59 protein-coding genes, 1 other RNA gene, 2 pseudogenes and 2 riboswitches are annotated in these 57671 nt (G+C 31.6%); of the genes and pseudogenes, 15 read left to right on the plus strand and 47 right to left on the minus strand.

The features are described 5' to 3' along the window. Window positions 1–36: 36 nt before the first annotated feature. From fni to mvk, 4 genes are read right to left on the minus strand one after another with little or no spacing between them, the layout of a single operon-like run. Window positions 37–1008, minus strand: a complete 972-nt coding sequence (gene fni / locus PG914_RS05220) for a type 2 isopentenyl-diphosphate Delta-isomerase (protein ID WP_488822657.1) — start codon at window positions 1006–1008, stop codon at window positions 37–39. Further along, the gene (locus PG914_RS05225) at window positions 1001–2041 is read right to left on the minus strand and encodes a phosphomevalonate kinase (RefSeq protein WP_488822658.1); all 1041 of its coding nucleotides are present in this window, start codon (window positions 2039–2041) and stop codon (window positions 1001–1003) included. Before PG914_RS05225 ends, fni begins: the two co-directional genes overlap by 8 nt. Further along, the gene (gene mvaD, locus PG914_RS05230) at window positions 2038–2985 is read right to left on the minus strand and encodes a diphosphomevalonate decarboxylase (RefSeq protein WP_488822659.1); all 948 of its coding nucleotides are present in this window, start codon (window positions 2983–2985) and stop codon (window positions 2038–2040) included. The genes PG914_RS05225 and mvaD overlap by 4 nt, the downstream gene beginning before the upstream one ends. Then, on the minus strand, window positions 2969–3922 hold the full coding sequence (gene mvk, locus PG914_RS05235) for a mevalonate kinase (protein ID WP_488822660.1): 954 nt from the start codon (window positions 3920–3922) through the stop codon (window positions 2969–2971). The genes mvaD and mvk overlap by 17 nt, the downstream gene beginning before the upstream one ends. A gap of 78 nt (window positions 3923–4000) precedes the next feature. On the opposite strand from mvk, the gene PG914_RS05240 reads away from it, so the two are divergent. The 8 genes and pseudogenes from PG914_RS05240 to PG914_RS05275 all read left to right on the plus strand — a co-directional run bounded on the left by PG914_RS05240 (window position 4001) and on the right by PG914_RS05275 (window position 11794). Next, entirely contained in the window at window positions 4001–4504 is a 504-nt protein-coding gene (locus PG914_RS05240; RefSeq protein ID WP_488822661.1) for a peptidylprolyl isomerase, read from the plus strand. Continuing rightward, entirely contained in the window at window positions 4501–5379 is an 879-nt protein-coding gene (locus tag PG914_RS05245; RefSeq protein ID WP_488822662.1) for a PfkB family carbohydrate kinase, read from the plus strand. The genes PG914_RS05240 and PG914_RS05245 overlap by 4 nt, the downstream gene beginning before the upstream one ends. Window position 5380: 1 nt before the next feature. Further along, window positions 5381–6300, plus strand: a pseudogene (locus PG914_RS05250) (pseudouridine-5'-phosphate glycosidase). A gap of 89 nt (window positions 6301–6389) precedes the next feature. Continuing rightward, window positions 6390–6470, plus strand: a riboswitch (cyclic di-GMP riboswitch). 57 nt (window positions 6471–6527) lie between these two features. Then, the gene (locus tag PG914_RS05255) at window positions 6528–7043 is read left to right on the plus strand and encodes a hypothetical protein (protein ID WP_488822663.1); all 516 of its coding nucleotides are present in this window, start codon (window positions 6528–6530) and stop codon (window positions 7041–7043) included. 42 nt (window positions 7044–7085) lie between these two features. Then, a complete protein-coding gene (locus tag PG914_RS05260; protein ID WP_488822664.1) occupies window positions 7086–7676 on the plus strand; it encodes a hypothetical protein in 591 nt (196 codons plus the stop codon). A gap of 113 nt (window positions 7677–7789) precedes the next feature. Continuing rightward, window positions 7790–8317 carry a S24/S26 family peptidase gene (locus tag PG914_RS05265; RefSeq protein ID WP_488822665.1) on the plus strand — a complete coding sequence of 176 codons (528 nt, stop codon included), beginning with the start codon at window positions 7790–7792 and terminating at the stop codon, window positions 8315–8317. Window positions 8318–8386: 69 nt separating this feature from the next. Continuing rightward, the gene (locus PG914_RS05270; protein ID WP_488822666.1) at window positions 8387–8863 is read left to right on the plus strand and encodes a hypothetical protein; all 477 of its coding nucleotides are present in this window, start codon (window positions 8387–8389) and stop codon (window positions 8861–8863) included. Window positions 8864–9085: 222 nt separating this feature from the next. Beyond that, window positions 9086–11794, plus strand: a complete 2709-nt coding sequence (locus PG914_RS05275; RefSeq protein ID WP_488822667.1) for a cation-translocating P-type ATPase — start codon at window positions 9086–9088, stop codon at window positions 11792–11794. A gap of 58 nt (window positions 11795–11852) precedes the next feature. Here PG914_RS05275 and rnpB read toward each other — a convergent pair. The 8 genes from rnpB to PG914_RS05315 all read right to left on the minus strand — a co-directional run bounded on the left by rnpB (window position 11853) and on the right by PG914_RS05315 (window position 19850). Further along, an RNA gene (gene rnpB / locus PG914_RS05280) (RNase P RNA component class B) lies at window positions 11853–12193 on the minus strand. Window positions 12194–12238: 45 nt separating this feature from the next. Further along, window positions 12239–14389: a polyribonucleotide nucleotidyltransferase gene (locus tag PG914_RS05285; protein ID WP_488822668.1), complete on the minus strand. Its 2151-nt coding sequence runs from the start codon at window positions 14387–14389 to the stop codon at window positions 12239–12241. A 143-nt stretch (window positions 14390–14532) separates the two neighbouring features. Continuing rightward, window positions 14533–14802, minus strand: coding sequence for a 30S ribosomal protein S15 (gene rpsO / locus PG914_RS05290; RefSeq protein WP_488822669.1), 270 nt, complete (start codon window positions 14800–14802; stop codon window positions 14533–14535). A gap of 153 nt (window positions 14803–14955) precedes the next feature. Then, window positions 14956–15282, minus strand: coding sequence for a cyclic-di-AMP receptor (locus tag PG914_RS05295; RefSeq protein ID WP_488822670.1), 327 nt, complete (start codon window positions 15280–15282; stop codon window positions 14956–14958). A gap of 39 nt (window positions 15283–15321) precedes the next feature. Then, window positions 15322–16251 (minus strand): bifunctional riboflavin kinase/FAD synthetase, encoded by a 930-nt coding sequence (locus PG914_RS05300; protein WP_488822671.1) that lies wholly within the window; start codon window positions 16249–16251, stop codon window positions 15322–15324. Then, window positions 16205–17068 carry a tRNA pseudouridine(55) synthase TruB gene (truB, locus tag PG914_RS05305; RefSeq protein WP_488822672.1) on the minus strand — a complete coding sequence of 288 codons (864 nt, stop codon included), beginning with the start codon at window positions 17066–17068 and terminating at the stop codon, window positions 16205–16207. The genes PG914_RS05300 and truB overlap by 47 nt, the downstream gene beginning before the upstream one ends. 63 nt (window positions 17069–17131) lie before the next feature. Continuing rightward, entirely contained in the window at window positions 17132–17440 is a 309-nt protein-coding gene (gene trxA, locus PG914_RS05310; RefSeq protein ID WP_488822673.1) for a thioredoxin, read from the minus strand. 76 nt (window positions 17441–17516) lie between these two features. After that, window positions 17517–19850, minus strand: coding sequence for an endonuclease MutS2 (locus PG914_RS05315; RefSeq protein WP_488822674.1), 2334 nt, complete (start codon window positions 19848–19850; stop codon window positions 17517–17519). Between the two features lie 39 nt (window positions 19851–19889). Between PG914_RS05315 and rnhC the strand changes: the two genes are divergently transcribed. Then, a complete protein-coding gene (gene rnhC / locus PG914_RS05320; protein WP_488822675.1) occupies window positions 19890–20747 on the plus strand; it encodes a ribonuclease HIII in 858 nt (285 codons plus the stop codon). Here rnhC and PG914_RS05325 read toward each other — a convergent pair. The 13 genes from PG914_RS05325 to PG914_RS05385 all read right to left on the minus strand — a co-directional run bounded on the left by PG914_RS05325 (window position 20739) and on the right by PG914_RS05385 (window position 32415). Next, window positions 20739–21635 carry an RluA family pseudouridine synthase gene (locus PG914_RS05325; protein ID WP_488822676.1) on the minus strand — a complete coding sequence of 299 codons (897 nt, stop codon included), beginning with the start codon at window positions 21633–21635 and terminating at the stop codon, window positions 20739–20741. The genes rnhC and PG914_RS05325 overlap by 9 nt on opposite strands. Then, window positions 21622–22122 (minus strand): signal peptidase II, encoded by a 501-nt coding sequence (gene lspA, locus PG914_RS05330; protein ID WP_488822677.1) that lies wholly within the window; start codon window positions 22120–22122, stop codon window positions 21622–21624. Before lspA ends, PG914_RS05325 begins: the two co-directional genes overlap by 14 nt. A gap of 3 nt (window positions 22123–22125) precedes the next feature. Continuing rightward, entirely contained in the window at window positions 22126–22509 is a 384-nt protein-coding gene (locus tag PG914_RS05335; protein ID WP_488822678.1) for a hypothetical protein, read from the minus strand. Continuing rightward, window positions 22493–23467 (minus strand): S16 family serine protease, encoded by a 975-nt coding sequence (locus PG914_RS05340; protein WP_488822679.1) that lies wholly within the window; start codon window positions 23465–23467, stop codon window positions 22493–22495. The genes PG914_RS05335 and PG914_RS05340 overlap by 17 nt, the downstream gene beginning before the upstream one ends. Then, entirely contained in the window at window positions 23448–23927 is a 480-nt protein-coding gene (locus PG914_RS05345; RefSeq protein ID WP_488822680.1) for a deoxycytidylate deaminase, read from the minus strand. The genes PG914_RS05340 and PG914_RS05345 overlap by 20 nt, the downstream gene beginning before the upstream one ends. Before the next feature lie 5 nt (window positions 23928–23932). Beyond that, complete coding sequence (gene msrA, locus PG914_RS05350; RefSeq protein WP_488822681.1) at window positions 23933–24424, minus strand: peptide-methionine (S)-S-oxide reductase MsrA; 492 nt, start codon at window positions 24422–24424, stop codon at window positions 23933–23935. Continuing rightward, the gene (aspS, locus tag PG914_RS05355) at window positions 24424–26124 is read right to left on the minus strand and encodes an aspartate--tRNA ligase (RefSeq protein ID WP_488822682.1); all 1701 of its coding nucleotides are present in this window, start codon (window positions 26122–26124) and stop codon (window positions 24424–24426) included. Before aspS ends, msrA begins: the two co-directional genes overlap by 1 nt. After that, complete coding sequence (hisS, locus tag PG914_RS05360) at window positions 26117–27388, minus strand: histidine--tRNA ligase (protein ID WP_488822683.1); 1272 nt, start codon at window positions 27386–27388, stop codon at window positions 26117–26119. The genes aspS and hisS overlap by 8 nt, the downstream gene beginning before the upstream one ends. Beyond that, window positions 27385–27930 carry a GNAT family N-acetyltransferase gene (locus PG914_RS05365; protein WP_488822684.1) on the minus strand — a complete coding sequence of 182 codons (546 nt, stop codon included), beginning with the start codon at window positions 27928–27930 and terminating at the stop codon, window positions 27385–27387. The genes hisS and PG914_RS05365 overlap by 4 nt, the downstream gene beginning before the upstream one ends. A 249-nt stretch (window positions 27931–28179) precedes the next feature. Further along, window positions 28180–29253, minus strand: coding sequence for an AI-2E family transporter (locus tag PG914_RS05370; protein ID WP_488822685.1), 1074 nt, complete (start codon window positions 29251–29253; stop codon window positions 28180–28182). Between the two features lies 1 nt (window position 29254). Next, window positions 29255–29698, minus strand: coding sequence for a D-aminoacyl-tRNA deacylase (gene dtd, locus PG914_RS05375; RefSeq protein WP_488822686.1), 444 nt, complete (start codon window positions 29696–29698; stop codon window positions 29255–29257). Beyond that, window positions 29695–31866, minus strand: coding sequence for a RelA/SpoT family protein (locus PG914_RS05380; protein WP_488822687.1), 2172 nt, complete (start codon window positions 31864–31866; stop codon window positions 29695–29697). Before PG914_RS05380 ends, dtd begins: the two co-directional genes overlap by 4 nt. A 36-nt stretch (window positions 31867–31902) precedes the next feature. Then, entirely contained in the window at window positions 31903–32415 is a 513-nt protein-coding gene (locus PG914_RS05385) for an adenine phosphoribosyltransferase (RefSeq protein ID WP_488822688.1), read from the minus strand. Between the two features lie 120 nt (window positions 32416–32535). Here PG914_RS05385 and PG914_RS05390 point away from each other — a divergent pair, with 120 nt between their 5' ends. Both PG914_RS05390 and PG914_RS05395 read left to right on the plus strand, forming a co-directional pair. Beyond that, window positions 32536–33762, plus strand: a complete 1227-nt coding sequence (locus tag PG914_RS05390; RefSeq protein ID WP_488822689.1) for a replication-associated recombination protein A — start codon at window positions 32536–32538, stop codon at window positions 33760–33762. Between the two features lie 9 nt (window positions 33763–33771). After that, a complete protein-coding gene (locus PG914_RS05395) occupies window positions 33772–34296 on the plus strand; it encodes a type 1 glutamine amidotransferase domain-containing protein (protein ID WP_488822690.1) in 525 nt (174 codons plus the stop codon). 124 nt (window positions 34297–34420) lie between these two features. Here the strand turns inward: PG914_RS05395 and PG914_RS05400 are convergent, their stop codons facing one another. Further along, on the minus strand, window positions 34421–36106 hold the full coding sequence (locus tag PG914_RS05400; protein WP_488822691.1) for a ribonuclease J: 1686 nt from the start codon (window positions 36104–36106) through the stop codon (window positions 34421–34423). Window positions 36107–36336: 230 nt separating this feature from the next. Between PG914_RS05400 and recU the strand changes: the two genes are divergently transcribed. Beyond that, a complete protein-coding gene (gene recU / locus PG914_RS05405) occupies window positions 36337–36900 on the plus strand; it encodes a Holliday junction resolvase RecU (RefSeq protein WP_488822692.1) in 564 nt (187 codons plus the stop codon). On the opposite strand, the gene PG914_RS05410 is transcribed toward recU, so the two are convergent. Further along, complete coding sequence (locus PG914_RS05410; RefSeq protein WP_488822693.1) at window positions 36892–37452, minus strand: energy-coupled thiamine transporter ThiT; 561 nt, start codon at window positions 37450–37452, stop codon at window positions 36892–36894. The two genes, recU and PG914_RS05410, sit on opposite strands and share 9 nt — an antisense overlap. 53 nt (window positions 37453–37505) lie before the next feature. Then, window positions 37506–37613: riboswitch (TPP riboswitch) on the minus strand. Window positions 37614–37750: 137 nt separating this feature from the next. Between PG914_RS05410 and PG914_RS05415 the strand changes: the two genes are divergently transcribed. Genes PG914_RS05415 through PG914_RS05425 form a run of 3 tightly spaced genes read left to right on the plus strand, consistent with a single transcriptional unit; the run spans window position 37751 to window position 39512 of the window. Further along, window positions 37751–38125, plus strand: a complete 375-nt coding sequence (locus tag PG914_RS05415; RefSeq protein WP_488822694.1) for a hypothetical protein — start codon at window positions 37751–37753, stop codon at window positions 38123–38125. 4 nt (window positions 38126–38129) lie between these two features. Further along, a complete protein-coding gene (locus PG914_RS05420) occupies window positions 38130–38561 on the plus strand; it encodes an NfeD family protein (RefSeq protein WP_488822695.1) in 432 nt (143 codons plus the stop codon). Window positions 38562–38576: 15 nt separating this feature from the next. Beyond that, a complete protein-coding gene (locus tag PG914_RS05425; protein ID WP_488822696.1) occupies window positions 38577–39512 on the plus strand; it encodes an SPFH domain-containing protein in 936 nt (311 codons plus the stop codon). 68 nt (window positions 39513–39580) lie between these two features. On the opposite strand, the gene PG914_RS05430 is transcribed toward PG914_RS05425, so the two are convergent. The 20 genes and pseudogenes from PG914_RS05430 to PG914_RS05525 all read right to left on the minus strand — a co-directional run bounded on the left by PG914_RS05430 (window position 39581) and on the right by PG914_RS05525 (window position 57596). After that, entirely contained in the window at window positions 39581–40594 is a 1014-nt protein-coding gene (locus tag PG914_RS05430; protein ID WP_488822697.1) for a M42 family metallopeptidase, read from the minus strand. Then, entirely contained in the window at window positions 40587–41198 is a 612-nt protein-coding gene (locus PG914_RS05435) for a hypothetical protein (protein WP_488822698.1), read from the minus strand. Before PG914_RS05435 ends, PG914_RS05430 begins: the two co-directional genes overlap by 8 nt. Before the next feature lie 234 nt (window positions 41199–41432). Then, entirely contained in the window at window positions 41433–42296 is an 864-nt protein-coding gene (locus PG914_RS05440; protein WP_488822699.1) for a UTP--glucose-1-phosphate uridylyltransferase, read from the minus strand. Next, window positions 42289–43767, minus strand: a complete 1479-nt coding sequence (locus PG914_RS05445; protein ID WP_488822700.1) for a hypothetical protein — start codon at window positions 43765–43767, stop codon at window positions 42289–42291. Before PG914_RS05445 ends, PG914_RS05440 begins: the two co-directional genes overlap by 8 nt. 108 nt (window positions 43768–43875) lie before the next feature. Continuing rightward, window positions 43876–44103, minus strand: coding sequence for a Rho termination factor N-terminal domain-containing protein (locus PG914_RS05450; RefSeq protein WP_488822722.1), 228 nt, complete (start codon window positions 44101–44103; stop codon window positions 43876–43878). After that, a pseudogene (rplT, locus tag PG914_RS05455) lies at window positions 44095–44451 on the minus strand (50S ribosomal protein L20); the annotation flags it as partial. The pseudogene rplT and the gene PG914_RS05450, both read right to left, overlap by 9 nt. A gap of 13 nt (window positions 44452–44464) precedes the next feature. Beyond that, a complete protein-coding gene (gene rpmI / locus PG914_RS05460; RefSeq protein ID WP_488822701.1) occupies window positions 44465–44665 on the minus strand; it encodes a 50S ribosomal protein L35 in 201 nt (66 codons plus the stop codon). 16 nt (window positions 44666–44681) lie between these two features. Beyond that, window positions 44682–45227: a translation initiation factor IF-3 gene (gene infC / locus PG914_RS05465; RefSeq protein ID WP_488822723.1), complete on the minus strand. Its 546-nt coding sequence runs from the start codon at window positions 45225–45227 to the stop codon at window positions 44682–44684. A 255-nt stretch (window positions 45228–45482) separates the two neighbouring features. Continuing rightward, on the minus strand, window positions 45483–47282 hold the full coding sequence (locus PG914_RS05470) for an ABC transporter ATP-binding protein (protein WP_488822702.1): 1800 nt from the start codon (window positions 47280–47282) through the stop codon (window positions 45483–45485). Further along, complete coding sequence (locus PG914_RS05475; protein ID WP_488822703.1) at window positions 47279–49000, minus strand: ABC transporter ATP-binding protein; 1722 nt, start codon at window positions 48998–49000, stop codon at window positions 47279–47281. Before PG914_RS05475 ends, PG914_RS05470 begins: the two co-directional genes overlap by 4 nt. Before the next feature lie 32 nt (window positions 49001–49032). Continuing rightward, window positions 49033–49809, minus strand: coding sequence for a hypothetical protein (locus PG914_RS05480; protein ID WP_488822704.1), 777 nt, complete (start codon window positions 49807–49809; stop codon window positions 49033–49035). Further along, window positions 49806–50423, minus strand: a complete 618-nt coding sequence (locus PG914_RS05485; protein WP_488822705.1) for a hypothetical protein — start codon at window positions 50421–50423, stop codon at window positions 49806–49808. Before PG914_RS05485 ends, PG914_RS05480 begins: the two co-directional genes overlap by 4 nt. Window positions 50424–50527: 104 nt before the next feature. Beyond that, the gene (locus tag PG914_RS05490; RefSeq protein ID WP_488822706.1) at window positions 50528–51784 is read right to left on the minus strand and encodes an aminopeptidase P family protein; all 1257 of its coding nucleotides are present in this window, start codon (window positions 51782–51784) and stop codon (window positions 50528–50530) included. Window positions 51785–51795: 11 nt separating this feature from the next. Further along, the gene (locus PG914_RS05495; protein ID WP_488822707.1) at window positions 51796–53430 is read right to left on the minus strand and encodes a phospho-sugar mutase; all 1635 of its coding nucleotides are present in this window, start codon (window positions 53428–53430) and stop codon (window positions 51796–51798) included. A 38-nt stretch (window positions 53431–53468) separates the two neighbouring features. Continuing rightward, window positions 53469–54209 carry a type III pantothenate kinase gene (locus PG914_RS05500; protein WP_488822708.1) on the minus strand — a complete coding sequence of 247 codons (741 nt, stop codon included), beginning with the start codon at window positions 54207–54209 and terminating at the stop codon, window positions 53469–53471. Window positions 54210–54224: 15 nt separating this feature from the next. Then, the gene (locus PG914_RS05505) at window positions 54225–54851 is read right to left on the minus strand and encodes an MBL fold metallo-hydrolase (RefSeq protein ID WP_488822709.1); all 627 of its coding nucleotides are present in this window, start codon (window positions 54849–54851) and stop codon (window positions 54225–54227) included. A 36-nt stretch (window positions 54852–54887) separates the two neighbouring features. Further along, entirely contained in the window at window positions 54888–55037 is a 150-nt protein-coding gene (gene rpmG, locus PG914_RS05510; RefSeq protein WP_488822710.1) for a 50S ribosomal protein L33, read from the minus strand. A 65-nt stretch (window positions 55038–55102) separates the two neighbouring features. Continuing rightward, window positions 55103–56644, minus strand: coding sequence for an ABC-F family ATP-binding cassette domain-containing protein (locus tag PG914_RS05515; RefSeq protein WP_488822711.1), 1542 nt, complete (start codon window positions 56642–56644; stop codon window positions 55103–55105). Then, window positions 56641–57114, minus strand: a complete 474-nt coding sequence (locus PG914_RS05520; RefSeq protein ID WP_488822712.1) for a hypothetical protein — start codon at window positions 57112–57114, stop codon at window positions 56641–56643. The genes PG914_RS05515 and PG914_RS05520 overlap by 4 nt, the downstream gene beginning before the upstream one ends. Further along, window positions 57114–57596: an NUDIX hydrolase gene (locus tag PG914_RS05525; protein ID WP_488822713.1), complete on the minus strand. Its 483-nt coding sequence runs from the start codon at window positions 57594–57596 to the stop codon at window positions 57114–57116. Before PG914_RS05525 ends, PG914_RS05520 begins: the two co-directional genes overlap by 1 nt. Between the last annotated feature and the right edge of the window lie 75 nt (window positions 57597–57671).

Consider the following 57671-nt stretch of genomic DNA (forward strand, 5'->3'; position numbering starts at 1 on the left):
CCACCTAAACATTAAAGTTTGGTGGTTTTTTTATTTTTAATTTAATTGATATTTAACAGTCTTTAAATCTTTAATTGATTTAGCACCGATAATAACCATAATTTTTTTGATATCTAAGATAAATGATTCAACTTTTTTAATAGCCTCATCAAATTCTAAGAATTTTAAGTCTAGAAACCATCTTGAAAGTCCGACTGCTTTAGCACCAAGTACTAAAGCTTTAACAACATCAAGTGGATTTCTAACACCACCTGAGGCATAAATTGATACATCATTAGATACTTTCAAATTAAGCAATATTTCTGCAGTATCTAAACTAAATTCACTTAAATAATCGTAGTTGTTGCCACTTCTTTTGGCTTCAATTTGCAAGAATGAAGTTCCACCACTACCTGAGATATCAATGTGTTTTATGCCCATAGAAATTAGTTTTTCAATCGTTGCATTTGAAAAGCCCATACCTACTTGTTTAACCAATATTGGTTTTTGGATACCACTTTGGATTTTCTTAATATTGTTAGTCCATGAAGAAAAGTCTCTATCACCTTCTGGCATAACAAGTTCTTGAATGACATTTAAATGTATAGATAATGCATCGGCATTTAATAAATTAATTGCTTCTAACGCTTGATTTACTGAAGCATTTGCATTTAGATTAGAAACAATAATCCCTTGATGGTTATTTCTAATAATTTCAAAAGAAGGCTTTGATGTTTCATCTTTAAAAATGATAGACTGGCTGCCTGTTACCATTGGTATATTAAAGTGATTTGCTATTCTAGATAGAAAATCATTAATTCTTTTACCATTTTCAGAACCACCTGTCATTGCATTTATATAAAACGGATATGGTACATCAAATCCTAAAAATGTTGTATTTAATTGGATATCATCAATTGCTAAATCTGGAAGATCTAAAGCTTCTAATTTGATTTTATCAAAGTAGTTTGTTTTGATTTCCTGACTTAATGCCAGTGCGATATGCTCATCTTTTCTATTTTTACTCATAATACTCCCACACTTGTAGTTCAAGTGGTGTTAAACCAGCTTTAATCCAAGCGTCTTGAAGTTGGATTTTATTAATTTTTGATTGTACGATAGCAAATCCACAATCACCATAACCAGCACCAGATGTTTTTGCAGGAAAACCATAACGTGAAGCAACTTCCATCATAAGCTTAAATGGTTCTGATTCAATGATTATACCAGATTTTGCTTGAAGTTCTAACAATTGATTTCGATAGAGTTCGAGCATATATTTAACTGTAAAATAATCATTTCTAATCAAAGCTTCTTTAAATTGAGTAACTATCAGATGTGTTTTATTTAAGAATGTTGCATACCATGGAGACTGATTAACTTCATTCATTTTACCAACCATTTGACTTGTAGATTGAGACATTCCGCTATAACAAATTGCTAATTCTAAATTCGGTTTAGGTAATCTTGTTATTTTTAAGAATGGCCAAGTTAAGGTCATCACTTCATCAATTTTTCCTTTGTGATTCATAACCCAAATCAAATCATATCTTTTATAGTGAACCCAGCCTCCAAAGATACTAGCAGCAAGTTCTCCCCCTGAAGAGATATCATTAATTTCAATTTGAGCTAAGACAGCAAGTTTAAATAAATCGAGTTTTCTAATTTTTACTCCATGTAAGTCAAGAATACCTTTTATGACTGATACAATTACTGCTCCGGATGAACCTAAACCATATTTTTGGTTTTCTTCATTCATCATTTCTGAAGTAAGTTTAATTTCATAAACTTTAGGTTTAACACCTTTATACTTTAAATATGTATGTGCAGTATATATTGCTGCTTTAGCATGTTTTAAAGTATCATAGCTAAAGACTGGCAATTCCTCAGATAGCATCCATTTAAATCTACCCAGTTCTGATTGAAAATCATAAGATTTTGATTCTTCAACGGTAACATGTATAAATTTATTAACAGCGACTAAAATCGCTTCATTACCTGGTTTTAAGACTGAATATTCACCAATGATAAATAGTTTTCCTGGCACTTTAAGTGAAATCATAAGAGATGTGCTCCTTTACCTTCATAGCATACTACGACAGTACAAAGTTTTTCATAATAACTTATTACATCTTTGATTGAATCTTTTCTTAAAATAATTTTTACATTTGGACCAGCATCCATTGTTGCATATACTAAATATCCTTGAGTTCTTAACCATTTTGTCAATTCAATGATTTCTCTGGAAACATCAGTCAAATAGGTATTGCCTGTATTTTCAATTAATTGATGCATCAATTCTGCATGGGTTTCAGCGGTTATACCTACTTTTACAAAATCTTTGATTTGTATGGCATGGATCATATCATTAAAAAGTATATTGGTTTTAGTTATCCAATCCTCTTTATATTGAGGATAGATTTCTAAAACATTCATAGCTGTTCTTGAATCAACTTTTTTCTCATTTTGATTGACCATGCAAACTAACAATGCCATATCATCAAAACCTTCAATTTCTTCTGCATAACTTGATATATGATCATAACCTTCGTGCCATACAGCAAATCCATTACAAATCGATCGACTTGCAGACCCGCTTCCATATCTAGCTAAAGCTGATAAAGCTTTTTTATCAAGTTCTAAACCAAATGCTGAGGTTGCAGCTAAAGCAAGCGTGGCAAAAGCTGAAGAGCTTGATGCTATACCTGCTTTTTTAGGCACAAAATTGTATGAAACAATCTCAGCAAAATATGGAATATTATATAAGTGTCTAACCATATCCATAAATTGTTTAACACGGTCATATTCTACTCCAGTGATAAACTTATCATCTATATAAAGATGATCTTCTGTTAACAATGGTTTATATTCAACCGTCGTTTTAGTATAGAATTTATCAACTGTAAATGATAAAGAGGATGTTAAAGGTAAATTCCATTTTTTATCTTTCTTTCCCCAATATTTAATTAACGCAATATTTACATGTGCTTTAGCTGTTTTCTTCATCAATAATTTCCTTTAAGTCGTAGAACCAAGTGTCGACAGCACCACTTGTTTTTAAAGCTTCAGAAAGTATAATTGCCTGTTCAGTATTTTTTGCAAGTGCGATGATACAACCACCTTTACCGCCGCCTGTTAATTTAGCACCTAAAGCACCATTCTTAAGTGCGACATTAACTAGAACTTCTAATGTATCATCAGATACATGAATACTTCTAAGTAATTCATGTGCTTCAGTCATTGCAAGACCTAATCTTATAACTTCATTATTTTCTAAATATGTTTTAACTTCATTTGTTAATTCTTCTAATCGATCAATAATTGGATTAACTACTGTTGGATTTTCTTTCCAAAGACGTCTGACTTCACTAACTGCTTCTTTGGTTAATCCACGTTTACCTGTATCAGCTACAACAATAACTGCATCCATTTTTAATGGAATAATGGTTCTACCTAAATCCTTTTGATAAAATACGGCTTTACCAGTTGTAATCGTTGATGCATCTAATCCAGATGGACTCACATGATGAACTTGTTCAGCTGAATCAACAAACATATTAAGTAATTCAGGTGTTAGTTCTGTTTCAAAAGCATCAAATAAAGATCTTACAATAGCAATCGAAACAGCTGCACTTGAGCCTAAACCTCTTTGTGCTGGTAAATTCGATTCAATTTTTATTTGAATTCCAAAATTGTCTTGATTTAAATAAGTTAAAACTAATTCTATAACACGTTTAATTCCCAATATCGTATCTGGTGCATGTTCTAATAGACCAATATAATAGATGCAATCGATAGTGGTTGGTTCATTAGTTTTATATATTTTTGAAGTAATTTGTGCTTGTTTAAAAGGAAGTGCAATAGCTGGTTTACCATAAACTACAGAATGATCACCCATAAGGATAATCTTACCGCTTGCTACTCCTTGTCCAAAATCCACCATAAAATTCGCTCGCTTTCTATAATCATTATATCATATATGATACAATGAATATATCCCATAAAAGGAAAGGTAATTAGCATGTCAAAACTCATTTTATCTTTAAAAGTAAAAGATTTTGGTGCGATGAAAATCGAACTTTATCCTGAAGTTGCACCAAACACAGTATCAAATTTCGTTAAATATGTAGAGTCAGGTTTTTATACTGATAAAATCTTCCATCGAATTATTCGAGGCTTTATGATTCAAGGTGGTGGATCATTTGATAAGTTAGAACCGATTAAAGGTGAATTTACTGCCAATGGACACAAAAACGATCTTAAACACACCAAAGGTGTGATTTCGATGGCTCGTACAAATAACCCTAACTCTGCAACAAGCCAATTCTTTATTATGCATAAAGACTCTCCACATTTAGATGGTCAATATGCTGCTTTTGGTAAAGTAATTGAAGGGTTAGAGGTAGTTGATAAAATTGCTACAACTCAAACCAACCATATGGATATGCCATTAACTCCAGTCGTTATCGAAAGCTTTACTATACTTGAAAATACATTTAATTTAAAACCAGTTGATTACATATGAAAAAAATTGTAGTTATTGGTGCTACTTCTATTGATTATTTAGCAAGTATGCACCAACCAATGGTAATGCATGATTCTAATCCCGGTAATATATATAAATCTTGGGGTGGGGTTGCAAGAAACATTGCTGAAAATTTAGCCAGATTGGAACTTGAACCGACCCTAATTACAGTACTTGGGGAAGATGCTCAAGATTTTCTGAACATGGCACGCGATATAAAGTTAAAGGTTTTATATCAAACTGTAAAACAAACTCCAAGTTACGTAGCAATTCATGATGATAAAGGTAATCTATTCACTGCGGTTAGTTCAATGGATCAACTTAAAAAACTTACACCTCAAGTGATTAGACGATATCAAGATCATATAGAAAAAGCGGATATTGTTGTATTAGATGCTAATCTAACTGAAGATACGATTGAATATATTTTTAAAACATTTAATAAAGCATTCTATGTTGACTTAGTAAGTAGCGCTAAAGCCGCTAAATTCATTCCTTATCTTCAAAAAATCCACACCATCAAAATTAATACTAATGAAGGAAAGATGATTACTGTATTTGATGACCCAATTCAAATTGGTCAAATTTTATTAAATAAAGGTATCCATAATATATTCTTAACTTTAGGAAAAAATGGTGTATATCAATTTACTCCAGAGTTTATTAATTTTTACCAAAAGTCATTTGATGGAGTGATCATTAATGACACTGGCGCAAGAGATGGATTCTTTGCAGGAACAATTTTTGCTGAAATAAATAATTTAGAACCACTAAAAACGGGAACAATTCTTTCACATTTTACACTTCAATCTATCGATGCTGTATATAAGAAATTAAAAGTGAACCAACTTGTTTCAATGGTGAAGGAGAAATAACATGAATCAATTTATCGATATTGCACCAAATGTATTAGACGCATTAAAAAAAATCAACCAGTTGTTGCTTTAGAGTCAACAATCATTTCACATGGGATGCCATATCCAAGAAATGTTGAAGTGGGTATGACGTTAGAAAAAATTATTAAAAATGCTGGTGCAACACCTGCAACAATTGCTATTTTAGATGGCAGAATTAAAGTAGGTCTATCACCTGATGAACTAACTAAATTAGGGTCAGTAGGTAACATTATGAAAGTTTCAAAACGCGATATACCTTATTGTATTACAAAAGGTTATAATGGAGCTACGACCGTATCTGCAACTATTTTAATCGCAGCAATGACTGGAATTAAAGTGTTTGCTACTGGTGGTATTGGTGGTGTTCACAGAAATGGTCAAGATACGTTTGATATTTCAAGAGATTTAGAAGAGTTAGCAAATGAAAATGTCTGTGTTGTTTCAGCAGGATGTAATTCAATTTTAGATATAGGTTTAACACTTGAGTACCTAGAAACAAAAGGCGTGCCTGTAGTTGGTTTTGGTACCGATGAATTCCCTGCATTTTACACTAAAAAATCTGGTTTTAGACTGGAATATCAATTAAACAAACCTTCAGAAATTGCTAAATTGTTACAAACCAAATGGACACTTCCGCTCCAAGGTGGTGTGCTTGTTGCGAATCCAATACCTAATCAATTTTCATTGGATGAAGCATTTATTAATTCTGAAATTGAGAAAGCATTAGCATCCGCTGAGAAAAATAATATCAAAGGCAAAGCAATCACTCCTTACTTACTTGCAAGCATTGAAAAATCAACTAAGGGTATTAGCTTAGATTCAAATATTCAACTTGTTTATAACAATGCTAAACTCGGTGCAGAAATAGCAATTGAACTTTCAAAACTTAATAATTTATAGCATATTCGGTACTTTGTCTCATTAAATATCCATTTTGTTTGCATATAAAACTATTTTTTATTATAATAATAGCAGTCATAAATTTAAGCATATTGTATCGGCAAACTTAAGGTAACTTAAGGACGCAAAGCTATAGGGCCATAACATTAACGTGGCAGCCAGTTGCAAATCACTTTTCGTGATTTCAATGGCTGCTTTTTATTTGTCATGGCTATTGGGGGATATGTATGACTAAAAGGTTAAGTACTGCACTTCTTGTGGTCCTAGCTATTGCTATAATGTACACTATTTCAATTTCGTTTTCATATTGGGCAGCGATTGAAAGATATGTTGATGTGTATATTGTTATTGACACGATTCATGAAGCTGAACTGACAGTGGATTTAAAAGAAGATAAATCTAATATCAATAAAAAATTAGTTCCAGCTGGTTATGTTTACTCAAGTGATGAAGTGGACGAAATTATCTTCACCTTTGAACTAGATATTAATGGCGAGGAATTACAACCCGGCATAGAACTTAATGTAACCATCCAAGTCAAAAATATATTAATTAATGGTGATCCTACCTACAGTTATTTAGTAGAGATCATTCTACCAAATGAAGGTAATCTCTTGATTGGAAACGATTCATTACTTGTAGTTGTTAAGGTTAGATTAACTGAACCAGAGACAAGAGAGATTGCTGAAGCAATTAGGGGTAAAAATATAACCTTTGATTTGCTATTTAACGTTGTTTCTTAAAAGTTTAAAAAAACTTAAGGATTAAAAAGGGAGAGTACAAATATGAAAAAGAATCAAAAATTAATGCTTATTGCATTATTCTTATTGGCAGTGGTATCAATCGGGATATCATATGCATTCTGGGCGAGTATCAATTTAGAAGCTGAAGAATCAGGGGAAATCACAATTGGTACAGGTTTAGTTGTTGAAGTATCTGCTTCTACTGCTGATGTTACTGATGGTGTTTTAGTACCTGCAGGTCAAGCTGAATTCTCATTAGAAGATGACGCTGTTGAATACATTATCTTCACATTCTCAATCGTATGGGAGTCAAACGATTTAGATAGTGAAGCAACTGGTACACTTGAAGTTGATTTTGAAAATGTTTCCTTTGGTGTTGTTAATGAATTAGTGAGTTACTTAAATCTTACTTACCAAATCGGTGGTACTGTGGTAAATGGTGTATTCCAAGCTGATGGTAGTGATGTGATTGAAGTTAATGGTGATGCAGTTACTGTTTATGTAAAAGTGACCTTAACTGAACCAGTTGAAATTGAAGATGAAATTACTGCTGAAGAAGCTCAAGAAGTTGCCGAAGCTATGTTTGGTGCAACCGCTACATTTGATGTCTTATTTACAGTTATCGAAGACTAATATCTAAATTAAAATAAACTAAAAAGTGGTCACAAGACCACTTTTTCGTAACATAATCTAATTTATGTTACAATAATCTTAGGATAAGATTACGTTTTTATAGGGGTATAAATATGGCGGATAAGTTTGATTCAAATAAATTAATTAGTATCATATTGTATAGTGTTATCGGACTTTTAGGTTTGTTTATTCTATCATTTATTTATTTACCAACAGTGACATCCACATTATTTGGAGTTGCAGTTTATGGTGGATTTTCAGGAGTTGACTCATCGCTTAATCAAGGCGATTTAGTTGTAGTGTCAATGACTGAATTTGATGAACTTGATAATACCGATATCATTGTTTTTGAACTTGACGGTTATGGTAATGCAGATGGTTTAAAAGTATATAAGATTATGACAAAAGTTGCAGGATCAGAAACTGCCTATCGTGTCCATTCAAGTGGTAATCCAACATCTTACCAATGGGAAATTACTTCTTCTATGTACCGTGGAAATGTTGTTTCTAAAATTCCAAATTTAGGTTATGTCATAGGCTTTTTAAGAAGTCCAATCGGTATTACTGTCATCTTAATCAATGGTGCATTAATAACCGCTGCTGTTATCTTAATTAAACGTATGAAAAAATCTACAAATTAAAATAAATTTAAGGACTCATACATGAAAATAGTTCGAGTAATTCTCTTAATAGTTTTCGCATTGTTTTTCATGGTTGAATTATTTTTGGTCAGCATAATCATGTTAGGTCCGAATATTGAATATCAATTTTATCAGTATAATCACATTCAAGCTGTACCATTCAACCAACCAATTACTAATAATAGAATTAAAGTAGGTATCGTTAAAATGGTACCTTTTTCTCCATCTGAAATTACAGTAGGTGAATATGTTGTTGCACCTAGTCGTATTAACGAACAATATTTATGGGTTCACCAAGTCATTGATATAGATGAAATAAACTCGACACTTACTTTATCTGTAAATAATCTTTTAGTAACTGAAGTTTATACTTTTTCTGAAATCAAAGGTACTTTTATTAGTGAAGCAACTGGACTAGATGTTATTTTATTTATGTCAACTGAACCTTGGATTTATTTCTTAAATATTGGTACTGGATTATCTATAACAACACTACTGATACTTTGGATAATTCATTCCAATAAAAAGACTTTAAACAGTCATTAGACCAAACTTGAAATTCATAACATAAAGTTAAAAATGATATTTACAGATAATTTATTTATGATAGAATATAATGAAGAAGGGGAGTAGTTCCCAAATTTATTAATCGTCATTACGGTATTTTACCCGGTTAATAGTCAAGCCCAATTATCTGCTTGTAAACGAGACCTTCAAGACCTACAAACGGGTTTTGAAGGTCTTTATTATTTCTAAGTGGAGGAAATTATGAATAAAGAAATATATCAACAAAGTGTTGATGAAGTTATGCAAACATATGAGACATCAAAGGAAGGATTAACTTCTCTTGAAGTTTCACAACGTTTAGAAAAATATGGAGAGAATAAATTAGCCGAGGAAAAGAAAAGATCTTTTATTCTTAAATTTCTAGACCAATTTAAAGACTTCATGGTGATCGTATTATTAATTGCAGCGGGTATTGCATTCGTTACTGCAATTTTAAATAATAATCCTGAAGAATTAACCGAAGGATTAATGATTATTGGTATCGTTCTAATCAATGCCATACTCGGTTTAGTTCAAGAAGCTAAAGCTGAAGAGGCGCTTGAATCCATTAAAAAAATGTCTAGTCCACATGCGACTGTGTTAAGAGATGGTAGAGAAATTAAGATTGATGTGAAAGATTTAGTCCCTGGAGATTATGTCATCTTACAAGCTGGTGATTTTGTTCCAGCTGACTTAAGATTAGTTGATGTCATTAATTTAAAATGTGATGAATCTGCTTTAACTGGAGAACCCGTCCCAGTTGAAAAGACAAATCAAGCAATTTTAAATGAAGATGTACCGTTAGGTGACAGAATCAATTTAGCATTCATGGGAACAGTTGTTACTTATGGCCGTGGTACTGGATTAGTTGTTAAAACTGGTATGGAAACTGAAATAGGTAAGATTGCATCAATGCTTCAAAATAATGAGCATTCACAAACACCACTTCAAAAAAGTATTGCTCAATTAGGTAAATTCCTAGCCTATATTGCACTAGGTATTGTTACAGTCATCTTCATCATTCAGATGATTAGAGGATTTATGATTGGTGAGGTGCACATTCTAGAAGCATTTATGTCTGCTGTTGCATTAGCAGTTGCTGCGATTCCTGAAGGATTACCTGCAATTATCACAATTGTTTTATCAATTGGTATGCAAAATTTAGTAAAGAAAAAAGCAATCATGCGTACTTTACCTGCAGTTGAAACTTTAGGTTCTACTGCGATTATTTGTAGTGATAAAACAGGAACTTTAACTCAAAATGTAATGACTGTTACAGATCTTTATGTATATGACCAATCAATCAAAACAGAGTCTGTAACAAATGCAGTTTCATCATTAAAATCTTTAATTGATTTTGGTGTGTTATGTAATGATACAGTTGTACAAAAAACTGAAGCCGGTTATGTTAAAATTGGTGACCCAACTGAAATTGCGTTAACTGATTTATCTATTGTTACTAATAATAACCCACTTGATATCTTACAATCATATCCAAGAGTATTTGAATTACCATTTGATTCAGACCGTAAGATGATGACTACCGTTCATAAAATAAATGATAAATTCGTTGCGATTACTAAAGGTGCTCCTGATAATATCATTGCACGTAGTAATTTCTATTTAGTCGATAATAATATAGAAACTATTGATCAAACAGTCATAGATACATTTAATAATCAAAATATAAAATTCACAGATCAAGCTTTACGCGTGTTGGCATTAGGTTATCAAGTGTTTGAATTAAATACAGTATTTGATAAATCTTTTGAAGAAAAACTTGAAAATAACCTGATTTTACTCGGTTTAGTTGGTATGATTGACCCTGCAAGACCTGAAGTTAAAGATGCCATCATTGAAACCAAAAAAGCTGGTATCACAACAATTATGATTACAGGTGATCATAAAAATACTGCTGTTGCTATTGCCAAAGAATTAGGCATTTTAACAGAGGGACAAATTGCCATTACTGGTAAAGAATTAGATGGCATGTCTGATGAAGAATACTTAGAAAAACTACCAAATATTAGAGTATATGCAAGAGTATCACCAGAAAATAAAGTTAGAATTGTGACTGCGTGGAAATCTACTGGGTTAGTTGTTGCAATGACAGGTGATGGTGTAAACGATGCACCTTCTATTAAAAAAGCAGATATTGGTATTGCGATGGGCATTACAGGTACTGAAGTTGCTAAAGGTGCATCAGATATGATTTTAACTGATGATAACTTTGCAACTATTGTTACTGCAGTTGGTGAAGGTCGTACAATTTTTGCAAACATCAAAAAAGCTATTCAATTCTTATTATCCTGTAATATTGGTGAAATTGTCACCATCTTCTTAGGCGTTACATTAGGTATTGTTTTATTCCCAAATGAACCATTCTTACAAATCTTATCTGCATCTCAAATTCTTTGGGTGAACTTAGTAACTGACTCATTTATGGCTATTGGTATTGGTTTAGATCCAAAAGAACCTAACATTATGAATGAAAAACCAAGAGATACATCAAAGAGCATTTTCGCTGATGGTTTAGGTGCTAAGGTTGCATGGCAAGGTATTATGATTGGTATCTTAACATTTGCTGCATTCTATATTGGATATCAAATGAACGGTATTAGACATGCTCAAACATTAACTTTCATGGTCTTATGCTTAACTCAATTATTTCATGCATTTAATGTTCGTAGTGATAAAACTTCAATCTTCAAACTACAACCTAATAAATTCCTAATAATGGCGTTCTTTGGTTGTCTTGTGCTACAGTTATTAACTGTCTTTATTCCATTCTTTGCAGAAAATATCTTTGATATTGATTCAGTTTTACATTGGAATTTATATGACTGGTTAATTGTCATTGGATTATCTATTGTTCCAGTGATTGTTGTTGAAACAATAAAATTCATTGGTAAACTAAAATCATCAAAGTAAATTAATTAAGGATTAAAAAGAAAACCACCGATTGCGGTGGTTTTTTGATAACAAATTGGTGCATAAGCCATGTTCTGTAGAAGTTTCCTTCTTGTGACTATTTATCTCGAGTATTACCTCGTAAGATAGTTCATTGCTGACTATCTCATGCCCCTACCAAATTTGGGTTGCTAGCTTGAGGGGTTTACCGCGTTTCATTTTATTAGTTTCCTAATAAACTCGTCTCTGTGGCACGTTAAGAACTCGCATTCATAGTTACCCTTAGAAATTGAATTCGCCGTTATGATTACTCATACCCAAAGTTATTTGTTCCTTTGGCGCAAACACTACAAACCACTAGGGTCTGTGCTAGCATGGACTTTCCTAACAGGGCTAAACCCTGCTCAGTCACCTTCCCAATTTGAAATCGTATTAATTTTAATCTTAATAAGTTAAAATGTCAAATTATTCTAATGCGTCTTTTCTAGATAAGTCAACGCGACCTTTTTCATCAATTTTGATAACTTTAACGATGATTTGGTCACCAACTTTAACTTGTCCTTCAAGTGATTCTGTACGGTCTTTAGCCCATTTAGAGATATGTACTAATCCTTCAGTACCAGAGAAGATTTCAGCAAATACACCTTGAATCTTCTTACCATCTTTATCCATTAAGAGACGAGTTACTTTAGCTTCGTAGATTTCTCCGACTTTAGCTTCTCTTACTAAATTTTCAATGTATGATGCTGCTTTATTAATCCATGAAGAGTCTGAGTGCATAATGAATACTCTACCATCTTGTTCAATATCAATTTTAACATTGTTATGATCTTCGATGATTTGAGTAATGATCTTACCACCTGAACCGATAACATCACGAATCTTTTCAGGATTGATACGAATCATCTTAACTTTTGGAGCGTAAACTGATAATTCAGGTCTAACTTCTGAAATTGTTGTTGACATATGTTCTAAGATATGAAGTCTACCAAGTTTAGCTTGAGCAAGTGCTTCTTCAAAGATTTCTCTTGTAATACCTGAAATCTTAATGTCCATTTGAAGTGCAGTGATACCATCTTTTGTACCAGCTACTTTAAAGTCCATATCACCTTCATGGTCTTCCATACCTTGAATGTCAGAAAGGATTGTATAGTGATCGCCTTCTTTGATTAATCCCATTGCAATACCTGCAACTGGAGCTTTAATTGGAACACCTGCAGCCATTAATGCCATTGAACCAACACAAATAGTTGCTTGTGATGAGGAACCGTTTGATTCTAATATTTCAGAAACAACACGGATTGAATATGGGAATTCTTCTTCAGAAGGTAATACTTGTAATAATGCTCTTTCACCTAAAGCACCGTGACCAATTTCACGACGACCAGGTGCACCATAACGACCAGTTTCACCAACTGAGAATGGAGGGAAGTTGTAATGTAACATGAAGCGTTTTGATACTTCAGCTTCTTCTAAGCCATCAATAATTTGGTTTTCACCTAATGAACCAAGTGTTACAACACCTAATGCTTGCGTTTGACCGCGAGTAAATAATGCTGAACCGTGGGTTCTTGGTAAGATGTCTACACGGCTTGATAAAGGACGAATTTCATCAACTTTACGACCATCAGGACGTACTTTATCAACAGTGATTAATCTACGGACTTCTAATCTTACGATTTCATCAACTACTCTGCCAACTTGTTTTAAGAATTTAGTTTGTTCTTTTTCATCTAAAACTTTGACACCTTCGACTTCTTTCCAGAAAGTTGTTTGTGCGAAATGTTCTAAAGTATTTTCTTTAATTTCATCAATTTTTGCATAACGTTCAGCTTTTTCAACAATTGATACTGCTTTGATTAAATCAGCTTCTGCATATGCTCTTACTAACTTATCAATGTTTTCATCAATTTTATTTAATTCTGGAACTAATTTTTCTTGTCCAACTGCTGCTTTAATCTCTGCTTGGAAATCACATAATACTTTGATTGCATCATGACCAAACATTAATGCACCTAACATTGCTTCTTCTGATACTTGTTTAGCACCAGCTTCTACCATGTTAATAGCAACTTTAGTACCAGCTAATGTTAAATCAATATCTGATAATTCCATTTGTGCTGGTGTTGGGTTTAAGACATATTCACCATTAATACGACCAACATTTACACCTGCGATTGGTCCAAGGAATGGAATTGGAGAAATTTCAAGTGCAATAGATGAACCTAACATTGCTGCAACTTCGCTTGGAACATCTGGGTCAGATGATAAAACTGTGTTTACAATTTGTACTTCGTTTCTGTATCCTTCATCAAATAAAGGTCTAATAGGTCTATCGATTAAACGTGATACTAATGTTTCATGTTCAGAAGGACGTCCTTCTCTTCTTAAGAATCCACCAGGAATCTTACCTGCTGCATATAATTTTTCTTGATAGATAACCATCAATGGGAAAAAGTCAGTTTCTGCAGATGTTTCTTTACCAACAACTGTTGATAAAACAACTGTGTCACCGTAGTAAACCATTACGGATCCGTGTGCTTGCTTAGCAACTTCACCGATTTCGACACGTAGCGGTTTGCCAGCTAACGTTGTCTCAAATGTTTGTTTTGACATATAAAATCTCCTTCATTTTATATTAATTTTCTATATTTCATAGCCTTGTATATTATAGCATTTATTTTAATAAAAATCTCAATAACATAATTAAAGAAACTAAAAAAGTGCTTCAGAACGAAAAAAAAACTCCGAAGAGTTTTTTAGCGTCTTAATCCAAGTTCATTAATCAATGCTGCGTAACGATTAGCATCTGTATTCTTTAAATACTTAAGTAGATTTCTTCTACGACCAATCTTCATGAATAAACCACGTTTTGAATGGAAGTCATGAGTATGTACTTGTAGATGTTCGTTTAGCTCATTGATTTCATGAGTTAAAATTGCGATTTGTACTTCTGGTGAACCAGTGTCTCCAGCAAATCTAGCAAATTTTTCTACTAATGCTTTTTTGTTATCTTTTGATAATGCCATATTGTCCTCCTATGTCTCGTATAGCTGAAGTGCAGTGCTTGGCTAACGCTGTCCTCGCTATCGACCGTGAGTAATAATACCATAATCGAAAACAAATTGCAATATAGTAATGAAAATTTTCATTTAATTATCGATAAATGTCGAAAAAAGTAGTTAAACTTTGATAAATTGGTCAACATTTAAGATAAAAACTGTTGCTCCACCCACAGAAACCTCGATTGGAAGGTGTGCTGAAAATGAACCAAATTCGTTCACGATTGCATTTGGAACGATCTTATTTCTGCGTTTTGAATGCTTTTCGATGATATCTAGTACTTCTGGAACCTTTTCATCGTTAACACCTATTAAGAAAGTTCGGTTACCTTCTCTCAAGAATCCACCTTTAGTTGCTAATTGAGTTGAGAAGAAATTATCATTAATTAAAGCTTTTTGGACTTTACCAGCATCTTCATTTGATACGACTGCTAAGACTAGTTTCATATTTAGCTACCTCCGATACTTTTATTTTAGCATAATTTACTACAGTTTACTTGCTAATTTAATTGTTTCTTTAACATCTTTATCAATTTGTTTTAACAGTTCATCAACTGTTTCAAATTTGATTTCATCACGTAAATAATATTCAAAACTTACTGTAATTTCTTGGTTATATAAATCACCTTTAAAATCTATAATAAAGACTTCTAATCGTTTAGTTGTTGAGTAATTCAATGTTGGATTATGCCCTAAGTTAGCACAACCTAAATAAGTCTTATCACCAATCTTAACTCGAACAACATAAATACCCACTTTTGGCACATAATAGTTTTTGTAATCGACATTTGCTGTTGGATATCCGATGAGCGAACCTACTTTATCACCATGAACAACTTCACCATGAATTTGATAACTTCTACCTAATAAAGTCTTTATTAAGCGAATGTTACCTTGATCTAAAAGCGATTTGATGTATGTTGATGAGACTCTAATATTTTTATAAAGTAAATCTTGAACTAAATCAACCTCAAAGTACTTTTCTAGATTATGAACTGTTCCAAGGCCACGATAACCAAACTTGAAGTCTCGTCCAACAACGATTCTTTTAACATTTATACGCTTTAAAAAATGAATAAAATCGGCAGCTGATAATCGTGAGAATTCTGTTGTAAAATGCACAATAAAGAAATGATCCACTGCAGATGATGCTAAAAACTCTGTTTTATCATGATTATCCATTAATGTTGGTAAATTTGTTTTAGTAATCACAGATACTGGATGTGGTGTAAAAGTCATTACAGCACTTTGGGTATCACTATATCCTTTTGTTTTACTAACAATGTTCTGATGTCCAATATGAAAACCATCAAAATTCCCAATTGCTAACGTAATTGGTTCCTTGTTTTCAATTTTGTCATAAGTCGTATTATAAACTTTCATCATTGCAACCTCTAAAGAAATATTTTGGAACATATACTTCTTTTTCTTTCACATAGTATGCTACTAGATTCTCATTTTTATCTTTAATTAAAACAGGATCGTCTCCATTTAAGTGGCGAGAATCAAGATATGCCCCATTTTTTACTAATTTAACCACAAAATCATTTAAAATAACTGATCTAACGCTCTCAAATAATTTATAGTCAGGAATTAAATCTGAAATTTCAACATCATCAATCGTTTTAGCATTAGATACATTATATGAACCAATCATCGTTCGATGAAGCATGCTTAATGCACCGTAAGAATTTAATTCTTCACCTAAGTCTCTTGCAATGCTTCTGATATATGTACCTTTTGAAACATGAGATTTAAACGATAATGAACCATCGAAATTTAAAATATCAAATGCATAAATTTCAACTCTTCTTTTATCAAGTTCAATCGACTTACCACTTCTTGCTACTTGATAAGCAGTTTGTCCATCTTTCTTAATTGCTGAATATTGTGGGGGTAATTGATTATAACCAGGCATAAATTCATTAATTTTAGTTGTTATTTGATCAAGAGTTGGTAGATTATTCGATTCTGCAATGACTTCACCTGTAATGTCGTCTGTATCATACTTTCTACCAAATACAACCGTTCCTTCATAAGTCTTATCTAAATTATCAAATAAAAATGCTAACTTAGTTGCATTACCTATAAGTAAAATGAGTAAGCCAGTAGCAAAAGGATCTAATGTACCTGTATGCCCTACTTTACTCAATTTTAGTTTTCTCTTAACTTTATAAACAACATCATGGCTAGTTAAACCAGCCCTTTTATTAATTAATAAAATTCCATCCATAACGATTACCTACATGCTTATTATAACACATAAAAAAAGGCTTTATTCAAGCCTTTTTTTATTTTATTTGTGTTCTTCTAACCAGCTAACAAGTTTTTCCTTTGGTTGGTAACCAGAAGCTCTTGCCACTTCTTTACCATCTTTGAATAAAACAAGTGTTGGAACTGCTCTAATACCACTTTCAATAGCTTCTTTACGATATTCATCGATGTCTACTTTGATAAATTTAGTATCAGGTAATTCTTGGCTTAATTGTTCAACAACAGGCATCAGCATATTACATGGACCGCACCAAGTTGCGAAGAAATCAACTAGTACTAAACCATTTTTATTCACTAATGCTTGTAGGTCTTCACCTTTATATTGTTGCATATAAATGCCTCCTCCATTAATCTTCAAAACTATTATAACCCTTGCTAGTAAAATAAGCAAAGGAAATGGCATCAACTCAAAGGGTTATGATTGTAACTCCGTTTAATCCCTCTCCTTGGCCCCCGTATCTATGGGATTTTATGTAACTTGACTGCTTAATATAGTCATAAACTGCTTTTCTGACAGCTCCTGTTCCAAAGCCATGAATTATACGAATTGATGAAATATTTGAAAGTAGTGCATCATCTATAGCTTTTTCAATTAAATGCGCAACTTCCTCAAATCTTACACCTCTTAAATCAAGCTCAGATGCATTATTTTTACTTGAGGCAGAAACTGAAACGATTTTCTTTGGTTTAAGGTTTTTAGTTGATACCTTAGGTTTATCAGTTTTTCTTAAATTACTTGCAGTAAACTCAAGTTCAAACTGTCCAAAAGCAACTAAGAATTTATCTTTTTTAATACTTATAATCTCACCTTCTGTTTGATAAGGTTCAATATAAACATAATCTCCTACCGAAAGTTCCTCTTGAACTAATTTTGTTTTAGTTTCCTCTTTTCGGTTTAGTTTACCCTTAAAATGAGCTTGATCCGGCTTATTTAAATGCTCTTTTTTAGATAGCTCTTCAATTAATTCTAATGCTTCTTGTTTTAATTTTTCATATTTCTTTAATTCTTTTTGTTTGATTTGATCAAGCATAACATCTTTTTCGCGTTCAAGATATGCTGCTTTATCTTTATAGCTTTGAATTTGCTTATTTAATTCCAGTTCCTTAAGTTTTAATTCATTACGAAGATTTTCAACTGCTTGCTGTTCTGATGTTAACTTATCAATAGACTTAGCTAGATTTGTTTTTCTACCTTCAACGAGTGATTCAGCATGTTTGATGACTACTTTTTTAAGTCCTAATCTTCTAGCAATCTTTAAAGCATGAGAACTACCAGCAATTCCAAGTTGTAACTTATATAAAGGTTTTAGACTTTCTTGGTCGAAAGCAACCGAAGCATTTAAAATGTCATCTTGTTCAAATGCATAAAGTTTTAATTCACTGTAATGGGTTGTGACAATCATTCGATTTTGTTTATTTTTTCTGATTTCATCAATAATAGCAATCGCCAGTGAAACCCCTTCAATCGGATCTGTACCAGAACCTAATTCATCGAGTAAAATTAAAGACTGACCTCCCATTTGGTCAAACATCACTTTAATTTTAGTTAAATGTGATGAGAATGTAGATAAAGATTGTTGGATTGATTGCTCATCACCTATGTCTGCAAAGATATGATTGAAGACTGCAACTTCACTACCCTCTCTAGCAGGGATTAAAAGCCCTGTTTGAGTCATTAATGTAAATAGACCAACTGTTTTTAATGCGACTGTCTTACCGCCTGTATTCGGACCAGTAATAAGTAGAATTGGTTGTTCTTTAGTGAGTCTAACATCAATTGGAACGACGATATCTTTATCTAATAACGGATGACGACATTCTTTTAGAATGATATTACCTACATGATTTAAATGTGGTTTAATACCATTAATTGACATTGCATATTGTGCTTTAGCTTGAATCAAATCAAGTTCAGTTATGATTTCAAGATTGGCATTTAATGTCTCATAGAATGGTTCTATCTTTTTAGTTAAATCCCTTAATATGTTATCAATTTCTGCTACTTCACCTTTAGATAAGAATTCTAAGTCTTGTGTAACTTGTCTGATATCATCAGGTTCGATATAAACAGTTTGTTTAGATGCAGAAATATCATGAATAACGCCTTTAATCTTATTTTTATAAGCGTCTTTGACAGGAATTACATAACGATCATTTCTTTTAACAATTAAACTTTCATTTAAATATTCTGAATACTTAACTAATACTTGACCTAAAAGTTTATCAAGCAATTGTTTTTTAACTTTAATTTGACGTCTAATTTCATTTAGTTTAACTGACGCATGGTCGTAAATTAAGCCTTGATCATCAAAAATTGCATTCATATGTTTTAATGCAATATCATGTAGGACTAATTCATTGATTTTATTCTTAATCACCATGAACTTAGTTGAAAATTGTTGTTGATATCTGTTAAATGAAAACTCCATTGAAACAAGTTTTCTTAATGCTACAAACTCATCAATTGATAATTGACTACCTACTCTTAGTTTTTGAATGACATTATAAATGTCATAATTTTCAAAGAATGGTAATTTACCATATTGGTGAACCATTTGTAACATTTGATCAGTTTCTTCTAACATACCTAAGACATGATTAAAGTCTGTACTAGGTTCTAATGCTAGCACAGTTTGTTTAAGTGAGTTAGAATACGTATAGTTTGACACATTTTGTAAAATGATATGCATCTCTAAAGTTGATTTTGAGAACGACACCACAATCACCGCCTTTGTGCTCATTTAATGTTATAATAGAATTATGTAAGGGAGATTAATATCTTGAAAAGCAACACATTAAGTTTATCTAGTGAGCAAATAGATGAACTCAAACAATTTTATCATAATTATTTACAAAAGGTTAATCAACCTTATTTAAGTTTTGTCGCTAACCATAACGATGTTAGAATAAGTGCTTTTACCACCGGTAAAGTACTCATACAAGGAGAAGAAATCAACGCCGAACTAGGTACAATTAAATCAGTACTTGGCATTAAAAATTATGCTGCTATCGGTTCTGATGAAGTTGGTACTGGTGATGTCTTTGGCCCAATTGTTGTATGTAGTTGTTATACTACAGAAGATGATCTTGAATTTTTAGAAAGTCTAAATATTCGTGACTCTAAAACAATTAAGAATAAAGATATCATCCGTTTAGGACCAATCATTGCGAAAAAACTGACTCACTCGTTAATTATTCTATCTCCGGAAAAATATAATCAAACATATTCAAAAGGTTACAACTTAAATAAGATTAAAGCATTACTGCATAACCACATGATAATTAAGACAACTTCGAAAGTTAATGCTACAATCCCTGTTATTTTAGACCAATTCTGTATGCCAAACCACTACTTCAATTATCTAAAGGAAGAAAAACTTATCTATAGAGACATTGAATTCCATACTAAAGCTGAAAGTGTTCACTTATCAGTTGCAGCAGCAAGTATTATTGCAAGATATGCATTTTTAGCTAAAATGCATCAATTATCTAAAGAATTAGATATCTCTTTAAAACTTGGTGCTGGTAAGGAAGTTGATGAACAAATCAAAGAAATTTATTCAAAGCATGGTTTACAAACGTTATCTAAAATAGCAAAGATGAATTATAAAAACATTACTAAAATGAACTTATCTTAAGGTTTCTAAATAATTATTGAAAGACTCAGGCAATGGCACTTCAAAAGTCATTGCTTTTTTTGTTATTGGATGTGTAAATGTTAACTTATATGCGTGTAACATTTGACCATCATCTACTTTTTCTAAATCGCTTTTGAAACCATAAAGTGGGTCACCCACAATTGGATGATTGATAAATGAAAGGTGAACTCTAATTTGATGTGTTCTACCTGTTTCTAAGTCACATTGTAAAAGAGAGTACTCTTTAAAAGTTCTTAATACTTTAAAATGCGTAACCGCATGCTTACCATCTTTTACTACTGCATTTTTAATTCGTATCTTTGGGTGTCTACCAATTGGTGCATCAATCGTACCATTGGTTTCTTCAAAAGTACCGTGAACTAAGCAAATATAACTTCTTTTAATATCGTGATTTGCAAGATCTTTAGCTAATATTTGATGTGCAGTATCGGTTTTTGCTACCATCAATAATCCGGATGTATCCTTATCGATTCGATGAATAATCCCAGGTCTAAAAACACCATTTATAGTGGATAAATTTTCCATTTGATATAAAAGTCCATGAACTAACGTTGTGTCTTGATGAGATTTTGCAGGATGTACAACGAGTCCTTTTGGTTTGTTAACAACAAGTAAATCATTATCTTCATAAACAATATCTAGATTTAAGTTTTCTGGTGTTAAGTCTAAATCTTTAGGTTCAGATTCTAAACAATCAACAATATCACCTGATTTTAAACTATATCCAGGTTTAACACTTTTCCCATTAACTAAAATCTTCTCTTCTTTAATCATTTTGGTGATAAAACTTCTGTTTTGTTCAAGCTTTTCAACTAAGAAGTGATCTAAACGAAGATTAGCCTCATTTTCTATCTTAAACTTTATCATCGTTATTTCCTTCTTTCTTTTTCTTGTTTCTTAATGTATCTAAAATCAAAATCTCAATTGCTAACATGGCTACACCAAACACTAAAAGTGTATCAGCTAAATTAAAGTAGGTATTTCCAACAAATGGTAGAAATGGAATTTGAATATAATCAATAACATAGCCATAAACCATTCGATCAATTGCATTGCCTAGCGTTCCAGCAATTAAGAATATAACTCCAATGGTATAAAATCTTTTAGTTTTTAAATTTGATTGACTGAATAAGTAACCAAAAAATATCAGTGCAATAATGGTAATAATTAGAAATAGAAATTGTTCACCTTCTAACATTCCAAAAGATGCACCAGTGTTTTGAATGTATCCAAATCTTAATACGTTTGGTATCACTTCACTTATTTGTCCAACTTGAAAAATATTTGAAAAAATCAGTTTGAGAACTAAATCCAGTATGATCAAAACAAAAATAATTAAATAAGAAATTAACATGGGCTACACCATTCCTAATATGATAAATACAATAATTATTCCAAAAGTAAGAACAAATATTGCAGATAAGGTACCTTCAAATAAAATAATATGTTTTCTAGGGTATGCTTTAACTTCATTTTTTTGAAGTCCACAAACAATATAAAATAAATAAAAATATAAATAACTTGCTAAGGATAAAATGAATACTAATATAAGTGATACAAGTAAAAGATAGTCAACAAATACAAAGAAAGTAGATAGAATCAAAATGATTGGTAATAGTATCGGAATCATGATAATTAAAGTCAATAATCCAATCCATAACCTATGACTTAAATTAAATTCTTTTTCAAAAGACAATCTTTCATTTTGATAATTCTTAAAAAAACTAGCTAAAGATTTCATAAACTACCTCAATTGCATCATCAATAGTTTTAACTGGATACAAATTTATCAAATGTCCTAAATCTTTTACTTCATCATACTGATTAAAAGGTAAAATAAAGTGATTATGTCCTTCTTTAATTGCAGTGTATACCTTTTGTCGTAAACCACCAATTAAACCAACTGAATGATTGTATCTGATTGTTCCAGTACCAACAATCACTTCATTCATATTAACATTACCTAAAAGTGCAAAATAAATGGATAAAGTATACATTGCTCCACCAGATGGTCCACTAGATAACACATACTCACCTGGTAATGTATACTTTGGATAGGTATCAATAATTTCATATTTTGGATAGAATTGGAAAACATCCGTTGTCTCAATATCCAGTGTGATATCAAAGATATTACCTTTTCGATTAACAGTGACTGTCGTTTCTCCAACTTGATCTAAAAAGTAGAGTCCCATTTCTTCATAAGCATCAAAGCCTTGATGATTAACATCAATAACAATATCACCTATATGAAGTATATTATGCTTTTGAAGTCGATAATCAACAATCATTCCAACAAATTCATAGTCAATTAAAATCGTTGGATCAACTAAACTTGCGAGACTATAACCAGAAATTAAAGACTGCTCAAAAGCAGCTCTTTTTTGATTTTGACCACGTTCTAAATCTTCTAAAAAGTTAGTTTGCTGATCGTAATAACTCATTTGATACACTTCAAACTGATCAACCATCTGATATATCATACGTTGAAAACCAGTAATTCTTTCCATACTAACAACTGATACAGTATGAAAATTAGGTGACAAATCACGACCTTCAATTTGTATCATCGTTGATGCTTCTCTTGTCTTATACGGTGTAAGTACTGCATAATTAGTCGGGACCAAAAGAGCAATCATCAAATATAGATATGCAAAGATAACAGTATGAAAGACTGTTTTAAACTGAATCTTTTTCAAGAATTATTTGCTCCATTGATATTTGGCGTGCTTTAATTCCAGCTTTTTCCATCATTAAGACAGATGCTTGATTAAAGTCTTTTCCTTGGTCTTTGTTTGACACATAGACAATTTCTTTAATTCCTGATTGTACGATTAATTTCATACATTCATTGCATGGGAAAAGCGTGACGTAGATCGTTGAATCTTTTAGATTAGTTGTCGCATTTAATATTGCATTTGCTTCTGCATGTACAACATAAGGATATTTTGTTTTAACATAATCCCCTTCTTTATCCCAAGAAAACTCATCGTCACTCATGCCTTTTGGTAGACCATTATATCCAATCCCAATGATTCTTCTATCGTGATTAACAATACAAGCACCGACTTGAGTTGCTGGGTCTTTAGAACGTAGACTTGAGAGTTTTGCAACTCCCATAAAATAAGTATCCCAAGAAATGTAATTATCCCTCTTCATAAACTTTAATCCACCTTTAAAATGTTTGTTAAATCAACATGGCAGTAACCACCAGGATTCTTATCTAAATAATCCTGGTGATAATTTTCTGCATTGTAAAAGTTTTTAAGTGGTTCAACACTTACAACAATTGGCTTTTTATATAAAGGACGCATTGCATCTATCATTTCTAAAGCAGTTTGTTTAGCTATTTCATCTTCATAATAAATACCAGAACGGTATTGGATACCAACATCATGACCTTGGCGGTTTAAAGATGTTGGATCAATAATATGGAAGAAGTGTTTCAATATTTTTTCAAGTGTTGTTTTTCCTTCATCGTATGCAATTAAAACAGCTTCTGCATGGGTTGCAATACCATTACATACTTCTTGATATGAAGGGTTTTCTTTATTGCCATTTGCATAGCCTACTGTAGTGTCAACAACACCATCAATTTGCTTAAAATAAGCCTCTACTCCCCAAAAACATCCACCAGCTACGACGATTTTTTTCATTATTTCACCTTTAAATTTAAGTCATTCCATTGTTTTTCTTCAATCGGAGCAGGTGATTGCATCATTAAGTCACGTGCTGATTGAGTTTTAGGGAATGCGATAACATCTTTAATATTATCTGTATGTGTTGCAAGCATAACAAGTCTATCTAGACCAAATGCGATACCACCATGTGGAGGTGTACCATATTTTAATGCATCCACAAAGAATCCAAATTTATTAATAATTTCTTGTTCAGAGAATCCTAATGTTTCAAACATTAATGATTGTACATCTTGACGATAAATTCTAATTGACCCACCACCAACTTCATAACCATTCCAAACTAAGTCATATGCTTTAGCAAGTGCTTCTTTTGGATTGTTCTTTAAATCATCTACATTCTTAGGCGATGTAAACGGATGGTGTCTTGCATAGAATCTTTCTTCTTCTGCATTGTATTCAAGTAATGGGAAGTCATATACCCATAAAACATTATCTAGGTTTTCATCAACCATGTTTAAGTCTTTAGCAATCACTTTTCTAATTGCGCCTAAAGCATTGGTTGCATCTTCATAGCTACCTGGTACAAGAATTAATAATGTACCTTCTTCAAGAACAAAACCTTCAACTGCTTTTGCAATAGAACCTGATAATACACCAGCTTCATTCTTTAAGTAAAGTAATGCTTTACCATGATTTTTCTTAACAATTTCAGTTAATTTGTCAAAGTACTTTCTAGTAAATAAAGCATCGTTCTTTAATGTGAACCCACGCAAAACATCACCTTCTACCATTGTTGGTAAGTGATATCCACTAAATTTTTCAGTAAAGTTTTCGATAAATAACTCATAACGCGTATCTGGTTTATCTGAACCGTATTTGTCAAATGCTTCAGCGTAAGTCATTCTCTTTAATGGTAATGGTAATTCCTTACCTAAAACATCTTTAAACATGTTTGAAATGACTTTTTCTGATAAACCCATAATGTCATCTTGATCAATAAATGATGCTTCAATGTCCACTTGAGTAAATTCTAATTGACGGTCAGCTCTACCATCTTCATCTCTAAAACATCTTGCAAATTGGAAGTACTTCTCAAAACCAGCAATCATATATAATTGTTTAAAGATTTGAGGAGATTGTGCAAGCGCGTATGCTTCACCACTATATAAACGTGATGGCACCAAGAACTCTTTAGCACCTTCTGGTGTTGATTTTACTAAATATGGTGTTTCAAGTTCAGTAAAGTCATTTCCTAATAAAGTTCTTCTAATTGATTGTGAAATTAAGCTTCTTGTAAATAAATAGTTTTGTTGAGAAGGTTTTCTTAAATCTAAATAACGATATTTTAATTTAACTTCTTCTGATACATTGTCATGTTCAGTAATTGTAATTGGAGTTGTTTCTGCAGTATTTAAAATGTTGATTTCTTCAATCTCAATTTCAATTTCGCCAGTTGCTAAGTCTTTATTTTTAGATTCACGTTCTAAAACAACACCTTTAACTTCGATGACATACTCATTTTTAACTTGATTGACTAATTCATATACTGGTGACTCTGGTTTTGCAAGTAATTGAGTCATACCTTTACGGTCACGTAAATCAATAAAGATTAATCCCCCTAGGTTTCTCTTTTTATTTACCCAACCTTTTAAGGCTACTTTTTCACCAACATTTTTAATATTCAATTCAGCATTATGATGGGTGTATTTAAACATGATGTAGTTTCTCCTTTAATATAGCAGTGATATCTTTAATATCAATTTGAATTTGTTCTTCTGTTTCAGTATTCTTTAAATTAATTTTACCCATCGCTAGTTCAGATTCGCCAAGGATTAAAAGATATTTAGCTTTATTGTTTAAAGCTTCTTTTAATTGTCCTTTGAATGCTTTACCAGTGTAATTTAGTTCAACTGAAAAGTTTTCACTTCTTAATAAGTTTTGTAATCTAAATGCTTCTTTTCTTGACGCTTCATCAAACGTAATGAAATATACATCAAGTAAATTGTCAGGTACTAAATTGATACCTTCTAAATCTAATGCTCCAAGTAAACGTTCCATACCAAAAGCAAATCCTACCCCTGGTTTTGATGGTCCACCAAGACTTTCTACAAGTTCATTGTAGCGACCACCACCACCTAAAGCATTTTGCGAACCAAACCCTTCAATATCAGCTTGGATTTCAAATACAACGTAAGAATAGTAGTCAAGACCACGAACTAATCGTTTATCAACTGAATATTTAACTTCTGCTAAATCTAGTGCTTCTTTAATCTTTTCGAAGTTTAATTTAGCATCATCCGTTAAGTGATCAAGTGGTAATGGTGCATCAACTAATAATGCTTTATCTTGTGGGTCTTTTGAATCAAGAATTCTTAATGGATTTTTATCTAAGCGTGCTTTAGAGTCTTCGCTTAATAAATCTTTTTTAGGTTCTAAGAATGCTTTTAAAACATTCATGTAGTTTTCTTTAGATTTTTTATCACCTAAAGAGTTAATTTTTACAGAAACACCTTTTAAACCTAATCCTTTAATGATGTCATAAGCAAGTGCAATAACTTCTGCATCTAAGTATGGGTCCATCGCACCAATAACTTCTACACCAAATTGTGAGAATTGACGATATCTACCTTTTTGAGGACGTTCATATCTGAAGTTTGGTCCCATATACCAAAGTTTAGCAAGATCTTTACTTGCATAAATCTTGTTTTCAATATAACTTCTTACAACCCCTGCAGTACCTTCTGGACGTAAGGTTAAGCTTCGATCACTCTTATCTAAAAAGTTATATGTTTCTTTTGTAACCATGTCAGAGTTTTCATCTTCTCTGTGGAAAACATTTGAATACTCCATAATTGGTGTTCTAATTTCTTGATAATTAAATTTCTTAAATACTTTTTTTACATACGTTTCAAGTGCTTGCCATTTTGGTGATTCTTCCGGCAATACATCGTATGTTCCTTTAACTTTTACTAAACTCATTTAAATGTCTCCTTTGTTAGATAATACCAAGTTGAAGGTTCCTTTTCACCAGTAAATCGATTATAGTAACGATCTAAATCTACTTTATCGAAATTGAACTTATTTTTTTCAATCACACGTTTTGAACCAATGTTATCATTGGCATGACCAATAATGATCTTTTCGTATCCGAAATACCAAAAGCCAACTTCTAATAATTTACGAACTGCTTTAGTCATGACACCTTTACCCCAGTATGATTTATTTAAACAATAACCTATTTCTACTGAACCATCCGGATGAATTGTATGGAAATCAACAGTTCCAATCATTTTATTGTTATCAAGGTCAACAATTGCATATCCAATCGGAAGTCCACGTTCTGGCCTTCTTAAGAATACTTTTTTAATTGAACCTAATGCTTCTGTAATGTCTAAATAAGGTCCCCAACTTAGGAATTTAACCACTTCCAAATCAGAACCATACTCAAACATATCTTTAGCATCACTTATTTCAATATCTCGTAACATATAATGTTCGAAGAAAATTACGGGTTGTTTCATATAATCATCCTTTCTAATAAAAAATTCGCCCTTAAAAATCTCTAAGGACGAATTCTAATTCGCGGTGCCACCTTAGTTCTAGATTGCTCTAGCCCTCATAAAGTATTTTGGTTTCAAAAGTTGTCCCATCAGTTCAATCTATCCAGTCTCTCACCATTCACTGTTCGCTCATTATAGATTACATCTTGATTTCTTCTTTATCTTCAACCTATTAAATTCTCATTTAATCATATCATTTTTTATCGTCTTTTACAATGTTTCGTTAAACTTTTTAAGACCTTTTTTGATATTTTGTTTGTAATAATTCATTGTAATTTCAAAAACTACTTGTACTGGAACTGAAAGAATTGCTCCAACAATTCCAAAGAATGCTTGTCCCAATAAGACAAAAGCAATTGTTGAAATCGGATTTAATTTTAATTGTGTTTGATAAATCTTTGGATTTATGACATAAGCATCTAGTTGTGGGAAGATTAATGTAAATATCGCAATACCGATCATCCCATAAGCTGCATGAGGTACTGTCATAATAATGATCGCGGTAAATAAAATTGAGAAATATCCACCAAAATATGGAATTAATGATAGCACTGCTGCAACAAATGCAACCAATGGGACAAAAATCCAAAACTCTGGGAAGAAAAGCGCCATGATTAACATTAAGCCACCATATTCAATCGCTTGTATACCCGCAATAATGACTTCTGCCCATAAATAATTTGTTAATTCTTTATCAATTGTTTTAATATAACTAAAAGTTTTAGGTTTAAGTGTTTCTTGTAAGTAATCTCTAATTCCCACTCTAATTTTAGGAAAATTAAGTAAGAAAATAATACCTACCACTACCACGACCGCACCACCAACAATGGTATCCCATACAGCATCAACTGTACCACCAGTTGCTGTAAAATAATTGGTCAATTGCATGACGACGTCATCGACAATACTAGTGACATAAGCTGTTACATCTGTGGTATCAACATTTAATATGATACCTATTTCTTTCAAGATATTTTCAATACCAACTGTTAATGATCCAATCTCATCTAGGGCTGGTTTAATCACACCAAAAATGAGATAAAAAACAAATAGAACAGAGATTGAATATACTAATAGAATTCCTAACCATCTTGGTATTTTAAATCGTTGTAAAAAGTTAATTAACGGATTTAGAATATAAGCAATTGTAAAGGCAATAATAAGCGGCAACAAAGCCATCAAAGCGATATTTACCACGTTACCTACATATGGCCATAGCAAGAGTATTAATCCAATAATTAAAATCAGGATTAATATGTTTAACAGCTTAAAGTTTAGTTTCATCTTAGTCCTCCAATTCGTACATTAAATTGAATGGCCCTGTGTATAAGGCATCAATTTCCATATGAGCCCCAAAGACTCCTGTTTGGACTTCAAAACCTCTATTTCTTATCAATTCTACAAAATACTCATAAAGAGGTTTTGCAGTTTCGCTGTTTGCTGCGTTTGTAAAACTTGGACGGTTATTATCTTTAGCATTTCCGTATAAAGTAAATTGGGAAACAACTAAAATTTGATGTAAATCTTTATTAATTGCTAAATTTAATTTGTCATTTTCATCATGGAAAATACGAAGTTTTAATAATTTATCAACGCATTTTTCTACGATTTTTTTGGTGTCTGTTGTTTTTACACCTAGATACACAATGTATCCTTCATTAATCTTTGAAATTAACTCATTATCAACTGAGAGACTTGCTCTTTTGACCTTTGTAACAAGCATTCTCATCTAATATCACGCTCGACATAATATACTTGTGGAACTTTGTTTAAGTTAGCAATTAAGGTCGATAATTCTTTTGAGTTATTTAAAGATACTTTTAATTTGATGACAGATTCAAGTTGGCTATTTGTAACTGCAGAAATTTCAGCGATATTTACACCGCTTCCATTTACTGTTTGAATAATTTCAGTTAAAAGTGCTTGTCTTGTTGTGCCCTTGATTTTTAACCAAGTCGCATATTTTCTTGTAATGTTGATTCCCCATAATGCAGGAATCATTCGATTTTGGTCATATTCTTTAATATTTGTACAATGTGTTCCATGGACAACAATCCCACTGCCCTTAGTTACAAATCCTACAATTTCATCACCTGGGACAGGTGTACAACAATTCGCAAGTTTGATTTGTGGAGTTGTTAAACCTTCAACCACAACACCAGTATCAGAAGTTGCGACTAATTGTTTAGATGTTCTTTCTAATTGTCTTTGAAGTAATAATTCACGTGAATCTTCTGGAATTGTTTTGTTTAAAACTGCTTTAGCAGAAATAACACCTTTACCGACTTCTTTGTATAAATCTTCTAAAGAATAAACGTTATTCTTTTCAAAGTTTAATTTCGCCCAAGCATCGTTAATATCAAGTTCTTTCTTTGCTGCTAAAAATTCTTTTTCAATTAAGTCTTTTCCTTGTGCAACAATCGCTTCTTGATTTTCTTTATTTAAGAAGTTTTTAATTTTATGTCTAGCATGAGGTGATTTAGCAATTTTTAACCAATCATCCGATGGACCTGATGAATTCTTATTGGTTTTAATTGAGACGACATCACCTGTTTGAAGGGTATGATCAAGCGTAACAATTCTTCCATTGACAATCGCACCAACCATTCTATGTCCAACATCGGTATGAATACGATATGCAAAGTCAATTGGCGTCGAACCCGCTGGCAGTTCAATTACTTCACCTTTCGGTGTGAATACATAGACATTTGCAGATAGAATATCGGTTTTAATCGTGTCAATAAATTCTTGTGAAGACTCTTTATCATCATTATCTTCTGTTAGTTTAAGTAAATCTGCATACCATTTAAGTTTAGATGCAATTTCAAATTGCTCTTTTTCTTTTGAATAAACTTTTGATTCTTTATAAGCCCAGTGGGCTGCAATCCCATCTTCTGCAACCTTGTCCATTTCATGTGTTCTAATTTGTACTTCAAATAAGGTACCATCAGAGTGAAGAACAGTTGTATGTAAAGATTGATACATATTAGGCTTCGGGACTGCGATATAATCTTTAAATCGTTTTGGAATTGGCGTGAAATGCGCATGGATGATACCTAAAGATTGATAACAAGTTTCTACTTTATCAACAATAATTCTTACAGCTAGTAAGTCATAAATATCTTCAAATGCTCTGCCACCATTAACCATCTTTTTATAAATTGAGTAAATGTTTTTAATACGACCTTTAATGTCAAAATCTTTTAAACCAGATTCAACAAATAAGCTTTTAATGTAATCAATAACACCACTAATTGAACTTTCACGTTCATCTCTTTTAGCTTTAACTAAATTAGAAACTTTATAATACATCGCTGGGTCAACAAAACGAAGTGATCGATCTTCTAGTTCCGCTTTCCAACGGAAAAGACCTAATCGATGTGCGATTGGAGCATAAATATCTAGAGTTTCTTTAGCAATTCTTAATTGTTTTTCTGGTGCCATAGAATCAAGTGTTCTCATGTTGTGAATTCTATCGGCAATCTTAATTAAGACAACTCGAATGTCTTTAGCCATCGCTAAAATCATTTTTTGTTGGTTATCTGTTTGAACAATGTCCTGGAAAATAAGTTTATTTAACTTAGTTACTGCATCAACTAATGATGAAATATCTTTTCCAAATAAGCGTTCAAGGTCTTTTAATGTTAAATCAGTATCTTCTACAGTATCATGTAAAAGTGCGGCCACTAAAGTATTTGGACCCGCTTCAAGTTCTGCTAGAATTCTAGCAACTGCTACTGGATGTGTGATATATGGTTCACCACTTTTACGCATTTGTCCAAGATGTTTTTCTTTAGCTAGTTGGTACGCTCTAGTGATTAAGTTGATACTTTCTTCTTTCGTGATATAGTGAGCTATATCATGCATGAGTGCTTCATACAATGCATCGTTTTCCATACTAATCACACTCCTTTCTTTATATAATGTCAATTTCTAATAATTAATTAATGATAATATATCATATTTGTTTAATAATACTCTACCATTTAAATCATCAAGTTCGATTAAGAATGCTAATCCGACGACTTCGCCACCTAACTCTTCAACGAGTTTAATTGCTGCTTGCATAGTTCCACCAGTTGCAAGTAGGTCGTCAACGATAACAACTTTGTCACCTTTCTTGATGGCATCTTTATGCATGGATAAAGCATTGGATCCATATTCTAAATCATATGTTACAGTTACCGCTTCTCTTGGAAGTTTTCCTGGTTTTCTAACTGGTGCGAAACCAATACCTAAGTTTACTGCTACTGGACATCCGAAAATAAATCCACGTGCTTCAGGACCAACAATAACAGTTGCTCCTTTTTCTTTTGCATACTGTGTAAACTTATCGGCTGCATATTTATATGCTTCACCATCTAACATTAATGGTGTGATATCTCTAAATAAGATCCCTTCTTTTGGGAAATCTGGTACTGCTGCAATATATTTTTTAAGATCCATGATGTTACCTCTCTATGTGGAAAAAATAAGCCTGCTTCCGGCTTCCACTAAATATTTTATAATATTTACAAGTTATTTACAATGTTATTAGATGGTATAATAACCTTAGGATGTGATGATATGGAACCACTAGCTTCAAGAATGCGACCAAAAACATTGAAAGATGTTTATGGACAAGATCATCTTCTAGGTGAAGATGGTGTACTAACTCAAATGCTAGCTAAGAAAAAATGGTTGAGTTTTATTTTATACGGACCTCCTGGTACCGGTAAAACAACTATTGCACAATTATTTGCTAAAGAATCAAATCTTGATACTTTCTTTTTCAATGCATCAACTGACAATAAAGCAAGATTAAAAGATATTTTAGATATGACTGCTTATCACGATGTCTTAATAATTGTTGATGAAATTCATCGTATGAAAACAGATATTCAAGACTATCTACTGCCATTTCTTGAAAGTGGAAAAGCAATTATGATCGGATTAACCACATTAAATCCATATCAAAGTATAAATATTGCGATTCGTTCAAGATGTCACTTATATGAAATTAAATCATTGGAAGATAGTGATATTAGAAAGGCATTATTCAATGCACTTCCAATGATAGAATCAGATATCAAATTAAGTGAAGATGCAATTCTTACAATCATAAGGTTTTCAAATCATGAAATAAGATCTGCACTAAATCTATTAGAAAGTGCATCACTTGTTTTAAAAGATGGAGAAGTCTTAAGTTCAAATACAGTTAGACGTTTAGCTGGTAAACCTCAACTATCACTCGATAATGGTGAAGATCATTACTTCGAGATGTTAAGTGCACTTCAAAAATCAATTAGAGGTAGTGATGTTGATGCTTCCATACATTATTTAGCTCGATTAATTACATTAGGTGATTTAGAAGTCATCATCAGAAGATTATTAGTTATAGCCTATGAAGACATCGGTTTAGCGAATCCAACCATTCCACAAAAAGTATGGACAGCATGTCAAACAGCTAAAATGGTGGGGTTCCCTGAAGCTAGAATTCCACTTGCAAATGTAGTTATTGATATGGCAATCTCACCAAAATCAAACACTGCTTATTCTGCAGTCGATAAAGCTTTAGCCGACTTCCAAAATGGAGAAACTGGTGAAATTCCAAAACATGTTGATAATAAATATTTAAAGGTTCATCCTGAAGCATATCATTATCCTCATAATGACCCAAATGCATTAAATTCAGAAAAGTATTTACCTGAAAAAATATTAAAACGTAAATACTATGAACCAAAAGATGATAATCCATACGAAAAAGCATTAAAAGAACGTAAAAAACTAATTGATAAAATCAAAGGATACTAGGAGGTTATGATGATCCTTAAAGGTAAAAGAGTCTTAACTATTGTTTCAAATGATTATGATGACTTAGAGTTTCATTACCCATTAATCAGATTAAAAGAAGCTGGTGCAGAAGTTGTTGTTGCTGCACTTAAAAAAGGTGAAACATATAAAGGTAAATATGGTTTAAGTATTGTATCAGATGTTTCATTTATTGAAGTTGATATTACTAAGTTTGATGCTTTAGTAATCCCTGGTGGTTGGGCCCCTGACTTACTTCGTCGATTTGATGAGGTTAAAAACTTTGTTAGATACTTAGATAGTCATAAAAAGGTGATTGGTGCAATTTGTCATGCAGGTTGGGTTTTATCTTCTGCTGGCATTTTAAAAGGTGTAACCATGACATCAACTCCTGGTATTAAAGATGATATGATGTATGCTGGTGCAACTTGGGTTGACCAACCAGTTGTTAGATCAGGTCACATTATTACTGCAAGACGTCCACCAGATCTTCCAGAATATTTACCAGTTTTAATTGATGCAATTGCTAAACAATAATTTTTAATTGAATTAATTAGGCACTTCTTTTATAAGGGAGTGCTTTTATTTTAAAAAACAAAACAAAAATAAAACAGAGTAATCGGATTATTACCTTTAACTCTGTTCTTATTACAAAAATAGTTTATGATTGTTTTTCAGTAGATATTATAACAGGAATCATAATTGGACGACGTTTAGTTTCATCAAAAACAAATTTTGAAACTGCGTCTCTCACTTCTAACTTAAATTCGTTCCAGTTAATATATTTACCACCTAAGTGCTTATCAGCAACTTTATTAAATATTTGTTTACAATCCTCTAAAATTGAGTTTTCAGAAGCATCAAAGTAAACAAAACCTTTGGTTACAACTTCCACTTCACCTAAAATCTTTTTAGCTTTTGCATCAATATGTGCAATCACTAACATGACGCCATCGGCAGCTAAAAGTTCTCTATCTCTCATGACATAATCATTGACATCGCCAATAGCTGTACCATCAATTAATATATCACCAGTTTTAATTTCACCTTTTGATACGTATGCATCATCACCATTATTAAAGTTGACTGAATCACCATTATCTAACAAGAATACATGATCATCATCATAACCTAATTCATTAGCTAATTTTTTAACACCATATTGGTGACGATATTCACCAATTGTAGGAATAACGTATTTTGGTCTTAATAAATTAATCATCATTTTAATTTCTTCAGCAGTCGCATGAGCTGATGAAAGTAAACGTTTATCCATGACTTTAACTTGTGCTTCACTTCGATATAAAACATCTAATGTTCTAGCTGCCATTTTTTCAGTACCTGGAACAGGAGCAGTCATTAATAAAATTGTATCATTTTCGTTAATATGAATTAATCTATCTTGTTTCTTACACATTCTTTGTAGCATAAAGAATGGTTCATGACGATTACCAGTAACTAAACATACTAAGTTATTGGCATCATTTTTATTCTTTTCATCGATAAAACGCAGGTTAGTTAATGCATCTTCTGGAATATTTAAATACCCTTTTTCAATTGCGATATCAACAATTCGTTGAGCTCTTCTACCAATGATTGCAATCTTCTTATGATGTATTAATGAGATATCAATAATTCTTTGAATTTTTTGTAAGTCTGATGAGAAGAGTGAAACAATAATTCTTCCTTCAGCATTTGCATATACTGAATTAATCTTATGGGTTAATGTATCACCAATACCACCGTCTTGGACCAATGTAGACCCAAGGGATTCTGTTAATAATGCAATAACATTCTTTTGTGCAAGTTCATTAATTTTACTAAAATCTGTTTGATACTTAGGATCACCGTTTTGAACGAAAGTAAAATCAGATGTATAAACAATCACACCGTCAATTGTATGAATTGCAATACCAACTGATTCAGGAATTGAGTGGGTTGTTGAAAAGAATGTAATCTTGACGTTACCTGCTCTTATAATTGTATTTCTATCAATAGTATATAAAGTCAGTTTATCTAAATCAAAATTCTTTTCTTTTAATGAATCTTTAACAACATCCATTGTAAATGGTGTTGCATAAACTGGAACATTTAATTCGCCTAAAATATGAGGTAATGCACCAATATGGTCCTCATGGGCATGGGTTAAAAAGATCCCTTTAATACGATCTTTAATATTTGTTAACATTCTGAAGTTAGGAATAATCTCGTCGACTCCATAGAGTTCTTGGGTTGGATATTTTAGACCTGCATCTAAAATAAAATATTGTCTATCTACATCTAAGACATACATATTCTTCCCGTTCTCACCGAGTCCACCTAACGCGAAAAAGCGGATTTCACTCAAAAAACATCTTTCCTTTCTGAAACGGTTAATTGTTATTTACATTATAACATGTATTTAAAAACATGGTGAAGTTAGAGACTTATAAATTCTATTTAAGGTATTGGTTCCATATTTTTGATATAAATATTGTATGATAAGTTAATCTAGTGTGAAAATATATTTTTAAGCATTCAAGTAATTTCAATAAAAATCATTTTACATTATAATGTATTTATGCGAGGGTTAATGTTATGAACTATCCTAATAAGAAAAAACAAGTCGAAAAAGTTAATAACTATGCAAATTTAGGCATGACATTAGAATCTGATATTGAAGTTACCAATCAATACTATCTAACCCACAATATTGCAGTTATTCATAAGAAACCAACTCCGATTCAAGTCGTAAATGTTTCATACCCTGCAAGAAATAAAGCTAAAATCACCGAAGCTTATTATAGAACACCTTCTACTACTGACTTTAATGGACTTTATAAGGGAAAATATATTGACTTTGATGCTAAAGAAACAAACTCTAAAACATCATTTCCATTTGCTAATATCCATGAACATCAAATTCAACACTTAAAGGATGTTTTAGATCATGGTGGTATTGCTTTCTTAATTGTTGGTTGGAAAGTATACAATGAATACTATTTACTTCCATTTACAGACTTACTTCCATTATGGGAAGAGAGTCTAAAGGGTGGTAGAAAATCACTACCTTACAGTTTCTTTAAAGAAAAAGGGATAAGAATCCCTTTCTCATATCAACCTAGATTAGATTATTTAAAAGCAGTTGATCAATTACTTTAATGATTGAGTTAGTAAGATCAACTGTTTTTTTATGCCCAATGCAGCGATAAAACTAATAATTGAGCTTGAAAATACATAAGGTAGATTATATATAAAGAATGAATAAATCCACATATTCATACCCTCTGGTGTATATTCTGCCCAAAATAATACGCCGGCAAAACCATGACATAACCATCTTAATAAGAATGCCAGCATGAATGTTAAAAATAAATACTTAACATCTTTTAAGGCTTTATCTTTAAATACTGCACCACTTAAACCTACTAGAGCAAATGGAATTAAATAATCAAGGAAAATACTACCCCAGTGAATAAAATATCCATCTACCATCCATGAAACTGTACCATACACTAAACCACCTAAGATTCCATACTTATAACCAAGTAGGATACCAATAATCACTAATGGTAGTGTATAAATACCAAATACTGATCCACCATTTGGAAACTCAAGATTGAGACCCGGTGTCAGTTTAACAAGTAATCCAAAAACTATTGCTAATGCAGCTAGTATGGATGTTAAGACAAGTCTACGTAAGACTTTAGTCATTTCTTCTTCCTCCTTAAGAATAAAAAAATTCTTCGGGATACCAAAGAAAGTTATTTTTTCAAGATAACTTTTCCTACGCTGGTATAACCCAGATCAGGTACACGGGTCGATGTAGAATTCCATCCTCTCAGTCAATCCAATTGACTCCCCGAAGTGATCATAAGTATTGTAGCATATAAAATAAAACTGACAAAATCTTATGCTCGATTTATTCGAAAATAATTAAAAATAATTTTTTGTAATTTTATTGACAATGAGGATAATTGATAATATAATGTTGGTATAAGAGGTGATAAATATGAGTATTACATGGTTTAATGGTGAACCGAAAGAAATCGTAGTCACATTAACTCCTATTCATCTAACAATCAATAAACCTGGAACTCAGTTTTTCGAAACAGCAAACCAAGTTATGTTAGGTTATGATGAAAAAAATCAATTACTTTTCATTAAGCCACTTTCAAAGAATGAAGTATTGCGTGGAGATATTCCAGAACACACAAGGTATAATATTAGTATCAACACATCCTATGGTCGTATAACGAACAAAGCTTTTATTACTAAAATCTCAAGTTTATTCAATTTAGAACTCACTGATAAAGGATCAAAATTTAGAGGCCAATGGATTAGTGGACAAAATATGTTAGAAGTTTCATTAAAGGAGGTCTTGTAGCCCTATGTCAGATGTAATGATTTGGTTCTGGTTAGGTGTTTTCATATTCGCAGTAGGTATTGAGTTTGCAACGACAGAATTTGTAAGTGTCTGGTTTGCAATATCTGCCATACCGACATTAATTATTTCAATTTTCTATCCTACGATGATCTGGTTACAAATTATTGTATTCTTCAGTATAGGTTTCATCTTAATGGGATTCACTAGACCAGTATTGGTTAAGTACTTCCGTCGTAATGTTGTTGATACAAACGTTGATTCATTTATTGGTAAAGTTGCAATTGTTGTTAAAGAAATTACTGAAATAGAAAATGGTAGTGTTAAATTTCAAAGTGATATTTGGACAGCAATGTCAAGTGAACACATTGAAGTTGGTGAACAAGTAAGAATATTAGCTATTGAAGGTAACAAATTAATTGTTACAAAATTAAATTAAAAAGGAGATTATAAAATGAGTGGAATAGATGTTTTCTTAGTAGTATTTATCGTAGTACTTGTTATAATTGCTTTAATTTTTATTTCTGGTTTCAGAATTGTAAATCAGACTAAAAAGTATATTATTGAACGTTTTGGAGCTTATCATACTACATGGGGTGTTGGTATTCACTGGTTATTCCCATTCGTAGATAAAGTTGTTGCGATTGTTAACCTAAAGGAATTGGTTAAAGATTTTGATCCACAAGCTGTTATTACTAAAGATAATGTAACAATGCAAATTGACACCATTGTCTTCTATCAAGTAACTGACCCTAAGCTTTATGCTTATGGAGTTGAAAATCCGGTTTCAGCAATCGAATTCTTAACTGCTACTACGCTTCGTAATATCATTGGGGACTTAGATTTAGATGCAACATTAACATCACGCGATATTATTAATACTAAAATGCGTGATATTCTAGATGAGGCAACAGATAAATGGGGTATTAAAGTTAACCGTGTTGAAGTTAAAAATATTATGCCTCCAAAAGAAATCCGTGAATCAATGGAAAAACAAATGCGTGCAGAACGTGAACGTCGTCAAACAATTTTAATTGCTGAAGGGGAAAAACGTGCGAAGATCTTAGAAGCTGAAGGTATTTCAGAGTCAACAATTCTTAGAGCTGAAGCCGAAAAACGTCAAGTAATCTTACAAGCAGAAGCTGAAGCTGAGCAAATTGAAAAATTAAAACGTGCTGAAGCATTAGGGATTAAATTAATCAAAGATGCTGGTGCTGATGAAGCAGTTTTAAAGATTAAAGCTTATGAATCTTTAGCTAAACTAGCCGAAGGACAATCAACTAAGATTGTTGTACCTTCAAACTTAGCTGAACTTGCAGGGGTTGTAACTGCATTATCAGAAACAGTTCAAACGCCAACCAAAAAAACTAAAAAAGAATCTGCTGAATAACAAAATTAGGTTATGAGAAATCATAACCTTTTATTTTAGGTATTTAAAAAAAAGGACTATTTCTAGCCCTAATATAAAATCTCTTTTACTTTATCATTTGTTAAAGATGTAAGAATTGATTTAACTAATTTAATGGTATTTTCAATATCTGTTAAATCAGTAACTTGATTATTTGAACCACTATATCTTACAGGGATTCCAATTGTAATACTCGCAGCTCCACTTTTTGCTAGTGCGACTTGTGAAGCATCTGTTGATTCATTTTGAATGAATGTTTCTTGGTATGGTATATTATTAGATCTAGCAATATCAAGAATATAATTTCTAAAACCATGATGAGCAATTAACCCTGCATCATAGAATACAATTTGAGGTCCCATACCTAATTGATTACCAGTTTTATCAAGTCCTGGTACATCACTTGCAGTTAGTGCTTCAATATTGATACCTAAATCTGGTTCTACCATGTAGGCAGTTGTTTTACTTCCTTTCAATCCAACTTCACCTTGTGTTGTGAATGCAAATGATGCTTCAACATGCGTTTTATTTTTTTTCTTTAATAATTCTAATAAAACAAGTACAGCAACTCTATTATCTAATGCCTTACCAGTAACCAAAGAACCATTTAACTTTTCAAGAGGTTGGTATAAAGTAATCATATCACCAACTGAAATACCAGCTTCAATTGCTTCTTTTGCTGATTTAAATCCTAAATCAATGTATAAAGATTTAAGATCTGTTGCTGCATAATTTGATGCTTGTAAGACACCAATAAATTTACTTTTCTTTGAAGTTACTAATATTTTTTGATTGATTAGAGTTACCACATTAAGTTTTCCTACAGTTTGAAACTTAATAAAGCCATCTGCTGTAATTTGGTTAACCATCATACCAACTTCATCGATATGTGCAGTTAATAAGACTTTAGCACCACTACCTTTTGTATAAACGAGTGATCCTAAGAAGTCTTTTTTAGCTTCTTCTTTTAATTCATTTTGAATATAAGTTGACACTTCTTTTTCATTAGATGTTATACCGTTTAATTCACTTAAGGTTTTTAAACTGTTAAAAAGTTCACTCATTTGTTGATTCTTCACTTTCTTTGATTTCTTTTTCTTTAACTTGTTTAGTTACTTTAGGTAACTTTAAAGCTTTTAATCCTGAGAGTACTGCAATTAGTAAGAATAATCCAACAACAACTAATTTAATGATTAATTCAACTTGAATTGATTTACTATCAAGAATTAAACCACCAAACGCAATTAACAATAGGTAACCAATTAATTTCCATGACTTAATGTTAGTTTCTTTTTTGGTTTCAAATAATAAGACAACAATCCCATGAAAAACAATTAAACTTCCTAACCAAATATTTGGTGCAATATTATATGAAGATAATGAATCTACAAATTCTGGCAGTATGAATCCATAAAGTGAAATCACAATTATAAGAATAAATTCTGCTAATTTTAAGTACTTTAAATTCTTCTCATTCTTCTTAAAATCTTTGAATATATACCATGCACCACCGACAAGTAAGAGTAAGCCAGTGATTAATTTATCAAAATTTAAATCAAATAAATCTTGGGTAAGTGGCGTTGCAAATAAAATTCCTAATGCTAACATTAATCCTGAAAACACAAATAGCAAAATTGATTTAGTTGAAAATACTTGTTTATCTGTCATTTTTTTATACCTCGCTTTGATTATAGCAAAAAAGCAATAAAAAAGCCTAAGAAGCTGTGAGAATCTGGTAAGTTAAGGTGGGTATTTCCTTGTCCATACATCGGGATTCCAATGAATTGGCATTCAACTCCAGTATGGTTCAAATTCCCTTAAAAATCAATTTGGGTTCCACGGGTGCTTCCTAGGTATCTTTAATTTACATCTATTCTATTTTTTTGTCAATGAAAACAGCTTTCATTTCAATTTATTTATTAATAAATTGGTTAAATCTTTGGATAAATCTTCACGCTCTAAAGCAAAATCTATAATAGCTTCAATATAACCAATTTTTGATCCAATATCGTAGCGTTTGCCTTCCATATCCATTGAATAAACCTTCTCAAAATCGATTAATCTAAGTATTGAATCCGTCAATTGAATCTCACCACCAGCACCTCTAGTTTGGTTTTTTAGTAATTCAAAAATTTTAGGTGTTAAAACATAACGACCTGAAATAGCAGAATTGGATGGTGCTTTACCTTGTGGTTTTTCAACAACACCTTTTAATTCAACAATTGGTTTTGATGCATTATCTGATGGAATACAAATACCATATAATTTGGTATCACTATCTGGAACTTCTAATGTGCCTAAGATCGTTGATTTTTTCTCATTAAATGCATTAATTAATTGTTTAAGTGCCGGTTCTTTCTTAGACACATAAACATCATCACCTAATAATACAGCAAATGGTTCATGACCAACAAAACTTTCAGCTTGTAAAACTGCGTGACCTAAACCTAATTGTTCTTCTTGAATGGTATAAAATATTTTTGCCCCCATTGAAGTTGTTTTAATTAGATTTAAATCTGACATTTTATTTTTTTCAATTAAGAATTTTTCTAAATCAGCATTTTTTTCAAAATATGAAGAAATAGCTCCTTTATTTGTTGAAATAATAATTAAGATTTCTTCAATACCTGATTTCACTGCTTCTTCAACAATGTACGATAATGCTGGTTTGTCAATAATTGGTAACATTTCTTTTGGTACTGCTTTAGTAATTGGTAAGAATCTAGTACCCCAACCTGCAGCTGGAATCACAGCTTTTTTAATCATATTTGTTGCCCCCTTCATAATAGACAAGAATTCTGACATAAGTCGCGCGATAAATCATAGCGTTAAGTAATACATCTCTAACTTTTTGTTCGATTGCAAACTTAGAATTTGTAGATCGAACCGATACTCTTGCAGCAAAATAATCTTCATCATCTAAATCTTCTAAACGCTGAACATAGTAAAGTTTAGATAAAGCTTGGATATCTTCTAAACTCTTGAATGAGAAGATAATTGAAATAATGATTTCTTTATTTTCTAAATCAATTTCATTTAATAATTCAGTTAATGCTAATGCTCTTGCGACAATATACTCATTTTTATGGAAAAATGTTGATTCATAAATTTGTTTATTTTTATCATAAACAATTTGGCTATAAACCTTAGTGTGGAATAATGATTCTAAGATTACTTTGAACTTTTCTGCACGTTTAGCGTGTTTATGATAAAACTCTGTGTATACCATGATGTTTGTTCCATCATACGTATATGCAGTAATCATAAAGTGTTTTCGGTTTGAATAAAATAGAATTTCATGTAAATTCTTTTCAAACGTTTCAACGGATGCTTTAAACTTATACATACCAACTAAGTTGTATGTTTCATTATAGACAAATGGTTCGTAAAACTCATTTGCATAGACAAAACGATTATCTGTTGAGTCATAATATTTATAAGCACGATATGCGACTCTATTTAGTGATGCAAACTTTTCATATACGATATCAAAGGCACCAAGTAGTGCGAAAACTGCTGTAAAAATGATCTTTAATGTGAATGAAATTTGTGCAATCCACAAGACAAAAATCATTGGAATAAATAGGAACATTATCCCTGTCCTAAACATGGCTGTGAAGCCCTTTTTATATAAAATGAAGGTGAGCATAAATAAGGATACTACACCATAGAATGTAAACATTTGAACGAGATTATAGTTTAGTAAATCAATGTAGATATTTTTAAGTTCATTAATAAATAAGAATATTGCTGCAAAAAGCATACCAAGCGTTGTGAGTTGTCTAATTCTTAAGTACCAAACCTTTGTATAAAGCTTCTTAGTTTGGGGCAATCTAACATAGTTTTTCATCTCTTGACGATAGCCATAAAACGGCCAATAACTACCGCGGATTGAAATTCTTAGTGGTGACGTATCATCATCTTTTAAAATCTTTTCTAAGTAAGTTTCAAAATTAGCAAGCGGGTTCAAGATAATTGTTAATGTACCAATAGCTATGATTGCGTGTTGGTAATCTGGAAGTAAAATCAAAAGTGCAACAATAACCACTGAATAGATAGACATGACAGTTAATTTAGCTAATCCTGAGAATAAATACACCATAGCAAGTACTAAAGTGATAACAGCAAAAACACTGTATATAATTGAGTGAGATGGATCCATTAACGGAATAACTACAGTAAATGATATAAGTAAAATTGCAGTTATGATTAAACTAATGAGTAATCTTTTTTTCATGCTTTGCCCTATGCTTATTAAGTAATAAAACTTAATAACATTATAGCACAAAATAGCACAAAAAAAGTGGTTTATCGACCACTTTTGATTTGTTGTAAGTATGGTTAATTACTTAGCTAAATTTTCTAAAGCCGCAACTAATTCAGCTTTCTTTAAACTTGAAAAGCCTTCTACGCCTTTTTCTTTAGCGATTTCTCTTAATTCTGCTACTTTTAAGTCAGCATAATTAACTGCTGGAGCAGCTTCAACTTTAACTTCAACTTTAGCTTCAGCTTTTACAGCTTTTGGAGCAGCTTTAACTTCTGCTTTTTTAGCATATTTAGCTGGGTTTGCAATTGCATCTTTTGCTAATTCAACATATGAAGTGAATACAGCTGGTTCAGTGATTGCTAAATCAGCTAATACTTTTCTGTTTAAAGCAACATTTGCTAATGATAAACCGTGAATTAATTTAGAATACTTGAAACCGTTTTGTACTGCAGCTGCATTGATACGAGCGATCCATAATCTTCTAAAGTTTCTCTTAGTTTGACGACGGTCGCGGAATGCAAACATTAATGAGTGCATTACTTGTTCGTGAGCTGTACGGTATAAAGCATGTTTTGAACCAAAATAACCTTTAGCTAACTTTAAAATCTTTTTTCTTCTTCTACGTGTTTGTGGGCCACCTTTTACTCTTGCCATGGTGTCATCCTCCTTACTTCATATTAGCGATTAAACGTTTAATTCTCTTTGCATCTGTTGCATGAACTGACGTTTCACCCGCTAATTGTCTATTTTGTTTTGTTGTTTTTGATGCTGCTAAGTGGTTTGAATATGCTTTATGACGCATTAATTTACCTGTACCAGTAACTTTGATGCGTTTCTTTAAACCACTGTGTGTCTTTTGTTTTGGCATGTTGTTAACCTCTTTCTTAATTTTTGCTTGGTGCGACAACACCGATTAATGTGTTGCCTTCTAATTTTGGTTGAGCTTCGATGACTACATTATTTAAAGATTGGATAAACTTTTGAACTTGTTGCATACCTAAATCTGAGTGAGTAATCATACGACCTCTAAAACGAAGTGTTACCTTCACTTTATCACCAGAATCAATGAACTTTTGTGCGCTCTTTAATTTGGTGTCGAAATCATGTTTATCAATTGTTGGAGATAGTTTGATTTCTTTAATCTTTACGATGTGTTGATTCTTACGCATTTCTTTTAGTTTCTTTTGTTGATCGTAACGATATTTTGAGTAATCCATAAGTTTCGCAACCATTGGTTTTGAATCTGGAGACACAACGAAAATATCTATCCCACGATCATTTGCAATTGCTAAAGCTTGATTGCGATCGAATGTACCTAACTTCGTACCTTGTTCATCAATAACTAAGTATTGACCATTTGGAATGAATTCGTTAACGAGTTCATTATTGTTATTAGTAGGTTTAGTAAAACCTGCTCTTTGTGGTTTTATATTTAACCACTCCTTTCAATTATTTTGGTAAGTGTTAAATAAAAATAGCGAGTATTGTAGAATACCCGCTAAGCACTAATATCAAAAGTATTGAAAAATTATGCTGTGCTATTTACCCAAGGATGGACCATCAGGTGAGAGGGTATCTCTTCTTTTCACAATTACCATAGTGATTATATATGATGTTATATACTTTGTCAACAAAAAGCATACACTTATTATAAATAAACTACAAATTTCGATTTATCACACAATTTATGAAAACTGACTCATAAATAATTGATAATACTGACCTTCTTTGGCCATTAACTCATCATGAGTTCCTTGTTCAACAATATTGCCTTGACTCATTAATAGAATCAAATCTCCATGACGAATTGTAGATAATCTATGTGCAATTACAAAACAAGTTTTACCTGTCATTAATTCTTTCATAGCACTTTGGATGTTAATTTCGGTATAGGTATCTACATTAGAAGTTGCTTCATCTAAGATTAATATTTGTGATTTTGAAAGAATAGCTCTGGCAATGACAATTAATTGTTTTTGACCTTTGGATATATTAATGCCATCATCAGAAAGAATAGTTTCATAACCTTCTGGAAGATGTGAGATATAGTGATGAATTCTTGCTTTTTTAGCAGCTTCAATCACTTCTTCTAGTGAAACATCACCATTACCATACTTGATATTCTCATATACAGTTCCTTTAAAAATCCAAGTATCTTGTAGCACCATTGAAAATGCTTTTCGGTAATAACTTCTTTGATAATCAGTAATTGGTACACCATCGAGCAAGATTTCTCCAGAATTAATTTCATAATATCGCATGAGTAAATTAACTAAAGTTGTTTTACCTGCTCCTGTTTCACCTACTATTGCAACCGTCTGACCAGGTGCTGCTTTAAATGAAACATCTTTTAAAATCATTTGATCAGGATTATATCCGAAGTTAACATGCTTAAATTCTATTAATCCTTGATTAATGCCTGTTGTAAGTGCATCGTCAATATCTTTCTTTTCATCATCTTGGTCAAGGACATAAAAGATACGTTCAGCTGCAGCGAGTGCAGATTGAATATCAGCAACCAAGTTACTTAATTGATTAATTGGACCTGAAAAACGTTTTGAATACAACATAAAACTTGAAAGATCACCAATTGCGATTTTGCTTAATACTACTAGTATCGAACCAGCAGTTGCAACTAATGCTGTACCAAAGTTATTAATAAAGTTAACGGAAGGACCCGTCATTGTTGAATAATATCCCGCTTCATAGCTCTTATTTTGAGCATCCTTATTATGGGCTTCAAATTTTTGATAAATATTTTCTTCTTGTACATAAGATTGGATGGTTTTTTGTGCAGAAATCATTTCTTCTGCAAAACCATTCATCATACCAAGTTGTGTGTTTCTTGCTCTTAATTTCTTCTTAATAATTTTTGATAATGCTGTTGTAATAAAGAATGATAAAGGAATTGTAATAAAGTAGATGAGCAGTAATAATGGAGAAACAATAATCATCATTACAAATGAGACGACTAAAGTGATTGCTGAGGTAATTAAATTGAGTACATCAGCCGATAACGATGTAGAAATTGTGTCAATATCATAACTCATACGAGAGATAATATCACCAGTTTGATTGGTGTCAAAATATTTAACAGAAACTTTAGTCATCTTATTAAATAAGTCTGTTCTCAATTTATAGACAACACTTTGTGCCATCTTAACTAAGGCAATTGATAAAAAATAATTCATTAAAGCAGATGTTAAATAAAATGAAATCATCAATGTTGCTAGAGTGAAAATATTTGAAAAATCAATTGCAGTATGTGTTTCTGTGAGTGTCATTTCATTAATCATTAAACCGGTTAAATATGGTCCAATTAATGAAAGAGCATTAGCCACAATCGTTAAGACAATACCAATAACTAATCTGAATTTATAGTAAGATAGGTAATACCATAAACGTCTAATAGTTGCTTTTTTATTCTTTGCAACTTGAGAACCATCATTTCTTGAGCGCATGCCACGACCTTGATTCATGCTCATAAGGCATCTTCTCCTAACTGATGGCGAACAAGTGTTCTATAATGTTCGTTTTCTTGCTTTAAGGTATGATGTTTACCCTTTGCAACTATTTTTCCATCTTCCACTAAAACTATTAGATCGGCATCTTTAATTGATGCAATTCTTTGAGCCACAATAATCTTTGTCGTATCATTTAGATTCTTTTTGATTGCACTTCTTAAATTTTTATCTGTTTTATAATCAAGTGCGCTAGATGCATCATCTAAAATTAAAATTTTAGGTTTAGCTGCAACTGCTCTTGCAATTAATACTCTTTGACGTTGGCCACCTGAAATATTGGTTCCTCGTTGAGCAACTTTATAATTAAAACGGTCTGGCATAGAATCAATAAATTTAGCCTGTGCAATATCTTTTGCCCACTCAATACCATCATCATCAATACCTCTTGAGAAAGAAATATTTTCAGCAATCGTATCAGAAAAAACTAAATCATTTTGTAAGACTAATCCAATATGACGACGAAGATCATTTTTTTTAAGATTTCTAATATCTTCACCATAAAGTTTAATTGATCCTTTTTGTGGATCATAAAATCTCATCAATAAATTAATTATTGTTGTTTTACCAGATCCAGTTGAACCAATAATACCTAATGTTTCACCTTGATTTATTTTAAAGTCGATATCTTCTAAGTGATCTTCTCTACCGTGATATGAGAAAGTCACGTGATCAAATGATATATGAGGACCTTCTTTAATTTCAATATCTTTCGTGCCATCTAACATTTCATTTTTCATATTTAAAACTTCTAAAATACGTTCAGCAGATGCAGATGCTTTTGAAATTTGAATAAAGATTCTTGTAATTGAAGTCATTGCATTTAGGATTAATGTAAAGTAAGTAATTAATGCTAAAATTTGTCCTACCTTAGTTTCACCACTTGAAATTCTAAATGCACCAAATACTAAGACAGCCACTAATCCAACATTCATTAAAATATCAATTAATGGTCTAATCTTGTTCATAGTGATAACTGCTTTGACTTCTTTTTTAACTGTCTTTACATTTTCATCACTAAATCGTTTACTTTCATGGGCTGTCATTGATAATGCACGAATAACGCGAACACCTGTGATGTTCTCTCTTAAAGTTCTAATTAAATGATCAACTTGAACTTGAATATCAGCATATAGTGGTTGACCCTTTTTTGTGTAAAACCAAACAATAACTACAATAAAAGGTAATAAAGCTACCATAATAAGCGTGAGTGGGATATCCATAAAGAGCGACATGATAATACCACCAATTAAAAGTAATGGTGCCCTAATACCTAATCTTTGAAGCGAACCAATCATGGAATATAAGTTATAAGTATCTGTGGTAATTCTTGAAATGAGTGACGTTGTCGTCAATTGATCAACTTGAGATGCAGTTAAATGTTCAATCTTATAAAAGAGTTCACTTCTAACATCAGCAACTGCTTGACTTGCAACTTTTTCTGCACTTCTATTGGCTAGAATATTAAACCACCAACCAAGGAGAGCAATACCTAACATCAATAATCCAATATAGTAAATCATGGCATGATCAGAAGGTGTGACATAAGCTAACACCTCATCAATCATATATGCCAATAAAAAAGGTAACAGTAAATCTGCTACAGTTCCTAGTGCTTTAATAAATAATGAGAAAATAACTTGATATAGGTATTTCCCCATTTTTTGAAAGATGAATATCATATAAATTAACCTCTATATGATATTTTATCATATTATGAAAGGTGCTCAGTATATTTTTGATATATTCCAGAAGCTAATAATTGATAATTTGTAACATACTCAAATTGTGGAATATATGTTATACCTTCTGCTGTTTCAATCTTAACATATGTATTTAATAAGACAAATTGATCATCTGGTATTTCAATCACTAAACTATCAGTTGAGTAAACGAAATCTACCTCATTTGGACCTATATAAACATGATAAACCATTTCAAACCCAACCATGCCGATGTAAATTTTATCAAGTCTAGGTTTATCTGATACTTTAGAGGCCTCATAACTAAACCAAGGGAAATATTTATTATTATCTAAATGATAATCTAAATATAACTCCCCTAAATAAAGTTGATATGTTTCGTTATTTGTCGTAAGTTTTATATTAAAATTCTGAACATATAATCCACCTTCAATATGTGGTAATTTAAATTTAACTCGATAACCATAATAAAGCTTTCCATCAAGTACTTCATTATAATCTTTTACAATTCTAAAGTCTTCAATTGGAAATTTAAAAGTTAAATCATTATTTTGCATATAACCAGTTGTTTCATGATTTACGAGCATAAAATCTTCTTGATCAGTAAAGTAGAAAAAATACCCATAGTCTCCACCTCGTGTTTCATAATAATGTGATTGGGTAATCACTAAGATTTCAGCAGGTTTATTTTCATCTTCTTCCGCTTTATTTATGTAGTTTATATAAATATAAATACCAATGACAATTATGACTAAAAACAATATACTAGATTCCAATATATTTTTCATATTGGTAATACCTCAACTTTATGATAATAAGAAGTGATGACAAAGATTTCAAATCCACCTTTATTAATTTCATGCCAAAAGAAATACTCTTTAGCAACACCATTTGTAATTAAACCTTCACCTGCGATAAATGCAATTAATTGAGTTCCAGGTTCAACTGACACCTCAACATTAAGTGCTTCGGTTGATTCAATCAAATGTTCTTTCTTATATTCATAATTTAGATTTGATTCTAATTTACCGCTAAAAACTTTACCTTTCCCAGTGCCTTCTGTTTTAATACCACCAGATGTTTTAAGTGTATAACCATCTACTTCTTTTTTGGTAGCTTTATATGATAGTTTAATTGGAGACTTCCCGTTATTGTAATAATGAACTAGTGTCTCTGCAACAAACTTTATCTTTTGGTCTTCAAAAGCTGTATAACTGCTCCATTCAAACATCTTTCTATCGACCTTACTGTAAAATAATTCATAATCTTTATCATCATATTCACTTAAATATTTTACAAATCCAACTTTAGTTGTATCTTCAAAATTAAGATATGCAAAACTACTTGGTGTAAATAAAATGTATAAGAGTATGAAACTTGATATGGTTAATATTTTTCTCATTTTTTTCCTCCTACCCTATAGTAGAAAGAATGATTCTTTTTTTCTTTTATAAAGTAGACAAAAAAAGAACTTAACCTTTTTTGTTAAGTTCTTCGTTCTAAAATTTATTTTACTTTTGCTAAATAACTTTCAATTTCATCAATTTCTTTGATAATGTCAGCAGATAAATTGATGCATCCATTTTCAGTCAGTAAGATATTATCTTCAATTCTAACACCAATACCATCCTCTGCTGAGTATAGTCCTGGTTCGACAGTTATGACTTGTCCAACTTTAAATGGTTTTTGTGGGTCAGTAACATCGTGGATATCAAGACCTAAGGCATGTCCTAATGAATGATAATATACTTTGCCAAGTTCAGACTTATTTTTGATTAATCCAATCTTAATAGCTTCTTTGGCAAGTAAGTCTTTACCTAACTCATTGTATTCAAATTGTGTCATACCCGCTTTAGCAACTCTAATAACTTCTTTATTAACATTTAAGACTGCTTGATAGATTTCTCTTTGGCGCTTACTAAATTTACCACTTGCAGGATAACATCTAGTAATATCTGATGAGTAGTAATTTTTTCTAGCACCTAAGTCAAATAAAACAAGATCATCTTTGCCGACTGGCATGTTATTCTTCACATAGTGAAGGATTGTTGCATTCTTACCTGATGCAATAATTGAATCAAAACCTGGTTTTGAATCATTCATGTTTAATGCATAGTTAAATTCTGCTTCTAATTCATATTCATTTTTAACTTTCATGACATTATCTAATAATCTCTTATGTGCAATGACTGAAACACCAATCGCATTTTTAATTGCTTCAACTTCAAAGTTATCTTTAGAACCTCTTAAGTCAGTTAAAATTGGATGTGAGTTTAATACTTGAATATGTGGATATTTAAGTTTAAAAGCATTCGCTTCTTTTTCGCCCATTAATGGATCATCTTCAAAAGATAAACGTTCGATATCAAAGTAGACAGATTCTAATGTTCCATATAATGCTTTTCTTGTTGGTTGGAATAAAGTTCCAATGAATGAGTTAAGGGTTGCGATATCTCTAACATTTTCTACTGGTAATTCTGCAATTTGTGCGGCTTTTTCAAATGAAAGTGATTCACCTACCCATAAAGCTTCAACTGGATCGATTGCTTTAATAAATAGATATGCGTCTTGTTGTTTTTCTGATTTAGCTAAAATTAAGACTGAATTTTCTTGGTCAATACTAGATAGGTACCAAAAGTTCTTATTAACTGTGAATGCATAATAAGCATCATTTGATAAATGTGGTGCACGGCCAGAATAGAAAATTGAGATACTTTGTGATTTAGCTTGTTTGAAGTAATTGGATCTTCTCTCTTGTAACATGTTAATTCTCCTTATATTTTTTCTATGATTTGGTTCACTTCATCAAGTAAAGTGTTAAGTTTGTTTTGTGCATCTAATTTAGATTCACTTCTGACTGAGAAATAAATCTTAAGTTTTGGTTCTGTACCGGATGGTCTAAAGATAATATAACCATCTTTATTTTGATATTTTAATACATCAGATGGTGGTAATATCACATTATGCGGATTTACATAACCATCTTTATAATCAATAGAATTCTCTACTTTGAATGACGGTATATTTAAGCCATTTTTTCTAAAGTATGTAAGGATTGCATTAATGCGTTTTGCACCTTCAATACCTTTTAATGAAATATTCTTTGTGTATTCAATATAGTATCCAAATTTTTGATAGATTTGGTCTAAATAATCGATTAAAGTTAAACCGCGTGTTTTTAAAACATTAACGATTTCTGCTAACATGAAGACTGCTTGAACAGCATCCTTATCACGTACGAAGTCTTTAATTAGTGAACCATAAGATTCTTCAGCACCGAATAAATATTTTGATTTACCTTCGATTAGTGATGCTTGTTCACCGATGAACTTAAAGCCTGTTAAGGTTTCACCAACTTTTTGGTTGAAACTATATGCGATTTTTTTAATTAAGTCTGTGGTAACAACTGTAGTGTAAACAAAACCTTCTTCATAAGGTCGTTCACTTAATAAATAATAAAGCACTAAGGATGCTGTTTGGTTACCATTTAAGATATGATATACACCATCTTTTTTAACCGCAACACCTAATCTATCCGCATCTGGATCTGTCACAAAGATTGCATCTGCATCGACCTCTTCAGCTAGATTTAAGGATAGTTTATATGCTTTATCTTCTTCAGGATTTGAACTTTCGGCATTTGAAAATGCCGGGTCTGGAATCATCTGTTCGTTAACTGGATAAACTTCATACCCAACTTCTTTTAAAAGTTTTGGTACAACTTGACTTCCAGTTCCATGCAGTGGTGAATAAACAATTTTAATATTTTTTATTGTATTGTGAACAGTAATTGATTTAACTTCTTGAAGATAGATTTCATCAAATGACGCATCTATATATTGGATTAAATCATTATCAATCGTTGGAATGCCAAACGGAGAAAATACTGTATTAATTTTTGAAGTGACATGATCTGCTTGTTCTGGTGTTAATTGTGCACCGGTTTCATTATAAACTTTATAACCATTATATTCTTTGGGGTTATGAGACGCAGTTAACATGATACCAGCAGATGCCTTAAAATATCTAACTGCAAATGACAGCATTGGTGTTGGTCTTAATGATTTAAAAAGAAATGATTTAATGCCACATGCTGCAAGTACCATAGCAGCTTCCTTAGCATATTCTTTTGAACCAAAACGGTTGTCATATGCAATAGCTACGCCATTAAGCTTATTTTCTTGAAGTAAATATTTAGCTAAACCTAGGGTTGCTTTTCTAATAGTATATTGATTTACACGGTTAGTACCTAAACCAAGAATACCTCTAATACCACCAGTTCCAAACGAGATATCTTGATAAAAAGATTCTTCGATTTCTTTTGGATCCATGTTTTTTAGAGTTTCACGTTCTTGATTAGTTAAACTAGGTTCATTTAACCATGTTTGATAAACGTCTAGATATTGCATAATTTCACCTCAAATTTTTAGTAAAAATAACCATAAGGTTATTTATTTTTATTATAAATATTTAATAATCCTTTTAAAACTAGTCTAGAATCTCTGACTAAATCAAGTCTAATATGTTCTTGAAGCAATCTAGATAATCCACCAGTTAAGATAATTTTGAAAGGTTCTTTGACTTCTTCTCTAATACGACCTACCATACCTTCAATCATGGTTGCTGTACCGTAAATAATTCCAGATTGAATACATGAAATTGTATTTGTTCCAAGAACCTTATTCGGAGCTTTAATTTCAACTTCATGAAGTAGTGCAGTATTTCCTGCCAATGATTTAATTTGAATACCAATTCCCGGAGAAATGACAACTCCTTGAATGGTTCTGTTTTTAACATAAATGAATTTGTTAGCAGTACCTAAATCAATGATTAGAGTTGCATCATTATTCTCAATACCTGCAGCATCAGCAATTAAATCTGCACCAACTTCTTTTGGGTTATCAGTTTTAATTAAAACACCAGTTTTAGTTCCTGGTTGAATAATCACTGGTTGCAAATTAAAATACTTCTCAGCAATTTTAACTAACGAAATGGTAACTTGAGGCACAACAGAACCAATAACAATTCCAGTAATATCTATATGTTCGATGAATGGTTTAATTCGAATAAAATATTCATCTGGTGTCGAATTAACATCTGTCATCATTCTGAAAGTTGAAATAATTTGTTCCCCATCAGAAATTCCAGTATATAAATTTGTGTTCCCTACATCAAAAAGTAAGATCATAATTATTACCTCAACTTATATTTTACCTTGTTTTTTCCATTTTATATAAAATGGATTACTTTTTCTTTCATTTCTGATCGTTGAAGATTCATCATGACCAGGATAAATTTTTGTATCACTTGGTAATTCATCAATGAGTTTTAAGATACTTCGCTTTAAATCGTATATATTTCCTGAGTATAAATCATGACGTCCAACACTATCTTTAAACAGTGTATCACCCGTAAATATATAGTTTTCGAAGAGAAATGAGACTGAACCCTTGGTATGTCCAGGAGTTGAAATGACTTTAACAACTTTATCTGAAAGTTGGATAACATCACCATCTTTTAATAAGTGAAGTTTTAAATCTTTTCTCTTAAACTGTCTTTTTTCTTTTTCTTGGTTATAACCATTGTATTGGTCTTCAAAAAGTAATGCAGCATCATCTTGATGAATGTAAACAGGAACATCAAAATTATGCAATAAATGCACATGATCAGAATGTGCATGCGTAACTAATATACCGTCTAACATTTGGTCACCTAGCTTTGCTAGAATTTGATCCAAACTATGAGCAGGGTCGATTAATAGACAATGTCCATATCGACATATTAAGTAGCTGTGGGATAGCTCTTCAGTGCCTTTAAATTGATATAACATAGGTTTTTAAATAGAAAAAAAACTATCTTTGATAGTTTATTTCTTTTCTTTATGAACGGTATAAGTTCTTGAATGTGGACAATACTTTCTCATTTCTAAACGATCTGGTGTTGTCTTTTTATTTTTAGTAGTGTAATAATTTTCATTCCCACATTCAGTACAAACTAATTTGACTAATTCGCGCATGAAACTTCCCTCCAAACTTGCATATTAAGTATAACAAATAAAGTCTTTTATTTCAACATAAAAATCTATGTATTTGATAAATGAATCTCGTAATCACATACTTCCTCATAAAAACTCTTTTCATGAGAAACCAAAATGATTGTACCTTGATAATTAATTAAAGCTTGTTTTAATGCTTCTTTAGCATTTTTATCTAAGTGATTTGTTGGTTCATCCAAGATTAAAACATTTGATTTATAGTCTCTGGTTAATGCGAACTTAACCTTTGTTTTTTCTCCACCAGACAAGGTTTTTAACGGACGATTTGCCATTTCAAAATCGATACCAAAACTTGCAAGTACACCCATCGTTTGTTTTCTTTCATACTCCGGGTTTTCATTATGAACAAGTTCAAATGGTGTCTTCTCACCATCTAGTTTAATATCTTGTTCATAATAAAGAATATCAGCAGTATCAATCCAAGAAAATGAACCTCCTAAAGGCTCTAATTGGCCCATAATCGTTTTAATAAATGTTGATTTACCAATACCGTTTTTACCTGTAATAGCTACTTTATCTCCCTTAACTATTTTAAAATCTAAGGGTTCGACTAAAACACTTGAGTAACCAATTTCTAAATCTTTAACTTTTAAAACATCACGACCAGTTGGAGAAGCATTTTTGAATTCAATTCTTAAATGTTTATCAGTTAATGGTTTAGAAACTCTAACAACTTTTTCTAACATCTTTCGACGAGATTTTGCCATGTTTGTCGTTGATGCTCTAGCAATATTTCTTTTAATAAAGTCTTCTGTTTTAGCAATAAACTTTTGTTGGTTTTCGAAAGCTTTATTTTGTTGTTCGATACGTAATTCACGTTCCTGTAAATAGAACTCAAAATTACCTTTATATCTTGAAATTTGAGTACCTTCTAATGCAAATACCGTCTTAGCAATACTTCTTAAAAAATATTCATCATGTGATACTACAATAAAAGTTTTAGGTGTTTTATTTAAAAAATTAATTAACCAGTCAATGTGCTTAATATCTAAAAAGTTAGTTGGCTCATCAAGTAATAAGACATCCACATCTTGAAGTAAAAGTTTACCCAAAATGAGTTTAGCTCTCATTCCACCAGATAGTGTATTGATTTTAGAATCCAGTAAGGATACATCTAAACCCAACCCATTCATGACATTCGAAATTGTCGATGAGATTGCATAGAAATTATCTTTTTCTAATTCTTCCTCGAGCGCGTGCGCGCGTTTCAATATCTTATCGTATTGTGATTCTGCTGCTGTTGCAATTGATTCATATAATTCTTGTATCTGTTTTTCCTTTTCAAATAGAGGTAAAAACACATCGTAAAGATAAGTTTTAACATCGGACTTTGGATCAAGTGTTGCATATTGATCTAAGTAACCAACTTTTTTATAGTTTACCCATTCGATTGTTCCTCTATCAGGAGATAATGATTTACTCAAAAGTTTTAAAAGTGTTGATTTACCTGCACCATTTGGTCCAACTAAAACTGCATGTTCACCTTCAAAAAGACGCATACTAGCATCTTTATATAAGTTTTCTCCTGCATATGAAAATGTTAGATTATTTACTTCTAATAAACTCATTTAATACCTTCTTTTAATACTTCCTCTAACTCATTATAAGGAATCACAACATAATCCCAAACTTTAGTTTTAGGTGTTGTGAATTTTATTTCATTTTCATCATATTGGTACATGAAAGGTCCTTCACTTGGATAAATAATTACTAATTTTCTTCCAGGTAGTTTAGAGAACACAGTTTGATCTGTATATTGAACCTTTCCACTAAATCTTTTTTCCCAAATTATTTTTGAATTAAATTTGAATTTTACATTTGGTTTAATCTTTAAAAACTTTACATAATATGATTGCTCGTTAAAGGTAAACTTGGGATGATGTCCATTCTCATCAAGTTTTCCGTATTGTTCTAATATGTTTTTAATTTGTTGGACAATGAGGTGATCTTTTTCAAGTTGTTTACTAACAAAATAATATGTTAAATATATAGCAACTAAAATGACAGCACCAAAAATAATAAAATATAATGGATCCATTAAATTTTCACAACCTTTACATCAATTAATTGATTTCCCTTAAATGTATTTATATAATGATATCTTCGATCATCATTTAACAGGTTATCTAAAAAGTATCGAATGTTATATGAAACACCTAGATTTTCAATATCACATAACCAAGATGGAGTCTTCCATTCAAGAATGCCCTCATCAGTTGAAATTGGTGTTTCTAAAATAAAATCAGAAGGTAATTCAACATAAAAAATATGCATTCCATTATCATATGCTTTAAACTCATCGTTCCAAGTAAGGATTCCTTTATCTTTGACTTGGGATGCTTCAACTTTAATACCTGTTTCTTCTAGAATTTCTCTCATGATACACTCAAGTGGAGTTTCATTTTCTTGTCGTTTTCCACCAATACCATTCCACATTCCCATCCAAGGACTCTTTAGACGATTCATCATCAATATTCGATCGTTTCTTTTAATAAAAGCTAATGTATATTTGTATGACATAAATAATTACCTTCTTACCTCAAACATTATAACATTATTACATAATAATTCATAAAAAAATAGAGTTTTATCTAC

Source organism: Acholeplasma sp. ORD1043, from assembly GCF_057808485.1.

Bases quoted from the DNA above. Each gene is read 5' to 3' on its own strand.
- fni (WP_488822657.1), bottom strand. From the start codon at position 1,008: ATGAGTAAAAATAGAAAAGATGAGCATATCGCACTGGCATTAAGTCAG.
- PG914_RS05225 (WP_488822658.1), bottom strand. From the start codon at position 2,041: ATGATTTCACTTAAAGTGCCAGGAAAACTATTTATCATTGGTGAATAT.
- mvaD (WP_488822659.1), bottom strand. From the start codon at position 2,985: ATGAAGAAAACAGCTAAAGCACATGTAAATATTGCGTTAATTAAATAT.
- mvk (WP_488822660.1), bottom strand. From the start codon at position 3,922: ATGGTGGATTTTGGACAAGGAGTAGCAAGCGGTAAGATTATCCTTATG.
- PG914_RS05240 (WP_488822661.1), top strand. From the start codon at position 4,001: ATGTCAAAACTCATTTTATCTTTAAAAGTAAAAGATTTTGGTGCGATG.
- PG914_RS05245 (WP_488822662.1), top strand. From the start codon at position 4,501: ATGAAAAAAATTGTAGTTATTGGTGCTACTTCTATTGATTATTTAGCA.
- PG914_RS05255 (WP_488822663.1), top strand. From the start codon at position 6,528: ATGACTAAAAGGTTAAGTACTGCACTTCTTGTGGTCCTAGCTATTGCT.
- PG914_RS05260 (WP_488822664.1), top strand. From the start codon at position 7,086: ATGAAAAAGAATCAAAAATTAATGCTTATTGCATTATTCTTATTGGCA.
- PG914_RS05265 (WP_488822665.1), top strand. From the start codon at position 7,790: ATGGCGGATAAGTTTGATTCAAATAAATTAATTAGTATCATATTGTAT.
- PG914_RS05270 (WP_488822666.1), top strand. From the start codon at position 8,387: ATGGTTGAATTATTTTTGGTCAGCATAATCATGTTAGGTCCGAATATT.
- PG914_RS05275 (WP_488822667.1), top strand. From the start codon at position 9,086: ATGAATAAAGAAATATATCAACAAAGTGTTGATGAAGTTATGCAAACA.
- PG914_RS05285 (WP_488822668.1), bottom strand. From the start codon at position 14,389: ATGTCAAAACAAACATTTGAGACAACGTTAGCTGGCAAACCGCTACGT.
- rpsO (WP_488822669.1), bottom strand. From the start codon at position 14,802: ATGGCATTATCAAAAGATAACAAAAAAGCATTAGTAGAAAAATTTGCT.
- PG914_RS05295 (WP_488822670.1), bottom strand. From the start codon at position 15,282: ATGAAACTAGTCTTAGCAGTCGTATCAAATGAAGATGCTGGTAAAGTC.
- PG914_RS05300 (WP_488822671.1), bottom strand. From the start codon at position 16,251: ATGTTCCAAAATATTTCTTTAGAGGTTGCAATGATGAAAGTTTATAAT.
- truB (WP_488822672.1), bottom strand. From the start codon at position 17,068: ATGGATGGAATTTTATTAATTAATAAAAGGGCTGGTTTAACTAGCCAT.
- trxA (WP_488822673.1), bottom strand. From the start codon at position 17,440: ATGCAACAATATAAAGGTGAAGACCTACAAGCATTAGTGAATAAAAAT.
- PG914_RS05315 (WP_488822674.1), bottom strand. From the start codon at position 19,850: ATGAGCACAAAGGCGGTGATTGTGGTGTCGTTCTCAAAATCAACTTTA.
- PG914_RS05325 (WP_488822676.1), bottom strand. From the start codon at position 21,635: ATGATAAAGTTTAAGATAGAAAATGAGGCTAATCTTCGTTTAGATCAC.
- lspA (WP_488822677.1), bottom strand. From the start codon at position 22,122: ATGTTAATTTCTTATTTAATTATTTTTGTTTTGATCATACTGGATTTA.
- PG914_RS05335 (WP_488822678.1), bottom strand. From the start codon at position 22,509: ATGAAATCTTTAGCTAGTTTTTTTAAGAATTATCAAAATGAAAGATTG.
- PG914_RS05345 (WP_488822680.1), bottom strand. From the start codon at position 23,927: ATGAAGAGGGATAATTACATTTCTTGGGATACTTATTTTATGGGAGTT.
- msrA (WP_488822681.1), bottom strand. From the start codon at position 24,424: ATGAAAAAAATCGTCGTAGCTGGTGGATGTTTTTGGGGAGTAGAGGCT.
- aspS (WP_488822682.1), bottom strand. From the start codon at position 26,124: ATGTTTAAATACACCCATCATAATGCTGAATTGAATATTAAAAATGTT.
- hisS (WP_488822683.1), bottom strand. From the start codon at position 27,388: ATGAGTTTAGTAAAAGTTAAAGGAACATACGATGTATTGCCGGAAGAA.
- PG914_RS05365 (WP_488822684.1), bottom strand. From the start codon at position 27,930: ATGAAACAACCCGTAATTTTCTTCGAACATTATATGTTACGAGATATT.
- PG914_RS05370 (WP_488822685.1), bottom strand. From the start codon at position 29,253: ATGAAACTAAACTTTAAGCTGTTAAACATATTAATCCTGATTTTAATT.
- dtd (WP_488822686.1), bottom strand. From the start codon at position 29,698: ATGAGAATGCTTGTTACAAAGGTCAAAAGAGCAAGTCTCTCAGTTGAT.
- PG914_RS05380 (WP_488822687.1), bottom strand. From the start codon at position 31,866: ATGGAAAACGATGCATTGTATGAAGCACTCATGCATGATATAGCTCAC.
- PG914_RS05385 (WP_488822688.1), bottom strand. From the start codon at position 32,415: ATGGATCTTAAAAAATATATTGCAGCAGTACCAGATTTCCCAAAAGAA.
- PG914_RS05390 (WP_488822689.1), top strand. From the start codon at position 32,536: ATGGAACCACTAGCTTCAAGAATGCGACCAAAAACATTGAAAGATGTT.
- PG914_RS05395 (WP_488822690.1), top strand. From the start codon at position 33,772: ATGATCCTTAAAGGTAAAAGAGTCTTAACTATTGTTTCAAATGATTAT.
- recU (WP_488822692.1), top strand. From the start codon at position 36,337: ATGAACTATCCTAATAAGAAAAAACAAGTCGAAAAAGTTAATAACTAT.
- PG914_RS05410 (WP_488822693.1), bottom strand. From the start codon at position 37,452: ATGACTAAAGTCTTACGTAGACTTGTCTTAACATCCATACTAGCTGCA.
- PG914_RS05415 (WP_488822694.1), top strand. From the start codon at position 37,751: ATGAGTATTACATGGTTTAATGGTGAACCGAAAGAAATCGTAGTCACA.
- PG914_RS05420 (WP_488822695.1), top strand. From the start codon at position 38,130: ATGTCAGATGTAATGATTTGGTTCTGGTTAGGTGTTTTCATATTCGCA.
- PG914_RS05425 (WP_488822696.1), top strand. From the start codon at position 38,577: ATGAGTGGAATAGATGTTTTCTTAGTAGTATTTATCGTAGTACTTGTT.
- PG914_RS05430 (WP_488822697.1), bottom strand. From the start codon at position 40,594: ATGAGTGAACTTTTTAACAGTTTAAAAACCTTAAGTGAATTAAACGGT.
- PG914_RS05435 (WP_488822698.1), bottom strand. From the start codon at position 41,198: ATGACAGATAAACAAGTATTTTCAACTAAATCAATTTTGCTATTTGTG.
- PG914_RS05440 (WP_488822699.1), bottom strand. From the start codon at position 42,296: ATGATTAAAAAAGCTGTGATTCCAGCTGCAGGTTGGGGTACTAGATTC.
- PG914_RS05445 (WP_488822700.1), bottom strand. From the start codon at position 43,767: ATGAAAAAAAGATTACTCATTAGTTTAATCATAACTGCAATTTTACTT.
- rpmI (WP_488822701.1), bottom strand. From the start codon at position 44,665: ATGCCAAAACAAAAGACACACAGTGGTTTAAAGAAACGCATCAAAGTT.
- PG914_RS05470 (WP_488822702.1), bottom strand. From the start codon at position 47,282: ATGAGCATGAATCAAGGTCGTGGCATGCGCTCAAGAAATGATGGTTCT.
- PG914_RS05475 (WP_488822703.1), bottom strand. From the start codon at position 49,000: ATGATATTCATCTTTCAAAAAATGGGGAAATACCTATATCAAGTTATT.
- PG914_RS05480 (WP_488822704.1), bottom strand. From the start codon at position 49,809: ATGAAAAATATATTGGAATCTAGTATATTGTTTTTAGTCATAATTGTC.
- PG914_RS05485 (WP_488822705.1), bottom strand. From the start codon at position 50,423: ATGAGAAAAATATTAACCATATCAAGTTTCATACTCTTATACATTTTA.
- PG914_RS05490 (WP_488822706.1), bottom strand. From the start codon at position 51,784: ATGTTACAAGAGAGAAGATCCAATTACTTCAAACAAGCTAAATCACAA.
- PG914_RS05495 (WP_488822707.1), bottom strand. From the start codon at position 53,430: ATGCAATATCTAGACGTTTATCAAACATGGTTAAATGAACCTAGTTTA.
- PG914_RS05500 (WP_488822708.1), bottom strand. From the start codon at position 54,209: ATGATCTTACTTTTTGATGTAGGGAACACAAATTTATATACTGGAATT.
- PG914_RS05505 (WP_488822709.1), bottom strand. From the start codon at position 54,851: ATGTTATATCAATTTAAAGGCACTGAAGAGCTATCCCACAGCTACTTA.
- rpmG (WP_488822710.1), bottom strand. From the start codon at position 55,037: ATGCGCGAATTAGTCAAATTAGTTTGTACTGAATGTGGGAATGAAAAT.
- PG914_RS05515 (WP_488822711.1), bottom strand. From the start codon at position 56,644: ATGAGTTTATTAGAAGTAAATAATCTAACATTTTCATATGCAGGAGAA.
- PG914_RS05520 (WP_488822712.1), bottom strand. From the start codon at position 57,114: ATGGATCCATTATATTTTATTATTTTTGGTGCTGTCATTTTAGTTGCT.
- PG914_RS05525 (WP_488822713.1), bottom strand. From the start codon at position 57,596: ATGTCATACAAATATACATTAGCTTTTATTAAAAGAAACGATCGAATA.